This window comes from Nitrospinota bacterium (assembly GCA_016217735.1).
Classification (GTDB): Bacteria; Nitrospinota_A; UBA7883; order JACRGQ01; family JACRGQ01; genus JACRGQ01.
The window spans coordinates 1-41210 of the sequence record JACRGQ010000040.1; the positions used below are offsets into that span (position 1 = coordinate 1).

Annotated in this window: 33 protein-coding genes, 1 tRNA gene and 1 pseudogene; 20 read left to right on the forward strand and 15 right to left on the reverse strand. The window is 59.4% G+C overall.

Annotated elements, in window-relative coordinates; genetic code table 11:
• Nucleotides 1-125 precede the first annotated feature (125 nt).
• From HZA03_06225 to HZA03_06260, 8 genes and pseudogenes are all read right to left on the reverse strand, one after another.
• The gene (locus tag HZA03_06225) at nucleotides 126-2384 is read right to left on the reverse strand and encodes a chemotaxis protein CheA (protein ID MBI5637548.1); all 2259 of its coding nucleotides are present in this window, start codon (nucleotides 2382-2384) and stop codon (nucleotides 126-128) included.
• A 190-nt stretch (nucleotides 2385-2574) separates the two neighbouring features.
• A complete protein-coding gene (locus HZA03_06230) occupies nucleotides 2575-3513 on the reverse strand; it encodes a sugar kinase (protein MBI5637549.1) in 939 nt (312 codons plus the stop codon).
• A gap of 31 nt (nucleotides 3514-3544) precedes the next feature.
• Nucleotides 3545-4518, reverse strand: a pseudogene (locus tag HZA03_06235) (Lrp/AsnC family transcriptional regulator).
• A 122-nt stretch (nucleotides 4519-4640) separates the two neighbouring features.
• Entirely contained in the window at nucleotides 4641-4997 is a 357-nt protein-coding gene (locus HZA03_06240) for a hypothetical protein (protein MBI5637550.1), read from the reverse strand.
• On the reverse strand, nucleotides 4994-5500 hold the full coding sequence (locus HZA03_06245) for a sigma-70 family RNA polymerase sigma factor (protein MBI5637551.1): 507 nt from the start codon (nucleotides 5498-5500) through the stop codon (nucleotides 4994-4996). The genes HZA03_06240 and HZA03_06245 overlap by 4 nt, the downstream gene beginning before the upstream one ends.
• A gap of 18 nt (nucleotides 5501-5518) precedes the next feature.
• On the reverse strand, nucleotides 5519-6034 hold the full coding sequence (locus tag HZA03_06250; GenBank protein MBI5637552.1) for a Spy/CpxP family protein refolding chaperone: 516 nt from the start codon (nucleotides 6032-6034) through the stop codon (nucleotides 5519-5521).
• Nucleotides 6035-6183: 149 nt separating this feature from the next.
• Nucleotides 6184-6999 carry a ferredoxin--NADP reductase gene (locus HZA03_06255; GenBank protein ID MBI5637553.1) on the reverse strand — a complete coding sequence of 272 codons (816 nt, stop codon included), beginning with the start codon at nucleotides 6997-6999 and terminating at the stop codon, nucleotides 6184-6186.
• A 125-nt stretch (nucleotides 7000-7124) separates the two neighbouring features.
• A complete protein-coding gene (locus HZA03_06260; GenBank protein ID MBI5637554.1) occupies nucleotides 7125-8216 on the reverse strand; it encodes a hypothetical protein in 1092 nt (363 codons plus the stop codon).
• A 341-nt stretch (nucleotides 8217-8557) separates the two neighbouring features.
• On the opposite strand from HZA03_06260, the gene HZA03_06265 reads away from it, so the two are divergent.
• From HZA03_06265 to HZA03_06285, 5 genes are all read left to right on the forward strand, one after another.
• A complete protein-coding gene (locus tag HZA03_06265) occupies nucleotides 8558-9757 on the forward strand; it encodes a hypothetical protein (protein ID MBI5637555.1) in 1200 nt (399 codons plus the stop codon).
• A gap of 34 nt (nucleotides 9758-9791) precedes the next feature.
• Nucleotides 9792-10529: a cytochrome C gene (locus HZA03_06270; protein ID MBI5637556.1), complete on the forward strand. Its 738-nt coding sequence runs from the start codon at nucleotides 9792-9794 to the stop codon at nucleotides 10527-10529.
• 19 nt (nucleotides 10530-10548) lie between these two features.
• Nucleotides 10549-12960 carry a hypothetical protein gene (locus HZA03_06275; GenBank protein ID MBI5637557.1) on the forward strand — a complete coding sequence of 804 codons (2412 nt, stop codon included), beginning with the start codon at nucleotides 10549-10551 and terminating at the stop codon, nucleotides 12958-12960.
• Nucleotides 12961-13048: 88 nt separating this feature from the next.
• Nucleotides 13049-13414, forward strand: coding sequence for a hypothetical protein (locus HZA03_06280; GenBank protein ID MBI5637558.1), 366 nt, complete (start codon nucleotides 13049-13051; stop codon nucleotides 13412-13414).
• Between the two features lie 90 nt (nucleotides 13415-13504).
• Nucleotides 13505-16207 (forward strand): cytochrome c3 family protein, encoded by a 2703-nt coding sequence (locus HZA03_06285; protein ID MBI5637559.1) that lies wholly within the window; start codon nucleotides 13505-13507, stop codon nucleotides 16205-16207.
• A 16-nt stretch (nucleotides 16208-16223) separates the two neighbouring features.
• Here HZA03_06285 and HZA03_06290 read toward each other — a convergent pair whose 3' ends face one another.
• Nucleotides 16224-18209 (reverse strand): NapC/NirT family cytochrome c, encoded by a 1986-nt coding sequence (locus HZA03_06290; protein MBI5637560.1) that lies wholly within the window; start codon nucleotides 18207-18209, stop codon nucleotides 16224-16226.
• 132 nt (nucleotides 18210-18341) lie between these two features.
• On the opposite strand from HZA03_06290, the gene HZA03_06295 reads away from it, so the two are divergent.
• The 7 genes from HZA03_06295 to HZA03_06325 all read left to right on the forward strand — a co-directional run bounded on the left by HZA03_06295 (nucleotide 18342) and on the right by HZA03_06325 (nucleotide 26611).
• A complete protein-coding gene (locus HZA03_06295) occupies nucleotides 18342-21074 on the forward strand; it encodes a cation-transporting P-type ATPase (protein MBI5637561.1) in 2733 nt (910 codons plus the stop codon).
• 95 nt (nucleotides 21075-21169) lie between these two features.
• Nucleotides 21170-22624 carry a Fe-S cluster assembly protein SufB gene (gene sufB / locus HZA03_06300; GenBank protein ID MBI5637562.1) on the forward strand — a complete coding sequence of 485 codons (1455 nt, stop codon included), beginning with the start codon at nucleotides 21170-21172 and terminating at the stop codon, nucleotides 22622-22624.
• Nucleotides 22625-22649: 25 nt separating this feature from the next.
• Nucleotides 22650-22871: a DUF2283 domain-containing protein gene (locus HZA03_06305; GenBank protein ID MBI5637563.1), complete on the forward strand. Its 222-nt coding sequence runs from the start codon at nucleotides 22650-22652 to the stop codon at nucleotides 22869-22871.
• Between the two features lies 1 nt (nucleotide 22872).
• The gene (sufC, locus tag HZA03_06310) at nucleotides 22873-23619 is read left to right on the forward strand and encodes a Fe-S cluster assembly ATPase SufC (GenBank protein ID MBI5637564.1); all 747 of its coding nucleotides are present in this window, start codon (nucleotides 22873-22875) and stop codon (nucleotides 23617-23619) included.
• Between the two features lies 1 nt (nucleotide 23620).
• Nucleotides 23621-24934, forward strand: a complete 1314-nt coding sequence (gene sufD, locus HZA03_06315; protein MBI5637565.1) for a Fe-S cluster assembly protein SufD — start codon at nucleotides 23621-23623, stop codon at nucleotides 24932-24934.
• A gap of 1 nt (nucleotide 24935) precedes the next feature.
• Nucleotides 24936-26159 (forward strand): cysteine desulfurase, encoded by a 1224-nt coding sequence (locus HZA03_06320; protein ID MBI5637566.1) that lies wholly within the window; start codon nucleotides 24936-24938, stop codon nucleotides 26157-26159.
• A complete protein-coding gene (locus tag HZA03_06325) occupies nucleotides 26159-26611 on the forward strand; it encodes an SUF system NifU family Fe-S cluster assembly protein (GenBank protein ID MBI5637567.1) in 453 nt (150 codons plus the stop codon). Before HZA03_06320 ends, HZA03_06325 begins: the two co-directional genes overlap by 1 nt.
• 114 nt (nucleotides 26612-26725) lie before the next feature.
• On the opposite strand, the gene HZA03_06330 is transcribed toward HZA03_06325, so the two are convergent.
• The 6 genes from HZA03_06330 to coaBC form a co-directional block, all read right to left on the reverse strand.
• Nucleotides 26726-27778, reverse strand: coding sequence for an SDR family NAD(P)-dependent oxidoreductase (locus HZA03_06330; GenBank protein ID MBI5637568.1), 1053 nt, complete (start codon nucleotides 27776-27778; stop codon nucleotides 26726-26728).
• Complete coding sequence (locus tag HZA03_06335; protein MBI5637569.1) at nucleotides 27775-28890, reverse strand: SDR family NAD(P)-dependent oxidoreductase; 1116 nt, start codon at nucleotides 28888-28890, stop codon at nucleotides 27775-27777. The genes HZA03_06330 and HZA03_06335 overlap by 4 nt, the downstream gene beginning before the upstream one ends.
• A gap of 107 nt (nucleotides 28891-28997) precedes the next feature.
• The gene (locus HZA03_06340; GenBank protein ID MBI5637570.1) at nucleotides 28998-29852 is read right to left on the reverse strand and encodes a hypothetical protein; all 855 of its coding nucleotides are present in this window, start codon (nucleotides 29850-29852) and stop codon (nucleotides 28998-29000) included.
• A gap of 134 nt (nucleotides 29853-29986) precedes the next feature.
• On the reverse strand, nucleotides 29987-32461 hold the full coding sequence (locus HZA03_06345) for a PBP1A family penicillin-binding protein (protein ID MBI5637571.1): 2475 nt from the start codon (nucleotides 32459-32461) through the stop codon (nucleotides 29987-29989).
• A gap of 11 nt (nucleotides 32462-32472) precedes the next feature.
• A complete protein-coding gene (locus tag HZA03_06350) occupies nucleotides 32473-33189 on the reverse strand; it encodes a uracil-DNA glycosylase (protein ID MBI5637572.1) in 717 nt (238 codons plus the stop codon).
• Between the two features lie 22 nt (nucleotides 33190-33211).
• On the reverse strand, nucleotides 33212-34432 hold the full coding sequence (gene coaBC / locus HZA03_06355) for a bifunctional phosphopantothenoylcysteine decarboxylase/phosphopantothenate--cysteine ligase CoaBC (GenBank protein MBI5637573.1): 1221 nt from the start codon (nucleotides 34430-34432) through the stop codon (nucleotides 33212-33214).
• 421 nt (nucleotides 34433-34853) lie between these two features.
• On the opposite strand from coaBC, the gene HZA03_06360 reads away from it, so the two are divergent.
• From HZA03_06360 to HZA03_06395, 8 genes are all read left to right on the forward strand, one after another.
• Nucleotides 34854-36284, forward strand: coding sequence for a B12-binding domain-containing radical SAM protein (locus HZA03_06360; protein ID MBI5637574.1), 1431 nt, complete (start codon nucleotides 34854-34856; stop codon nucleotides 36282-36284).
• A gap of 298 nt (nucleotides 36285-36582) precedes the next feature.
• Entirely contained in the window at nucleotides 36583-37428 is an 846-nt protein-coding gene (locus HZA03_06365) for a flagellin FliC (GenBank protein MBI5637575.1), read from the forward strand.
• 71 nt (nucleotides 37429-37499) lie between these two features.
• Nucleotides 37500-37820 carry a hypothetical protein gene (locus tag HZA03_06370; GenBank protein MBI5637576.1) on the forward strand — a complete coding sequence of 107 codons (321 nt, stop codon included), beginning with the start codon at nucleotides 37500-37502 and terminating at the stop codon, nucleotides 37818-37820.
• Between the two features lie 159 nt (nucleotides 37821-37979).
• Complete coding sequence (gene fliD, locus HZA03_06375; GenBank protein ID MBI5637577.1) at nucleotides 37980-39650, forward strand: flagellar filament capping protein FliD; 1671 nt, start codon at nucleotides 37980-37982, stop codon at nucleotides 39648-39650.
• Between the two features lie 13 nt (nucleotides 39651-39663).
• Nucleotides 39664-40095 (forward strand): flagellar export chaperone FliS, encoded by a 432-nt coding sequence (gene fliS, locus HZA03_06380; protein MBI5637578.1) that lies wholly within the window; start codon nucleotides 39664-39666, stop codon nucleotides 40093-40095.
• An 87-nt stretch (nucleotides 40096-40182) separates the two neighbouring features.
• Complete coding sequence (locus HZA03_06385) at nucleotides 40183-40701, forward strand: DJ-1/PfpI family protein (protein MBI5637579.1); 519 nt, start codon at nucleotides 40183-40185, stop codon at nucleotides 40699-40701.
• A gap of 89 nt (nucleotides 40702-40790) precedes the next feature.
• Nucleotides 40791-40864: transfer RNA gene (locus HZA03_06390), tRNA-Cys, on the forward strand.
• Nucleotides 40865-40937: 73 nt separating this feature from the next.
• The coding region (locus tag HZA03_06395) for a hypothetical protein (GenBank protein MBI5637580.1) at nucleotides 40938-41210 on the forward strand (273 nt) is incomplete at its 3' end.

Consider the following 41210-nt stretch of genomic DNA (forward strand, 5'->3'; position numbering starts at 1 on the left):
GACAAAAGAACGAGGCAAGGGACGCGCTGTTTACAGAAATATTTGAACAGTTCGGGACGCAGGGATGAGGAATCATGCACCCCCTCCCTTCAGACTCATTTTCATATTGGAAAATACTGCGAAGTTCAGGCTCCGGCCAGTTCAAACAGTCCACCGACATCCAGGATGAGACCCACAAGGCCGTCCCCCAGGATGGAACTCCCCGAAAACCCCTTGATCCCCTGCAACCGCTTGTCGAGGTTCTTCACCACCACCTGCTGCTGTCCCAGCAAATCGTCCACCAACAGGCCGCGCTTCTCCTTCTCGGTGCCCACGATAATGACAAGGGCTTGCATGATATCCGTCCTGGCGTCCGAAAGCCCAAACATCTGGTTCAGGCGGATGAGCGGGATCAGTTCGCCCCGGACGTTGAGCATTTCACCGGAAGTGGTGACCGTGGTGAGTTGCTCCGGCTTGGGCTGGATCGATTCGCTGATGGCGACGGTGGGGATGATATAGCGCTCCGGCCCCACCTTCACCAACATGCCGTCCACGATAGCCATGGTGAGCGGCAGCTTCACCAGAAAGGTGCTCCCCTTTCCTTTCGCGGTGGTGATATCGACGCGCCCCCCCAGGCTTTCCACATTTTTGCGGACCACATCCATACCCACACCGCGCCCGGAAAGGTCGGTCGCCACCTCGTGCGTGGAAAAACCCGGAAGGAAAATGAGGCCGGTAAGTTCTTCGTCGGTCTGCTGCTTGTTGGGGTCGATAAGCCCCCGTTCGACCGCTTTTTGCCGCACCCTGTCGAGCTTCAGGCCGCCGCCGTCGTCCTTGATTTCTATGACGACGTTCCCCCCCTTTTGGTACGCCCCGAGGGTGATGGTTCCATCGCCCGTTTTTCCGGCGGCGCGGCGCGCTTCCAGCGATTCCACGCCGTGATCCACGGCGTTGCGCAGCAGATGCACCAGCGGATCGTTGAGCTGCTCCACGATGGTCTTGTCGATCTCGGTCTCATCGCCGTACACCACGAAATTCACCGCTTTGCCGGTCTTGCGCGAGAGGTCGCGCACCAGCCGGTTCATTTTCTGGAAGGTCTGCCTGAGCGGCACCATGCGCAGCGACATGATGTGATCCTGTATGCCGCCGGTGATCTTCGCCATCTCCGAAATGTCCTTCGAAAGCTTCTGGTTTTCATCTTTTTGCAAGAGATTGTTTTGCGAGATGATCGCCTGCGAGATCACCAGTTCGCCCACCAATTCGAGCAACAGGTTCAACTTCTTGGTGTCCACCTTGATGGCGCCGGCCGCGGGGGGCTTTTGAACCGCGGTCTGCGCGGTGAGGGCCGCGCTCACCTCGGCCTTCGATGTGGCCCCCATGTCCACCAGGATTTCGCCCAGCGGCTTCGCCTTCTGTTCCAGCGCTTTTTGAAGTTGGTCGGGCGTAACTGAATGCTGCTCCAGCAGAATCTCGCCCAATTTCGGGGGAGCCGGCTCTTCATCACCGCCGCCGAAAAGCTTGCGGTCAATCAGGATGAGCACCGGATCGATCTCCAGCCTCCTGACCTTCCCCTCGAAATTCGGCAGATTCTTTTTCCCTTCGCGCAGCGTGTCGTCGATGGCGCCAAGCCCTTTTTCCAGCGTGTCGCGCGTCACCATCACGATGTCGCTGAACTCGCGGTCCACCTTCATCTTCCCTTTGCGCGCGTTATCCAGCAGGTTTTCCGCGTCGTGACACAGCGTATTGATCTCGTTCATCCCCAAAAAGCCGGCCGCTCCCTTGAGGGAATGGAAGACCCGGAAGAGCGAGTTGATGATGTCCATGTTCTCCGGATTTTCTTCCAGGGCCATGACGTACTCTTCAATCTTGTTGACCATTTCGGTCGATTCGTCCAAAAAGCCTTCGAAGATCACCACATCATTTTCGTCTATGAGGACGATCTTGCTCGTTCCCGTCTCCGCATGTTGCGGGGGAGCCTCCGGCGCGGGCTTGGCGGAAACGGCGGCCGACCCGGCCGCGGCGGGGGGGGCTTCCGGCGTCACGCTGAATTTTTCCTTGAGGATGGCTATCAGCCCGGCCGCGCGTTCGGCAAAGTTTGCGGCGTCATAGGAGGGGCCAAGCATATCGCGGCAAAGATTGATCGCTTCGTCGATCTGCGCCACCGCCATCGGGCCGGAATGCGGCTCCACCTGGTAGAGCAGGAATTTTTCCAGCATTTTCCCGAGGCCATCGAAGATGAACCCCATCTCCTTCGGCTGAAGCGGCGCAACGAGGCTTTTTAATTCGTCGATTTGCTGGCTGATACCGACGGTGGCGGTAAGGTCGGAAAGATCGGCGTCAGCCATTGTGCAGGATAGCGCAAGCGAGTCGAGTTTCTCTAAAATCGCTTCGTTATTTGAAGCCATCGCCACTCATCTCCCACCGGCCAAACCGGCAAAACGCTATGAATTGCCGCGCGTTACACCATTCTAATTGTATATTTTTGCGACAATACTGTCAACCCGCAACACCCGCATCCTCCCGCAACAGATGCTCCGCGAAGGCGGGTGGGGTTAAGCGCCCCCACCCGAAAAAAATTCCAACCGTTTTTTGGGCCTAGTGGACGAGATCCTCAAACGCGGTGAGCCGCTTGATGTCGTTGTAGCGGTCGACGATGTTGTGCATGGTCAGGCTGGTGAGCTTGTTGAGGCTGAATGCTTCGACATTGAACGAGGCGAGCGCGCTGCCGACGATCATTGCCTGGCGGATGATCTCGCCGGAGATTTCGCCGCGCCGGGCGATATAACCCATCACGCCGCCGGCGAAGGTATCCCCCGCGCCGGTCGGATCGTACACATCTTCCAGCGGATAGGCGGGGGCGGAAAAAATTTCCCCGCCGTAAAGGGCAATCGATCCGTATTCTCCCTGCTTGATGATAACGGTCTTGGGGCCCATCTTCCGGATGGCGTTCCCGGCTTTGATAAGGCTGGCGTGGCCGGTCAATTCGCGCGCCTCCATTTCGTTGAGCACCACGAGGTCGACCAGTTCGATCGCCTTTTTCAGGGATTCCTTCTTGGTCTCAATCCAGTAATTCATGCTGTCGAGCGCGATCAGCTTCGTCCCCTTGAGCTGTTTGATGACCTTGATCTGGAGGTCCGGGTCGATGTTCCCCAAAAATACGAAGGGAGTCTTGCTCTGCGCCTCGTCGAGATGCGGGTCAAACTGCATGAGCACGTTGAGCTGGGTGTCGAGTGTTTTCGCCACGTTCAGGTCGTATCCGTAGGATCCGCGCCAGCGGAACGTCTGGCCGTCCGCTTTGACCAGCCCTTTGGTGTCAACGTCGTGTTTTTCGAACATTTTCATGTAATCGGCCGGAAAATCCTTGCCGATGACCGCCACCAGCCGGACCCCGGCGAAGTAGCTGGCCGACACGGAGAAATAGGTGGCGCTCCCGCCCAGCACCGATTCGGCCTCGCCGAACGGCGTTTTCACGGAGTCGATGGCGACGGTGCCCACCACCAGCAGGTTTTTTTGGTTCCCTTTTTGATACGTCATGCAAACTCCCCCTTGGATTTGTTCCCGCGAATCACGGGAAATAGACCATGCTTGTTTTTTTAAACTCCCGGTTGCTGTAGAGCATTCCGTAGTCCTTGATGCCGGTCGCCTCGGATATCCGTTTCGCCACCGCTTCGCAATCCTCTTTGCTCTCGCCGTGGATCATGGTGAACAGGTTGTAGGGCCAATCGGCGTACGAGGGGCGCTCGTAGCAGTGGCTCACCTCGCGGAAGGAAGCCATGACCTCCCCCAGCCGCTGGCGGTCTTCCGCGTTTGGCACGGGCCACACCCCCATGCCGTTGGCGCTGAACCCGGCTTTTTGGTGGCGCAAAATGGCGCCGAAGCGGCGGATCCACTTCTTCTCTTTATAGAGGCTTATTTTTTCCACCACTTCCTGTTCGGTGATGCCCGCCGCGTCGGCGATTTCCTTGTACGGGCGCAACGACAGCGGGATGTTCCCCTGCAGGGCCTTCATGATTTTTTTGTCAAGCGGGGTTATTTCGGGGTTCATTCTTCGTCCTCCGCGGCGCCGTTGGATTGCTCTTTTCCGTCGTTGAATTTGAAATCCACCTTGATCTTGAATTTTTTGATGGCCGGCATGTTGCGTATCTCGGCGCAGCCGGTGGCGGTCTCTATTTCCTTCAGTATCTGGTTGATGCGGGCCGGGGATTCGGCGATCACGGTGAACCAGATGTTGTACGCGTGGTTGCGCTGGTAGTTGTGGGTCACTTCCACATAGCTGTTGATCTTCGCCACCACCGCGTCGATGAGCGCCGGCGGCACCTTGACCGAGCAAAGCGTGCTGCTGAAATTAAGCCCGCGCGAATCATAGCTGGCGCCGATGCGGCGGATAATGCCGCCCTCTTTCATGGCCACCACGCGCCGGTGCGCCTCTTCTTCCGTGATTCCGGCGCCGTCCGCGATCACCTGATAGGGGTGCGGATCGATGGGAAACCCTGATTGGATGATGTTCAGGATGCTCCGGTCGATGTTGTCCAATTCCATAAAAAGCTCCATTCCGTCGGGTCAAAGTTGAATGCCTATACTATATCAAAAACGCGGAGCGGAGCAATTTCCACATTTTCCGTAACACGCGGGGTTCGCCTGGAGATGGCGCCGTCCGGCGGTTACCGGCCGCTGTTTTCCAGCAGTGCGTCCCATCCGTTCATCGGTTCCATCGTAATCCGTTCAGGCTGATCCGCCATCACCTCTCCGAGGGTATCGGATAAAAACGCCTCCACATGCGTGTCGCGCGCGCCGTTGACGGCGGGGGGCTTATCGCCACCGAGGGTGAATGTGGCGGCAAGCGCCAGAACGAGCGTGGCGGCAAGCGCCCAGGGCAAATGCCCCAAAAACCCGCGCGGCGCCGTGGATGACGCGGCGGCCAGTATCCGCGCATATTCTCCCGCTGGCGGGGGCGGGGGAGTGGGACGGTTCCGGCGCAGCAACCGTTCCAAATCCTTTTCGTCAAGTTCCCGGTTCATGCGGTTACTCCGTTTTCCTGGAAAAATTTCCCCATTTCGGCGCGGGCGTAGTGCAGGCGGGACTTTACCGTCCCTTCCGGCAGACCGAGCGCCGTGGCGGCCTCCCGCACCGTAAGTTCTTCAAAAATGCAGAGGGTAACCACCGCCCGCCGCTCCGGCGAAAGCAGCCGCAACCCTTTTTTCACCAAGTCGCGGTAAAGGGCATTGGCCTCGCCCCCTTCGCCGCCAAGGATGTCCGGCAGCCAGTTTTCCGCTTTGGCCGCCGCGTTTTTCCGGCACCAGTCCAGCGCGGTGTTCGTGGCTATCCGGTATATCCACGTTTTAATGTTGGCATTTTCCTTAAAACCGGGAAGCCCTTTCCATATCTTTATGAATGTCTCCTGCACGAGATCGTCCAGGTCGTTGCCGCCGCAGATGTTGTACAGCACCGCGCGCACCAACCCGGCATGCGTCTCATAGACGGCCCGGAACCGGTCCGCGCCGCCGTTATCCATCGGAACCATGCCCCTATTCTAGTACGGTTATTTCATTCCGTGGCCCTTCATGCCTGAATCCCCGCGTTTCGCGCCGCCGGAATCCATTCCGCCATGATGGAACGCGCCCATTTGCTTGCGTTGTTCGGGAGTGAGAACCGCCCGTATTTTGAGGAGCGCTTCAAACCACGCCTCCCCCACCGCCGCGCGCAACGCGCGCACTTTGCCATGTTGTTCGCGCAGTTGGGCATCGTCGGCGTCGCCTTGCATCATGTCGCGCATTTTCCCATGTTCGGCGCTGAGTTGTTCGGCGGCCGTCTTGATGGCTTCGCGCTGTTCGTCACGGATCTGGCCGATCTTTTTTTTCTGTTCGGCGGTCAGGTTCAGTTTTTCCATCCACTGATGGTGTCCCTCTCCGTCTCCCCCATGCATGCCGTATCCCGCTCCGCCCCCCCCGCGCGGCCCGTTTCCCCGGGGTTCCGCCGCCACGGCGCCGGTTCCCAGGGCGACAACCGCCGCCACGGCCAGCGCCGCGCAGGTTCCCGCAAATGTTGATTTGTTCATGGCACATCTCCTCTATTTTGTGTCTAACCGATTAGACGCGCGGCGGGCGTGAAAAGTTCAAGCCGGGCATGGCTGAACGAAAGAAACCCGGTCATCGGATGTCTCCACGCCCCTCAGTGGCTGCCGATAAGCCGCAAAAAAGATTCCGCTTACCAGAATTTTTCGAGGTGGATTTGTCCGGGTTCCTTTTTCTTATGTTCCCTAAAGCCTTCGGACGAAAGGGTTTGCAACATATCTTCCGCCATCGCCGGGGCGCCGCAAATAAAAACGTGCGTATCATCCGGCTTTGGCTGAAACCCCCAGCGCGGCTCAAGCGCTTTTTTCCGCCACAGGTCCTGCACATAGCCGGTATGTCCGGTCCATCCCTCTTTTTCCCCGTCCGGGCGGCTTATGGAGGGAAGGTAGGCGAAGTTTTTAAAATAATACGCCAGCGTGGAAAGCTCGGCGCGGTAACCCAGATCCCATGAATGGCGCGCCCCGTGGAAAACGGCAAAGCGCCGTTCGGGCCGGACTTTGAACTCCGTGCGGATCATGCTCATATACGGCGCAATGCCGGTGCCGGTGGCGATCATGACGATATTCGACTGTTCGGGAACCTGTTGCAACGTGAACATCCCCTTGAACTTTTCGCCCAGGAAAATTCCGTCCCCTTCTTTGAGGTTGAAAATCCTGGGGGTGAGCGATCCGGAGCGGATGAGGGTGATGTAGAGTTCGACAAACTCCTTTTCCTTCGAAGACGAGGCGATGGAGTAGGCACGCTTGATAAGCTTATCAGGGGGCGGCGCTTCCGTGTCGGGATCCGACAGTTCGGTGCGTTTGGCGGAGCCGGGCAGGGCGAGGACGGCGTATTGTCCCGGCTCAAAGTCCGGCAATTCCCACCCCCCGGGGCGGACACGCAGGATTATCAAACCGGGCGCGACTTCAACGCGTTTCAGGACAACGGCGTTCAACTGGTTTTCTTCCATGGGGCCACCTCCGTTAATTGTCCATACCCATTATATGGGAAAATCACTTCCTGCCGGACTTATTTGGCATAAGGCAGCATACGATGCGGTTTTGTGGAACGTTACAGTGAGTGGGCGGAGGGAAGTTATTTCACGTTGGCGTGGGCGGAAGAGAGCGGGATTTTCATTTCCGTCTTTGTGATAACCACCGGCTGGTAGGAGAGGTAAACCTCCGCCGCCACCTTGGCGATATTTTTCGGCCGGATGGCGAAACGGAACGTTTCCACCCGCGATTCCCCCGGTAAAAGCCGGTTGTCGCTCGACACCTTTTTGCCATGGAGGAACGCGTCGCCATCGGTCAGCATTTCGTTTCCCTTGCCGTCCAGAATCCGTTTGCGGTATACCTTTTTTTTCACTTCCACCACGTTCCCGGCGGCATCCATCGCGCGCACTTCCAGCACCAGCGTCCGCGCCGGAGTGCCGGTGGGGATGGCGTGTCCCGCCCCCTCGTTCACCAGCAGCACGTCGGCCAGCACGGCGTCGTTCATGCGCACCGGCTCTTTCGTTTCCACCCGCACCGCGCCCAGCATTTTTTCCATGCTGTGGGCGAGTGAATGGTCGTGGATCGAGTTGCGCCCGTTTTCCTTGGCGCTTCTGCCGGGCATCTCGGCCATGTGACAGTTTTGGCAGTGTACGCCGGACATCATGTATTGCGATTTTTTCCATTCGTCATAGGTGTTCCCCACCTTCGCGCCGAGGTGGTTCGTGAAGTCGTGGCAACCGGAGCAAAGCCGCGAGGTGGCGAACGCCTCGCCGTAGGCGGCGCCGTGCTCCTTGGGAGCGCTCTCCTTCAGCGCGGAACGTTTCACATCGCCCGTCTTCAGCACAAATTTCCCTTTTTTCACATCTTCCACGCTGTGGCAGAAATCACAGGTGATCCCCTCGCGGGTTATTTCGTCCTTTGCGGCATAATCGCCGGTTATCCGCGCGGTGGGGGCGTGGCAGGGAAGGCAGATTTGCGCCGCCTTGCCAGCGGTTTCGGCGTAAGCTTTCTGGTAGGCGGCCTGGAATATCGGATTGCCATAGGAGAGGGCGTGAAGCGAGTTTTTCCAGTTGTCGTAGTGATCCTGGTGGCATGCGCCGCAGGCGGCGGCGCCTTTGAAGGGCGCGGGTGTTTTTGCGAAAGCGGTGAACGGAACCGCCACCACCAGAAGCAAAAGCATGATCCGCCGGCCCATCGCAGCCTCCCGCAAATATAATGAACACCCGCGACTACGGCTACATCATACCATGTTTTTTTAGCGGGCCGGCGCCGGTCAGCGGCACCCGTTAACCCGCCGGCCGTTTTTTGACGGCATGCCGCGCAGGCATTGCCGCCGCGCCGGGTCGATTCCGTTCGGGATGTCTATCAGTCCGCCGGGAGCCACGCGTTTTCATTCCCGTTTTTTGTTTCTTAAAGATAGTGTACCGCTGTGCGGCTTTCGCAGTCAGATTTAAGGCATGAATAGTCTCCCTTGGTGGTATGATTATCCTAGTAAAGGGAGGATAGGTGATGGGGAGTCTCCGTTCTGCTTTTCGCATGGCGGGCTTCGGCTTTTTCTTTCTCGTCTGTCTTTTTCCCGCCGCCGCCGGAGCCGCATCCTTCTCCCTTAAATCATCTTCGCAGTTCCTCTGGGGTGAAAACTGGCTGGGCGAAGGCAACCCGGTGGTGGCCGAATACCTCAAGTTTAAATATGACGGCGAATCCAAAATGCGGTTTACCGGCTACGGCAGGGTATCGAAGGACTTCGGCGCGGGAAATCTGCGCGATACCGCCGCCAGTGGCCGCCTCTATTACGGCTATCTCGATTATTGGGGTTTTGATCTTTTTTCATTGCGGATGGGGCGGCAGTACACCAGCTATTCCGCCGGCGGAATGATACTCGACGGGCTGACCGCCGATTTCCGCAACCTTTCGCAATATGCCGGGATGGCGTTTTCGGCCGGCGGGGATGTGCAGATGCCGATCAACTCCGATTACTCCACCGACAGGAGAATGGCGGCGGCCGCCAGCATCTATCTGAAGAACGCCGGACTCACCGAAGCCGACATCAGTTATCTGCGCAAATACGACGATAAAAACACCGCGCGCGAAACGGTGGGGGTGAATGTGGCCTCTTCGTTCCGCTGGGCAAAACCGTATGCCCGAGCCGCCTACGGCAATCTTACGGAGTCGTTCGACACCATCATCGCCGGCCTTGATATTTATCCCACCGCGCGCCTGGCGATCCGGGGGGAATACTACCAGGCGTATCCCACATTTGATTCGACCTCAATCTACAGCGTTTTCGCGGTGGATCGCTACAGCGAGTACCTTTTGAAGACCGCCTATGACGTGACGGCGCGCTTTTCCGCCTTCGCCGCATACAAACGGCAGTTGTACGAGGAGAACGACACCGCCGACGTCATTTCGCTGGGAGGGCTGTACCAGCCTACGGATGGCACGTGGGTGAATGTGGCGTTGGATAACCGGCAGGGGCGGGGGGGGCGCCTATGGGGAGGCGAAATTTATGGCGATTATAAAGCTTCAGGCGATTTCAAACTGTCGGCCGGCGTTCAGCGCGACATGTATCAGCGCGTGGAAACGGTGGACGCCTGGGCCAATGCCTCGCGCTACTGGTTGGGGATCAAGTACCGGATCAAGGAAAACAGCCAGGTGACGTTGCGGATGGAAGAGAACGTGAACGAAAACTTCAACCACCGGTTTGTGGGGAGGGCGGCCTTTGATATCAGTTTCTGAGCGCGTTATGCGCGCCACGGCGCTTTCCGCGGTAATGATGGGATTCTTGTGCCTGTTCACGGGCGATGCCGGGGCTTTTGCCCACAAAAAATATGCCACGGAACCGCGCGATGTCTGCAACGAGTGCCACAAGGATATGAATGTGGCCCAAAACCACGGGCCGGTCTGGACCACCGGCCATCGCACGTATGCGTTGAAGAGCGACACCAACTGCAAAACCTGCCATGAACAGGCGTTCTGCACCGATTGCCATTATGGCGGCGGAATCGACGCCGATCTGCACGCAAGCACCAGCGGCCCGGATTACTTGCCCAAATCGCACCGGACCGATTTCCGTGAACTTCACCCGCTCAAGGCGAAGGATGATCCCTCTTCTTGCCGGCGTTGCCACGACACCGAGCGTTTTTGCGCCGATTGCCATGCCCGGTTCAACAAAGACGACCTGATGGGCGTTTCGCACCGGAAGGGTTTTTCAGAGCTTGCGGTTCAGTTGGGCGGGGTCAAGCACAGCTCTTTCACCGCCGGACAGTGTCAGCAGTGCCACCCCAACAGCCTGCTGCCGAAGCACGAGTGGTCGGCCCAGCACGCGCGCGAAGCGCGCCAGGATCTCGCATCGTGTCAATCATGCCATCCCGATGGCGACGTCTGCCTGAAGTGCCACGCCGCCACCGATGGTTTAAAACGCAACCCGCATCCGAAAGATTGGGCGAAGATCGCGGAAAAAATGCGCGGCGCCAGCGGGGGCAAAACATGTGACAGGTGTCATCCTTAAACGCATTGGAGGGGTTGTTATGAACAGGCATATGAAACGGTTGGCGGTTATGCTCATGGCGGCCGCGGTGCCGCTTCTGTTCGCGGCGTGCGGCGATGCCAAGAAGGGAAGCGCGGGAACCGCCGCCAGCGGCACGGGAGTTGCCGCGGCGGGCGCCCGAACCTGCTTCAAGTGCCATGCGGACAACAACAGTCCGGCAGGGCTTAAAAAACCGTTTGGCGACACGCAGACGGTGGCGGCCAATGGCCCGGGATGGCTGAATTCGCGCCATGCAAACGCAAACAGTTCGCCGATATATACCGATTCAAACTGGGCATCTTCCTGTGCTTCCTGCCATGACACGAATGATGAAGGGCAGGCAATACTGAATTTCTACCTCGACACCGGGTTTGATACATTCGGGACCGTGAACAAGCCGATTGCCGGCTGCGAGTCGTGCCACGGCAACGGCGGCAACCATTATGGCGTGGGGCCGCTGGTTTATAACAATCCCGCCTCCTCCCGCTGCGGCACATGCCACAATGCCAATTATCCGCACACCACCCTCGCCCGCTACAAGGAGCAGCTTAATATCTATACCGACTACACGGCATCGGCGCACGCGGCGTCGATCAACGGCAAGGTGCTGGCTTCCGGCGCCACCGCCGAGGTCACCGCCATCTGCTCACGCTGCCATACCGATGAAGGCGCCAAGCGGTATATGAAGCTTTACGATGGCTTCTCCACCAGCCAATCCACTTATGCCGATGCGGGCACCGCCCTTGCCGCCATCTCCAACATCACCGGCGCGGCGGCCGTGGAGTGCAAAACCTGCCATGACGCGCACAACCCCGGCCGCTTCCTGGCGGAGAACGGCGCGACGTTGACCACCGTCACAATTTCAGGGGCGCCCACGGTGGTGAGCACGCCGTTTGCTAATGTTGCCAACGGCACATGGTCGGCGGAATTCGCCACCTGCAATATCTGCCACCAGTTGCTCAAAGCCGATGGCACAAAAAACACCGCCGCTTACCATGATCCGGCCGTTAACAGCGCGGCCGCCACCGATGGCAGCCAAATCATCACCGATACCCATTTCGCGACGGGCGGCAACTTTGGCGGCGCCGGAACGTCGACCAACAGCGCCGACATGACGGGGTACAGGATCGACTTCGCGGATTCGCGCGCCTGCGCCAACTGTCACAATCCCCACCAGGCCAATGTGACCATCAACCGCCAGTGGCACGCCTCGAAGCACGGGGGGGATTTCACCGCCCTCGGCGCATGGGCGCATTACAACTGGTCGAATAAAACGACCAATCCCAGCACCGACCGGGGCGTCTGCCAGCGTTGCCATACCGCCACCGGCCTTGCCGCCTACCTCGACGCATTGAAGGCCGGCGCCACCTACACGCCGCCGTTCACGCTGGATGTGAACTTCAAACCGGATTTGCTGGCGTGCAACGGCTGCCACTCCGACAACAAAGGAACGCTGCGCGACCCCGGAGCGATTACCGTCACCTATTATGGCGACGCCCAGGCGCTGGCCGATTTCACCACCACCGGCGCCGCCCCCGTCACCTACCCGGATGCAAAAGGCTCCAACATCTGCATCTCGTGCCACACGGGACGTGAAAGCGGCAGCAGCATCAAGAGTTCCACCAGAACTTTCACTTCGGGAACGAGCTTTATCAACTCGCATTATCTTACCGCCGGGGGAACCATTTTTGCCGAAACGGGGTACACCTACTACAGTTCCACCGGCACCTTCAACTACGCAAACCCGTCTTACTACCGGCACGACAAGATTGGGCTGGATTCCACGCTGGCGCCGAACACCGGCGCCAACGGGCCATGCGTGGGATGCCATATGACTTCCACGGCTGATGCCGCGGCGAACTACGGATCGCACCGCTTCCTCCCGGTGCAAAAGGATTCCGCCGGCGTTCTCACCGCGATTACCACCACGGTTTGCGCCAATTGCCACAGCGGACAATACAGCATGACCGCCACGGAGTTGGAACACCAGAACACGCTGTTCCAGAGCACCCTTGAAGCGTTGAAAGAGTTGATGGCCTCGAAAGGGTTCTACTACTCCGCCAACTACCCGTACTGGTATTCCAATGCCGCCGGAACCACCGCCGCCACTTCATGGGGCGCAACCAAGGCCATCGGCCAGCAGAATATGGGAGCGGCGTTTAACTATAATCTGCTGAAACACGATCCCGGCGCCTACGCCCACAACCGGTACTACGCCAAGCGGCTGATTTACGATTCGATGGACTGGATGGATGATCAAACGCTTAACCACAGCACGCCGGGATACCTGAACAGCCTGGCCGGCGGCGTAACCTATAAAGCGGATGCCATCGCGTATCTTATCGACAGCAGCGCCACGGCAACCGACCCGTTGACCGGCAGCGGCGCAACGCAGACCGGCGGCAGGCCGTAGTGAATAATTACCCGCCGGCGGAAACGCCGGCGGATGACCTTTACGTTAAGGGAGGTGAAAGATGGTCCTGATCATGGGGCGAATTGGGATGGGGCGGGTTTTGCCGCTGGCCCTGTTAGCGGCCATCTTTTTCACTGTCACCCCCGTTATGGCCCAGGACGATGAGGATGAAGAGGAAAAGCCGCCGGCCGATTTCGTGATGAAAGACACCGGCAAAGACGATTGGGTCATGTTGAGCCACGCGAAGCACGAGAAAAAAGTTCCCAAATGCACATCCTGCCACCCGAAAGTTTTCTCCTCCAAGCTGGGGCGGACCAAGGAAACAAAGGGTGAGGTGAAGATGGAGGCGATGGAAAAAGGGGAATTCTGCGGCGTCTGCCACAACGGCAAAGAAAGCTTTGACGTTAAAGTAAAAGAAGATTGCGTAAAGTGCCACAGCGTTAAGAAAGAATAGCCCCCTTAACCGGCGCGGCGTCATCCAGGACGCCGCCGCGCCATGAATGGCGGAATGGGTCGCATTATGGCCGGAAAAATTCGCCTTGTAATGTTGATAGCTCTCTCCTTGCTCCCGCTGTGCGCGTCCGCGGCGGAGCGTGATGCCTGCCAGGCATGCCATGCCGATAAAACCCTTGCCGTAAAACGGGGAGATGCCGCCGTCTCCCTGTTCGTCGATCCCGCCGCGCTGGACCGCTCGGTGCATAAAGGTCTCGATTGCGCCGATTGCCACACCACCGCAAAGCTGAAAAAGGGGGTGCATAAGGAGGGCCTGGACGCGGTGGTGTGCGGCCGGTGCCACGGCGATGTGGCGATTGATTACCAGACGGGGGGGCATCACCAACAGGCGAAAGAGGGGGGCGGCGCCGTACCCGTCTGCGCTTTTTGCCACGGCAACGGGCATTCGGTACCCGCCGCGCGTGAACGGATGGCGCGCGTTCACCGCGCCAACCTGGCGGAGCTTTGCGGCGGTTGCCATAGCGAAGGAAAAGCGCCGCATACATGGCGAAAGCCCGGCGGCGTGGAGCGGAACTTCAGCGATGCGATCCACGGACGCGCGTTTTATGCCAAAGGGCTGTTGGCCGCCCCCACCTGCGCCGATTGTCACGAAAGCCATCGCGTGCTTCCCGCCACCAATCGTCTTTCGTCGGTCGCCCCGCACAATCAACCCGCCACATGCGAACGCTGCCATGAAGGGATGGGGAAGCGCCACGCGGGAATCCTCAAAAGCGCGGCGGGCGCAAAAGGGCGGATCGCCTGCGCCACCTGCCACCCGGTACACCGGCGGACGCCCGTCATGGCCGCGCGCGCGGGAAAAAGCGAGGCCGAGTGCCTGAAATGTCACGCCGCACCCATTGCCGGGACGGCCAAACCAGTCGTCGCCGCCGACACGGCGGAGCTTGCCGCATCGGTGCATGCCGGCATCCCCTGCATCACCTGTCATACCGGCGCTTTGGCAAAAAAGGGGAAACATGACATCCGCATGGAGAACGTGGCATGCGCCAACTGCCACGCCCGCTTTGCGGATGAATATGAACAGAGCACCCACGGCAGGCTCCGCGCGGCGGGAAACGGGAACGCGCCATACTGCACCGATTGCCACGGCAGCCACGGCATCAAAAATCACCGCGATGTGACGGCGGCCACGTATCACAACGCCATCCCAAAACTCTGCGGCAGATGCCACGGTGGCGGCAAAGGCGGGAAGCCGTATCCGGCGGAGTACGACTATACCCGGAGCGTGCATGGCAAAGGGGTGGAACTGAAAGGATTGACCGTCGCGGCGGTCTGCACCGATTGCCACAGCAGTCATTTGATAGTGAACAAAGGGGATCCGCGCTCCGCGGTACACCGCGACAATGTCACCGCCACCTGCGCCGATTGCCACCGTGGCATTTACACGGCCTATGTAAAGGGTGTTCATTATTCGGAAGAACCGGGGAAAATGGCCGGCCGCCCCACCTGCGTTGATTGCCACACCGCCCACAGGATCGGCGAAACCGGAAAAAGCGAGTTCATGGTGAGCGTGACCGGCGCATGTGGAAACTGCCACAAGGATCTGGCCCAAAAATATCTCTCCTCCATGCATGGAAAAACCTGGCGGCTCGGCTATATGAAATCGGCGAAATGCGCCGATTGCCACAACCCGCACATGACCCTCGCGGTGGACGATCCGGCAAGCGAAGTTGGCCCGGCGAAACGGCTGGAAACCTGCCGCAAATGCCATCCTTCGGCGGAGCCGCGGTTCACCTCTTTTATCGCGCACAGCGATCCGCATGACCGCGGGCGGTATCCCGCGCTGTTTTGGACGAATATGTTCATGATGGCGCTGCTTGCCGGCGTGTTCGGATTTTTTGGGCTGCACACGCTGGCGTGGCTGCCGCGCGCGCTCAGGCATGTCCGGTTGCATGGCCAGTCTCCGCGCCGCGCCGATAAATACTTTATCCGCTTCACCCTGGCGCAACGGATCACCCACCTCTTTGTCATCGTCAGTTTCCTGCTGCTTGCGGCCACCGGGCTTATGCTCAAGTTCTCGGAAACCGGCTGGGCGCGGGCGCTGGCGGTACTGTTCGGCGGCGTGGCGGGAGCGGGGCTTTTGCACCGCATCGGCGCGGTGGTGACCTTCGGTTATTTTTTCTACCACATCGGCGAGGTGTTCTTGCGCTGGCGGCGGAGCGGCATGGGGGCCAAGGCGTTCTTTTTAGGCAAGGACTCGATGGCGCCGAACATGGATGACGTGCGCGATTTCATCGCGACGGTGAAATGGTCCGTCGGCCAGGGGCCGCGGCCGGTCTACGACCGCTGGACCTACTGGGAAAAGTTCGACTATTTCGCCATCTTCTGGGGCGTGCCGGTGATCGGCCTCTCCGGCCTTATGCTCTGGTTCCCCGAATTGTTCACCTGGTTCCTGCCGGGATGGGCAATCAACATAGCCGCGATTATCCATGGCGAAGAAGCGCTTTTGGCGGTAGGCTTTATTTTCACCATCCACTTTTTCAATACGGATCTCAGGCCCGACAGCTTCCCTGTCGATACCGTCATTTTCTCCGGCCGGATGACGATGGAGCGGTTTATGGAAGAACGCGGCCGCGAATACGAGCGGCGCCGCGCGGCGGGGGAGCTTGATGCGTTCATTACCGATGAACAGTTGCCAAGACCGTATGAACGGGCCATTTTCTTTTTCGGCATGATGTTCCTTTTGACCGGACTCTTGCTTGTGGCGCTGATAATCTTCTCGGCCATCTTCGGCTGATGCCGGTCAATACATCTTATTGCGCTACGGGAGCTTCCGGCGGCGGGGCGATTCCGTCAAGCTTCTTCTTGATATCCTTGGCGGCGCGTTTGATCGGCTTTGGATTGTGCATGCCGTGGCTGCCGTCGTTTACGATGCCCAGGACGAACGCCTGGGCGTTTTCAACGGCCAGTTTCTGATCCGCTGACAGGTTCATTTTTCCGGCGCGGGCGGTGCCGGCGCGCAACTCATCGATGAGGGCGTCCATGTCTTTCACCCCCTTTTTCATTTTTTCCGCGTAGGCGGGATCTTTGTGGCAAGCTGCGCAATCCTCCGGCGTCACGTTTTTGCCGTTCATCAGGTGGCACCTGGTGCAGGGGAAATCGAGGCTCTTCATGCTCGGCTCATCCACCGCGTTCCATCGTCCCTGAATGATGTCGTTTTGCGGCGTATGGCACTCCTCGCATTTCTTCGTGATTTTTTTCCGGTGATGGCACGGGGCGCATCCCGCCTTGTCGATGGTCAGTTCGGCATGTTTCACCGCGATGCTGTGGCACCGCTGGCATTCAAACCCGGCTCCGGCGTGGGTCTTGTGATTGAACGGCAGGCCGGCATACAGCGGGGCGGCCTTGTCCAGGTAGAAGTGGCAGGTGAGGCAATCGGCGTTTGGCTTCCGTTCCTTTATGCCGGCCGGCGGCAGGGCAAGTGAAACTTTTGCCTGTGTGCCGATATCCGCGAGGGAGGCCCGCGCCGCTTCCAGTATCTCGTTCGCATAACGGACGTTATGCACGATGTTGCCGTGCGCGACGATGTCCAGGTTTCCGCGCAGGGCGGCCAATTTTGTTTTTGCCCCTTTGCCGGCCAAGTGTCCCTCCAGTTCAGCCGCCGCGTTTTTCAGCGCGGCGACACGCTCATCGGCGGCGCGTTGCCACGTTTTGATAAGTTTGCTAAAGCCCCGTCCGTGGCAGGTGTCGCAGCTTTTGCCGCTGGCATAGTAGGAGCCGGGGGCTTTTTCACCCGCAACCGTCAGGCCGTGGGAGATGTGGCAACCCCGGCAGTTCAGCCCGATTTGAAACATCCGGTTCGGCAAGGAAGGAACGCCGCTGGCCCCTTCGCCGGTGAAAAGGGTAATCGTGGCGTTGTGGTGCGACGGATGGCAGGTTTGGCAGTCCGCCGCCGTTTTGGCGTCGCCGGGGCGGAGCTTGTGTTCGATGGCAAGGTGGCACCGCATACATTCGATCTTGTTTTCGGAAATATGCGTTTGGTGCATAAGGCCGGTGTCGCTGAACTGGTTGAGCCGTTCGCTATCCCAGTGGCACGCGAAACAGTTTTGCTTGGCGACGGGGCCGGTTCCCATAACGGTGTGGCTGTGGCAGGTCTGGCAGGCCAGCTTCTCGCGCAGCACGATACCGTGGTCATAGCGCAGCTCACCGGCCTTCGAGCGGCGCGCCATCACATCGCGGGCGTGGCAGACGGTGCATTCGGCCTGTTTCGGCGTGCCGCCCCCTTCTTCCGTTTTAAAGTGGCAGAGATAACAGGCGGTCGCCGTGACGGTGATATGCAGTCCCTGCACGATCTGCGAGTGGCAACTGGTGCAGCGGAGTTTCTTTCCCCGTTTCAAATCTCCCAGGTGCGGGACGTGGTCGAACACCACTCCTTCTTTGTAGTTGACCCTCCCCTTGAGGAGGCGCGTTTCGTGACAGCCGGTCCGGAGGCAGCTTTCATCGGGTATCTCGGCCCACGGGCGCGATTTTTTATAGGTGAGCGAGGTGTATTTCACCAATTGCACCAAGCCGTTCAGTTTGCCGGCGATGGCCCCTTTAAGGCCGGGGGCGAAGTGGCATTCGATGCATTCGACCTTTTTGTGCGAGGAGTTCCGCCAACTGTCGTAAAACGGCTGCATGTAGTGGCATGTAACGCAGAAGCTGGAGCGGGAAGTGAAAACAGCCAAGCCGGCGGTGAGGATCGCAAGACCGAAAAGCGAAAACGCGGCGATGGCGAGAGCTCGTTTGAGCTTACCCATAAGATTTTTTAAACCTTCCCCGAATTGATGGCTGCATTATACCATCCCGCGCGGGGCGGAAGAAGGGGGATGGCGTTTTTCCGCATCTCCCGCATCGCCGGGGAGGCGCGGACGTATTACAATATAAGCATAATGCCCGACATGAAATTTTACCGCTGTTCCGTCGCCGATACGGCCGCCGCGCTGCGGACCGACCCGCATAACGGACTCTCCGGGGAGGAGGCGGCGCGCCGCCTGAAGGCCAGCGGCCCCAACCGGATCGAAAAAATAAACAAGCGTTCCATGCCGCGCATTGCGCTGGAACAGTTGACCGACCTGTTGGTTATCATCCTTATTGCGGCGGGCCTCATCTCCGTATATCTGGGAGTGTACCGCGACGCGCTGCTTATGTTCGGCATCGTGGCGGCAAACACCGGCATCCGTTTCTACCAGGAATATAAAGCGGAAAAAATAATCGAGGCGCTCGTCGCCATGATGATACCCGAAGCGAAGGTGGTGCGCGATGGTTCGGTGCTGGAGATCAGCGCGCTGCACCTCGTCCCCGGCGACGTGGTGCTGATGGAGGAGGGGGACGGCGTACCGGCCGACATCCGTCTTGCCGAAAGCGAAAATTTCGCAACCAACGATTTCCTCCTCACCGGCGAAACGATGCCGCAGCCTAAAAGCCACGCGCTGGCCATCACGCGCGACGTGCCGGTGACCAACCAGGACAACTGTGTCTTCAGCGGCGTGACGGTGGCGCGCGGCGCGGCCCGCGGCATCGTTTTCGCCACCGGCATGAACAGCGAAATCGGCCGCATCGCCGCCGGCACGGAAGAAATCGGCATGGTTCCCTCCCCCTTGCAAAAGGAGGTGGGCGACCTCGCGCGCAAGCTCACCCGCATCACGCTCGCGGTGATGGCCGTTCTGTTCGCCGTGAAGCTCCTCTTCCAAACGCCGCTGCACGAGGCGCTGGTCTTCGCCATCGGCGTGGCGGCGGCGCTGGTGCCGGAAGGAATGCCGACCCAGATATCCGTGGCGCTGGCGCTGGGGATGCGGCGGCTGGGGCGGCAAAACGCGGTGGCCAAAAAACTTTCCGCCATAGAAACCATCGGGGCCGCCACCGCCATAGCCTCCGATAAAACCGGCACCATCACCCGCAACGAGATCACCATCAGCCACTGCCACTTCGGCGGCCGCGTCTTCTTCATCTCCGGTCACGGCTACGCCCCCATAGGCGAAATCGTCGACACGGCCGGGAAAAGCTATCACCGCGAGACCATCGGCGACCTGAAAGTCTTTTTTCTCGACGGCTATCTCGCCTCCACCGGAACCGTCCACCCCCCCGACGCCGAACACCGCGCATGGTACGCCGTGGGCGACCCCACCGACGCCGCCTTCGCCACGCTCGCCCAAAAGGCGGGGTATGATCTTGACGAGGTGGACCGCCTCTACCCCCGCATCACCCTCTTCCCCTTCGATAACGAGCGAAAGCGGATGTCGGTGGTGCGCCAACACAAGGAAAAGCGTATCGTCTTTGCCAAGGGGGCGCCCGAAACCGTGCTGGCCGCCTGCGCGTTTTATGCAACCGACGGCATCGTGAAACCGCTGACGGACGCCGACCGCGAGCGGCTGCTGAACCTCGCCCGGAGCCACGCCATTCAATCGTTGCGGGTGCTGGCGCTGGCGTACCGGGACATCCCCCCGCGTGAAACACATACGCGGGAAGAGGCGGAAAGCGATCTGATCTTCTCCGGCATCGTCATGATGCTGGATCCCCTGCACGACGGCGTGAAGGAGGCGGTTGCCGCCGCCTACGCGGCGCATATGAAGGTGGTGATGATAACCGGCGATAACGCCGCCACCGCCAAATCGGTGGCGCACGCCATCGGCATGTTGGCCGATGGCCAACGCCTGCCGGAGGTCATCGACGGCGAGGAACTGGAACGGATGGACGACGCGGCTGTGGATCGGACGCTGCAAGCGCGCTCGGTCATCTTCTCCCGCGTGACGCCGCGGGACAAGCTACGCATCGTCGAAATCCTCAAAGCGCGGGGGGAGGTGGTGGCGGTCACCGGCGACGGGGTCAACGATGCGCTATCGCTCAAGCGGGCCGACATCGGCATCGCGATGGGGCTCAAGGGAAGCGAGGTGGCGCGCGAAGCGGCCGACCTCGTGCTGCTGGACGACAACTTCGCCACCATCGTCGTCGCCATCCGGGAAGGGCGCACGATCTACCGCAACCTCGAAAAGACCATAACCTCCTCCCTCACCTCGAACTTTGGCGAGCTTTCCTGCGTGCTGCTCGGTTTCGCGGGAGGCTTTTGGGGCATTCCCCAACCATTACTGGCGGTGCAAATTCTCGCGGTCGACCTCATCGGCGAAATGCTCCCGCTCACCTTCCTGACCTACGACCCGCCGGAGCCGGGCCTCATGACCCGCCCGCCGCGTTCACTGCATCACCACATCATCAACCGGGAAACGCTTCCGAACATCATCTTCTTCGGCTTTCTCATGGGGCTGTTCGCGTTCGGCGCGTTCATGGGAATCTACTACGGCCACGCGCACGAAACGCTGCATTACGAGCGGGCGCTGGCCGCCGCCTACAGCGCCATCGTCCTCTGCCAGTTCATGAATATCCTCTCGCGCCGCACGGACAAGTCGGTCTTCGGCGTCTACCTGTTTACCAACGGCCATCTGCTGGCCGCCTTCTTCGCCTCGCTCCTCTTCGTGCTGGCGATTGTCTACGTGCCGTGGATCAACCCCTTTTTCCACACCGCGCCGCTCACCGCCGCGGAATGGCGCTACCCGCTGGCCGCCGCCGCCCTCTTCCTGGTGGCGCACGAGTTGCGAAAGGCGCTCCGCCCCTCCCCCGCCGCCGCCTGACACCCTGACTTTTATCAACCCGTAAACGGGCGGTTTCCCCTTCTAATCGTGATAAGATAATTAGAAATCAACAAGTGTTCATTGCAGAGGTTTTTATGGCCGAACCGGATAACAAACAAGATATTTCCGAATTGACTAAACGGGAATACAAATACGGTTTTACGACCGATATAGAAGCGGATGTGCTGCCCAAGGGGCTGAACGAAGGAACCGTGCGCGCCATCTGGGCAAAAAAGAACGAGCCGGACTACATGCTGGAGTTCCGGCTGGCCGCGTACCGCCAGTGGCTCACCATGAAGCACCCGAACTGGGCGCACCTGCAAATCGACCCGATAGATTTTCAAGACATCTCCTATTACTCCGCCCCGAAGAAAAAGGAAAAGCTGCAAAGCATCGACGAGGTGCCGCCGGAAATCCTGCACACCTTCGAGAAACTCGGCATACCGCTGATGGAGCAGAAACGGCTTTCCAACGTGGCGGTGGACGCGGTGTTCGATTCGGTGAGCGTGGCGACCACCCACCAGAAAAAGCTGGCCAAACAGGGGATCATCTTCTGCTCCATCTCCGAAGCGCTGCACACGCACCCCGAACTGGTGAAGAAATATCTCGGCTCGGTGGTGCCGATAACCGACAACTTCTACGCCGCGCTCAACAGCGCCGTCTTCTCGGACGGCTCGTTCGTCTACATCCCGCCGGACACCAAATGCCCGATGGAGCTTTCCACCTACTTCCGCATCAACACGGAAGAGACCGGCCAGTTCGAGCGGACGCTCATCATCTGCGACAAGAACAGCTCGGTGAGCTACATCGAGGGATGCACCGCCCCGGCGTTCGACACGCGGCAACTCCACGCCGCCATCGTCGAGCTGGTGGCGCTGGATAACGCCGACATCAAATACAGCACCGTGCAGAACTGGTTCGCCGGCGACCCGGATACCGGCAAGGGGGGCATCTACAACTTCGTGGTGAAGCGCGGCAAGTGCCAGGGGGTGAACAGCAAGATAAGCTGGACGCAGATAGAGACCGGCTCCGCCATCACCTGGAAATATCCAAGCTGTGTGCTGATCGGCGACAACTCGCAAGGCGAGTTCTACTCCGTGGCGCTCACCACCGGACACCAGCAGGCCGACACCGGCACCAAAATGATCCACATCGGCAAGAACACCCGCTCCGTCATCATCTCGAAAGGGATATCGGCGGACGTGGCGAGCAACGCCTACCGCGGCCTGGTCAAGGTGGCAAGCGTGGCGGAGGGCGCCCGCAATTACACCCAATGCGACAGCATGCTGGTGGGGGACAAATGCTCGGCGCACACGTTCCCTTATATCGACGTGGGAAACGAGAACGCGCAGGTGGAGCACGAAGCCTCCACCTCGAAGATAAGCGAGGAGCAGCTTCTTTACTTCCAGCAACGCGGCATCGGGAAGGAAGAGGCGATACGGACGATACTCAACGGATTTTGCAAAGACGTATTCAACCAACTGCCGATGGAGTTCGCGGTGGAGGCGCAGAAACTGCTCGCGCTGAAACTGGAACACAGCGTCGGATAAATCCATCGAAAAGGAGAATAATTTTATGGAAGCGATAAAAATTCTTGAAGGGAAACCCTCGTTAAACTGGGAGTATGATGAGGAAGCGGATGTTTTGTATATTTCAGCGGGCGAACCCCGGCCCGCTGTCGGGAAAGACATAGGCGAAGGGGTTATCGTCCGCTATGACGAAAAGGCAAAAGAAATTGTTGGCATCACGATAGTGGGCATTATGGCGCGTGTTACAAAAGATGAAACGGCCGCATAAAATGCTTGAAATAAAAGAATTGCGCGCGGGATTCGGCGAAGCCGAGATCCTCAAGGGAATATCGCTCACGGTGAAGCCGGGGGAAATCCACGGCATCATGGGGCCGAACGGCCACGGCAAAAGCACCATGAGTAAAATCCTTATCGGCCACCCCGCCTATGCCGTCACCGGCGGCGGCGTCACCTTTAACGGCAAGAACCTGCTGGAGATGACGCCGGAAAAGCGGGCGCTGGAGGGGATGTTCCTCGCCTACCAGTACCCGGTGGAAATCCCCGGCGTGAACAACGCCGAGTTCCTCCGCATGGCCTACAACGAAAAGCGCAAGCACGAAAAGCTGGAGCCGGTCGACCCGCTGGACTTCGACGAGCTGCTGAACGCCAAGATGAAGTTCCTCAGCATGGACAGCCGCTTCAAGGAACGGAGCGTGAACGAAGGCTTCTCCGGCGGCGAAAAGAAAAAGAACGAAATCCTCCAGATGGCCCTGCTGGAACCGAAGGTGGCGATACTGGACGAAATAGACTCCGGCCTCGACATCGACGCGCTGAAAGTAGTGGCCGAAGGGGTGAACAAGCTGGCCGGGCCGGGCAACAGCCTGCTGGTCATCACCCACTACCCCCGCATATTGCAGTACATCAAGCCGCACCATGTGCATGTGCTGATCCGGGGAAAGATCGTCCGCTCCGGCGGCATGGACTTGGCCGAAGAACTGGAACAGACCGGCTACGACAGCTACCTGAAAGAGAAATAAGATGGCTCCCGGAGAACCGATAGTCAAAGACTCCCCTTTCTTCGCGGCGCTGGACCGCTTCGCCCAGAAAACGGAGTTCCGCGCGGTGAACGAGGCGGCGCTGGCGCGGATCATGGAACTCGGGGGGCTGCCGGGGCGCAAGCATGAGATGTTCACCTTTGCCAACGTCCGCCCGCACATCGACCTCCCGTTCCAGCCGAAGTTCGGCGTGGAGGGGCTTTCCCCCGCCGCCGTGCGGAAGCTGGTCTACCACGGCTGCGAAAAATCGTTCCTCGTCATCGCCGACGGCGTCTATTATCCGGGGCTTTCCGACATCAGCGCGGTGCGCGAAGAACTGACCGCCCGCCCGCTGGCGGATGCGATGGCCGATGCGGGTGCGCGCCTGCGCGACGCGGCCGCCGCCGAAAACGACATCACCGCCGCGATGAACGGCGCGTTTTGCTCCAGCGGCCTCGCCATCGGCGTCAAAGCGGGGGCGAAACTCTCCGCGCCGCTGCAAATCATCGTCTACTCCACATCCGCGAAAGAGCGGCTGAACGCAACCTTCCCCGCCGTCACCCTCGACCTGGGTGAAGGGGCCAAAGCGGTCGTCATCGTGAAATCGGCCGGCGATGCGGGTGCGTACCTCTGCAACGCGCTTTTCGACCTGCAGCTCGGCATTGCCGCCACGCTCGACTGGGCCTACATCCAGTCCGACGACACGGCGGCGGTGCATCTTGCCAAAACCCGCCTGGCCGCCAAAAAATACGGCCGCTTCAACGGCGTCATCGCCTCCAAAGGGGGCAAGATGATGCGGCACCACAGCGAATGCCGCCTGCAGGGGGAAGGGGCGGAACTTTCCCTTTCGGGCGTCGCGATCCTTGAGAAGAAGGAAGAGGCTCACCATTATGTGCGGGTACACCACGAGGCCCCCCGCTGCCAAAGCCGCCAGCATTTTAAAAACATCCTGCACGACGCCGGGCACAGCAGCGTGGATACCTGCGTAACCGTGCATCCCGGCGCGCAACTCACGGACAGCAACCAACTGGTGAACAACCTGATGCTCTCGCCGGACGCCGTGGCCGATAACAAGCCGTGGCTTTCCATCTATGCCGACGACGTGAAATGCACGCACGGGGCCACCGTCGGCAAGATCGACGAGGATCAGATTTTCTACCTCAAGAGCCGCGGCATCGCGGAGGCGCGGGCGCGCGCGCTGCTCACCACCAGCTTCGCCCAGAGCGTTATCGGGGCCATCCCGCAAGAGGACGCCGCCCTCGACGCGCGCGACATGCTCATCGGCAAACTGGAAGCAAAAGGATTTGGAGTCAACTGACATGACCGATTTTAACGTGGAAAAAATCCGGGCCGATTTCCCGATGCTCGCCGCGCTGGAGGGGGACAAACCGCTGGTCTACCTCGATAACGCCGCCACCACCCAAAAACCGTGGGTGGTCATAAACCGGATACGCGATTTCGACAGCAAGGAATACGCCACCGTCCGGCGCGGCAGCTATCGCTTGGGCGAGCGCGCCACCGACAGTTTTGAACAGACGCGGAAAAAGGTGCAGAAGTTCATCAATGCCGCCGACCCGCGCGAAATCATCTTCACCAGCGGCGCAACGCAGTCGATCAACCTCGCCGCGTACAGCTTTGGAAAAAAGTTTATCGGCGCCGGCGATGAGATTATCGTCACCCAGATGGAGCACCACGCCAACTTCGTGCCGTGGCAACTCCTCTGCCAGGAAAAGGGGGCGGTGCTCCGCGTCGCCCCGATTACCGACAGCGGCGAAATCATCATGGAAGAGTTCGCCAAACTCCTCGGCCCCAAAACAAAGCTGGTGGCCGTGACCATGTGCTCCAACGTGCTGGGGACGGTGAACCCCGTGAAAGAGATTTGCAAAATGGCGCACGGCGCGGGCGTAAAAGTTTTGGTGGACGGCGCACAGAGCACCCCGCATATGGCTATCGACGTGCGCGGCATCGACTGCGATTTCTACGCATTCTCCGGTCACAAAATGTACGGCCCCAGCGGCGTCGGCGTTCTCTATGGAAAATACGAACTGCTGGATGCGCTGCCCCCATATGTTTTGGGCGGCGACATGATTAATGCCGTCAGCATCGAAAAAACCACGTTTTCCAAGCCGCCGGGCCGGTTCGAGGCGGGCACCCCCGCCATCTCGCAGGTGATCGGCCTCGGCGCGGCGGTGGATTACCTCACCGGCATCGGCATGAATAACATCGCGGCGTATGAACACGAGTTGCTGGAATACGGCACCGCTGTTCTTTCAAAGGTGCCGGGACTCCGCATCATCGGCACCGCGCCGCGCAAGGGGGCGATCATCTCTTTCACGATGGATGCGGCGCATCCGCACGACATCGTCACCATCATCGACCACGAAGGGGTCTGCGTACGGGGCGGCCACCACTGCGCCCAGCCGCTCATGGCCCGCTACGGCGTGCCCGCCACCAGCCGCGCCTCGCTGGCCTTCTATAATACGAAGCAGGAGATAGACCACTTGGCCAAAGCCCTGCAAAAAGTGCTGGAGGTTTTCGCGTAATGTCGTACCAAAGCGAGCTGTACCAACAGGTCATCCTCGACCACAACAAGAACCCGCGCAACTTCAGGGAAATCGGCGATACCGCCCACTCCTGCAACGGGCACAACCCGCTCTGCGGCGACAAGATAAACATCTACCTGAAGATCACGCCGGGCGATGTGATAGAGGATGTGTCGTTCACCGGCTCCGGCTGCGCCATCAGCAAGGCGAGCGCCAGCCTGATGACCACTTTCTTAAAAGGGAAAACCGCCGCCGAAGCAAAGGTGGTGTTCGACGAGTTCCACAAGATGGTGCTGGGCGACCTCGACCCCGCCACGCAGGAACACCACCTCGGCAAGCTGACGATCTTTCAGGGGGTGCGTGAATTCTCCTCGCGCATCAAATGCGCCAGCCTCGCGTGGCACACGCTCATCTGCGCCATCGACAAAACCGGCGAAACCACGATGGAGTAAAGACTCCATTATCCCATTCTTGTCATCCTGAGCCACGGGCGAAGGATATCTTTCCGGAAAGAGATTCTTCAGTCGCAGATGCTCCTTCAGAATGACATGCTAATAAAGCCGGGCCTACCTGAAGAGGGAAAGGTTTTCGGAAACCCAGCGGGAGAGGCGTTCGACGCCCTCCTTCGCGGAGACCTTCGGCCGCCAGCCGAGGCCGCGTTGCGCTTTGCGGATATCGCTGATGAATACCGGCTGGTCGCCGGGACGGGTTTTAGCGAACTTGAGCGGAATTTTCTTCCCCAACGATTTTTCCAGATAGCCGAGCAGTTCCAAAAGGCTCATCGTGTTGCGCGGCCCGCCGCCGATGTTATACGCCTTGCCGGCCGCGGCTTTCCTCTTCTTGAACGCGGCCTCATAGACATCCAGCAGGTCGTCGATGAACAGCATGTCGCGCACCTGTTTGCCGTCGCCGTAGATGGTGATCTTCTTCCCCAGGTGCGCGGCGATGGTGAACCACGCCACCCACCCCTGATCCTCCACGCCGAACTGGCGGTAGCCGTAGATGCACGATTGCCGCAACGTCACCCCTTGCAGGCCGTAAATGCGGTGATAGTCCATCACATACTGGTCGGCCGTCCCTTTGGAACAGCCGTAGGGTGAATGAAAGTCGAGCTGCATCGTCTCCGGCACGCCATGCTTGAAATCGCGGTATGCGTAGCGTCCGCCGCGCTCCACCACCGGGACACGCTCCATGCCGCCATACACCTTGTTGGTGCTGGCGTAGATAAGGAACGGCGATGTACCACGCCGCGACGGCGACAGCCCGCATGCTTTGCGGATAGCTTCCAGCACGTTGAACGCGCCCAGCGCGTTGGTCTCGAAATCCGTGCGCGGATCCGCGACCGAGGTGGTTACGGCCACCTGCCCGGCGAGATGCAATGCCAGCGCCGCATCGGCGTATTTGGAAAAAATGCGGTCCATCGCGGCGGCGCGGCGGACATCCTCTTTCAAAAACACGAGGTCGCCGTTTTTGGCGCGGAGCCACGCGAGGTTGCGCCGCGCCCCTTTGCGCGCGCAGTTATCGATAATGACAACGCGCCACCCTTTTTCCAAAAAACGGGCGGCGGCGTTGCAGCCGATGAATCCCGCCCCTCCGGTGATGACGGCGGTAGTGCTCATGCCAATCCCCTGTCCGCCAGTTCTTTCGCGGCGAGGTCGAATTTATCGCTGGCTTCCGCCGTGCGGGCCCACTCGATGAGCCGCCACATCCCCTCCTCAAAGCCGACGGCGGGAACATAACCGAGCAGCTCCCGCGCGCGGGCGAGATCGGCAAAGCAGTGGCGGATGTCCCCTTTGCGGAACGTGCCGGTGATGTGCGGGGCGATATCGGGGCGGCCGTGCAGGCGGGCCAGCGTTTCGGCCACCGCGCGTACCGGCGTTGGGACGCCGCCGCCGATATTGACCGCATGGTAATCGGCGCCGCTCTTCTCCAGCGCCAGCAGGTTGGCCGCCACCACGTCGGCCACCGATACGAAGTCGCGCGTCTGCCCGCCGTCTTCGTACACCACCGGGGCCTTGCCGCACTTGATGCGGGTCATGAAGATGGCGGCCACGCCGGTATAGGGGTTGGAAAGCGATTGGCGCGGCCCGTAAACATTGAAGTAGCGCAGCGCCACGGCCGGAATGCCGTAGGTGAGGCCGATATTGAGCACGATCTCTTCCTGCGTCATCTTGGTGACAGCGTAGATGGAGTTGGGGGTGCGGCGGGCATCTTCGCGCGTGGCGGCGGCGGTCAGCCGTTCGCCGCACCGCGGGCAATAATTGTTCCAGTCGCCTTTTTCCAGATCGGCGGTGCGGCGCATGGCTCCTTTCACGGTGCCGCAACGGGGGCAGGCATACTCCCCTTCCCCGTAGCCGCTCATGCTGGAGGCGACCACCACCTTGCGCACGGCGTGGGGTTCGTTGGCGAGGATGTCCATCAGCACGGCGGTTCCCCGCGCGTTCACGTCGGCGAAATATTCCACCTTGTACTGCGATTGCCCCACCCCGAGGGCGGCGGCATGGTGGAACACCGCCTCAACGCCGGCCAGCGCCTTTTTCATGGCGGCGCGGTCGCGCACATCCCCTTTGATAAATTCCGCGTGCTGGTTCAGATAGGACGGCGGGTTCCCGCCGGGATGCACCTGCGGGTCGAGACTGTCCAGAATGCGTACCGCATGGCCGCGCGAAACCAGCGCGTCGGCCAAATGGGAGCCTATAAATCCGGCGCCGCCGGTAACAAGTATGTTCATCCGTGTTATCTCTGCGAAGAATTACGCTTACTGGTTAACGGCCAACCGCCAGAAAAACTTGAGCGCCCCCCTCAGGCTTATTTGCCGGCTCAACTGAAAAGAGGCGGCTAGAACGAATACCCCGCCTTAAGGGTCATCACTTCCATCCGGCTTTCCGGTTGCACTATCGCACCGGCGGAAACGCCGCCGGCGGTATAGGTCACGGGATCCGATTCCTTGAACCGGTAGCTGTCGAATTCGAGCGTGACGCTCCACGGATTGTTGAAACGCCAGCCGACGGATGCGTAATAACTGATGTCCGCCTTCGGATGCAGCACCGGGTCGTCATCCGCGCCGAGGGCTTTGAAGCCGACTATTTCATTCAGATACAGGGGATACTTAAAGCCGGCGGCGGCTTCCAGCCCGCTTTTTGCCGGCAACATCGCAATCCCCGCGCGGAGGAAACCGATGGTGTAATTCTCCTTATAGCCCGCCACGCCGCCGTCCTTCTTGATGTCGCGCGTCCAGAAATCCACCCCCAGCCCCGCGACCAGATCAAGGTAATGCCGGTCCGCATCGCCCGGTTGTATGCTGGAATCAAGCCGGTAATGCAGCAACGCCTCATTGAGCATCCCCTGGTAACCGGTCGTGGTGGAAAATGGCGAACACTGTCCGCTCGCGCTGCAAGCGCGGCCATTATAGGTGACATCGCCGGAATACAGCTTGCCGTTATAGCCCAGCAACAGCCCGGACCGGCCGTCCCGCAGCCAGGTAAAACCGGCCACATAGCGCGGCCCGCTTTCGTCCAGCATTTTCACGCCGCCGCTGTATTCACCCCAGCTGAACCGTTCAACGCCGGCGGTGACCCGCATTTCCGCGGCGGCTGTTTCCGGCGCGGCGCACCACAAAGCGGCGCACACGGCGGACAGCGCGAGCACACGGCCACAAAAGCGGTAAACTCCGTTATTGTTTTTAAACTTCATCGAATGTCCCCCCTTGCCCCGCGCCGCATCGGCGAAACCGTGCATAATATTCCGGCAAAAAACCGCCCCGAATCAAGACTGATTCTACTACAGACTCCCCCTTTATTGAACTATTTTAGGTCTAGGCGCAATCTCTAATGGACGGCGGGAGCGGTTCCCGGCACGGCCGCCGCCGGGGGCGCGGCCGCTTTGAGGGCCGGACGCTGGCCGAACTCGCGGGGTTCGGTTCCTTCCTTGAAGCTTTCAAAAAACGATTGCGGGTCATCCGGCGTGGTCAACAACCCCGTTTCCTTGTTGATCCGGACAAAAACGATGTTTTTGGGGGGCGTGAACGGCTTCACCTCAAGGTCCTTGATCACCGTGCGCATATAGTTGAGCCATATCGGGGCGGCGGCGCGGCCCCCCACCTCGTTTTTGCCGATCGGTTCACGCTGATCACGGCCAATCCAGACGCCGGTCACCACGCCCGAAGTGAAGCCGATGAACCAGGCATCCACATAATCATTGGTGGTGCCGGTCTTCCCCGCCGTCGGCGCCCCCAGGGAACGAACGGCCGTGGCGGTTCCTTCCTCCACCACGCCGGTCATCACATTGGTCATAAGGTAGGCGGTATCTTCCGGCATCACCTGAATCGGCGCCGGTTCGGCGGTTTCCAGCACCTTGCCGTCGAGGGTTTCGATGCGGCGGATGGCGATGGGCTCGAGACGCATTCCCTTGTTCGCGATCACGCCGTAAACCGAAGTCAGTTCCATCAGCGATACGCTCGATGAGCCGAGCGCGACGGAAAGATCCGGCTTCAGCGGGGACACGATCCCCAGCGCACGGGCCCAATCGATCACATAGTGGATGCCGATCTTGTCCAGCACCTTGATGGTAACGACGTTCCGCGATTCGGTGACGGCGGTGCGAATGGTGGTCGGCCCGTAGAAAGCGTTGGCGAAATTGGCCGGCTTCCAGGCCTGCTCCTCTTCGGCCCCTTCCAGCGTCACCGGCGAATCGATCACGATGGTGGAAGGGGTAAAGCCGCGATCCAGCGCGGCGGAATAAATGACCGGCTTGAAGGCGGAGCCGGGCTGGCGCAACGCCTGCACCGCGCGATTGAAGGGGCTCTTCCCAAAGTCGTAGCCCCCCACCATCGCGCGGATTTCCCCGCTGGCGTAGTCCAGGCTCACCAGCGCCCCTTGCAACGCGGGGGTCTGGTGCAACATCAGCTGCAACGCCCCCTTGCGGATGTCATCCAGCAGCTTCACTTCGATGATGTCGCCGGGCTTCACCAGCCGGGTGGCATCTTTCACCGGCTGGTAGCCGCGGCCGTCTTCCTTGGGATTATACTCGTGAGCCCATGCGAAGAACGCCGCTTCGATGGTTCCCGGCACGCCGTTGACCGACACGGCGATCCTGTCCGGCGCCACCTTCGTCACCACCCCCTTGTACGCCTTCCCCTTGGCGAAATAATCTTCTTCGCTTATTTTGTCCATGACGGGGTTCAGCTTCTCCCAGCCGGGTTCTTCCCGCGCGGGATCGATATGCCCGGCGATGCCGCGCCAACCGATGCGGCGGTCGTTCTCCTCGATGCCGTCGGCAAGCGCCCGCTGCGCCTGCATCTGCCAACCGGTGTCCAGCGTGGTATAAACGCGCAGCCCCTCGTGATAGAGCTTGTCGGCCCCGTATTTTGTGTAGAGGTAGCGCCGGATGTGTTCGGCGAAATACGGGATATCGTTCGATGTGTGCTTGAATTCAGCCAGCTTCACCGGCTCGGCGTTCGCCTTGTCCGCCTGCTCTTGCGTGATGTAATGCGAATCGAGCATCCGCCGCAGCACCAACCCCCGGCGGTACACGGCCCCCTTTTCGTTATTGAACGGGGAATAGCTGTTGGGCGCCTTGGGAAGGCCGGCCAGGAGCGCTATCTCGCCCAACGTAAGCTTCTTGGCGGGTTTGTCGAAATAAAGCCCGGCGGCCGCTTCCACGCCGTAGCAGCCGTGGCCGTAATAAATCTGGTTGAGGTAGACATCCAGTATCTCTTCTTTCGTCAGGTGCCGCTCCAGCTCAAACGCGATGATGAATTCCTTGAGCTTGCGCGCGAAGGTTCGTTCGCGCGACAGGAACATCACCTTGGCCACCTGCTGGGTAATGGTGCTCCCCCCCTGCACCACTTCGCCCGCCTTCAGGTTCACCGCCGCCGCGCGGAATATCCCAATCACATCAATGCCGCCGTGCTGAAAAAACTTCTCGTCTTCAATGGCGAGGGTCGCCTTCTTCATCAGGTCGGGAATATCTTCATATTTGAGGAGGACGCGGCGCTCCGTGTAAAACTCCGCCGCCACGTTCCCCTTGCGGTCATAAATGGTGGTCACCAGCGAGGGATTGTAGTTTTTCAGCCGCGCCACGTCCGGCATCTGCCCGCGGTAGTAGCTGACGTAGCCCGCCACCAACGCCGCCACGCCGATGACGCAGCCGCCGGCAAAGGCGGCGGCCACAATCAACAGTTGGCGCAACGTGCGGGCGCCCACAAAACGTGCCCCGGCTTCGATGCACCATGACAGCGCCTTGAGGAGGATGGCAAGCGCCCGCCCCATCGCCATAAGAACCGTTTTCAAAACCGTTTTCATCCGCCGCCGCTTCAGCCTTTATCCGGTTTCTTTTTCAGCCGCCAGTATTCATCCCGCAGCTTCTGCAGGTCTTCCCACGCCTCTTTCTTGTGTCCCGGCGAACGCAATAAAAACGAGGGATGATAGGTCGCTAAAAGCGGCACACCCTCGTAATCATAAATCCGCCCCCGCATGCGCCCAATGGGGGTCTCCTCCCTAAGCAGCGTGTGGGCGGCATGCGCTCCCAGCGCACAAATGATGGCCGGCCGCGCAACCGCGATCTGCCGCTTCAAAAACCCCTCGCACGCGGCCACTTCGTCCGGCAACGGGTCGCGGTTCTTCGGCGGGCGGCACTTGAGCACGTTGGCTATATAGACGTCTTCGCGGCGGAAGCCGATAGCCTCGATCATCTTGGTCAACAGCTGCCCGGCGCGTCCGACGAACGGTTTTCCCTGTTCATCCTCGTCGGCCCCCGGCGCCTCCCCCACGAACATAAGCCCGGTCGCCGGGTTTCCATCGGCGAACACGGTTTGCGTGCGCGTTTTGTGCAGGCCGCAGGCGGTGCAGGCGGCCGCTTCGCGGGCAATCACTTCAAGGGCGGCGGCAACCGGCGGGGAAGCGGGGAGCGGCGGCGCGGTGGAAACCGCGGCCGATTGCGCCAGCACGGGACGAGGCAAAGGTGAACCCGGCTCCACAAACTCAACGCCAATCGTCCGCAGGTATCTGAAATAGGCTTCGATCTCCTTCATCACGCTCCCCTTCGGTGAAGGATTACTTTGTCCCGCCGGACGCGGCAATCGCGGCGGCTTCCGCTTTCAACGCTTCATCCAGCACGATATCGGCCAGCGCCTCCTTCGTGAGCCTGCCGGTATGCAGCGGTTCCTGCCCGCGGGGAATGATCACCAGCTCGTTGTACGCGCCGTCGAACCCGATATCGGGACGGCTCACATCGTTGGCGCAGACAAGGTCGAGGTTTTTGCGCCGCATTTTTTCCCGCGCGTTGTGCGCCAGGTCTTCGGTCTCGGCGGCGAAGCCGACTATCACGCGGTTCCCCTTCTTCTTCCCCAGAATCTCCAGCAAATCGGGGTTTTGAACCAGCGCCAACGTCAGCGGGGCATTCTTTTTTTTGATCTTTTGCGGCGCGGCGGCGGCGGCGCGGTAATCGGAAACCGCGGCGGCCATTACCAGCATATCGCACGCGTCGAAGCGGGATTCCAGCGCATCCAGCATATCCCGCGCGGTCCGCACCGCGACCGTCTCCACTCCCGCCGGCAACGGGATTGCCATCGGACCGTGGATGAGCGTCACCCGCGCTCCGCGGGCGGCGGCGGCGCGGGCAATGGCGGTTCCCATTCTGCCCGAGGAGCGGTTGGTGAGGTAACGCACGGGATCAATCGGTTCTTCGGTCGGGCCGGCGGTGACGATGACCCGCTTCCCGTTAAAATCCTGTTTCCGCACACGGGCGGCAAGCAGAACGTCCCGCAATTGCTCAAGCGCCGGGAGCCGCCCCACCCCCTCGTCGCCGCAGGCCATCGCGCCGCTCTCCGGCGGGATGATCCGCACCCCGCGCGATTCGAGAATGCGGAGGTTTTCCGCCACGGCGGGGTTTTGCAGCATCCGGGGATTCATGGCGGGGGCCACATAAACCGGGCATTCCAGGGCCAACACCGCCGTGGAAAGAAGATCGTCCGCGATACCATGCGCCATCTTGGCGATGAAATTGGCCGTCGCGGGGGCAATCAACGCCGCATCGGCGTCCTGGGTAATGTTCAGGTGGTCGAACGGGTCGCCCTGATGGCCCCAATCGGCGGTAAGCACCCGGTTGCCCGAAACCGACCGCAACGCGGTGGAGGTAACAAACTGTTCGGCATTTTTGGTCATTGCCACATGCACGTCGACCCCTTCTTTCTTAAGAAGGCGGACGAAATCGGGCATCTTGTACGCGGCAATGCCGCCGGTGACGCCCAGAAACACCTTTTTCATATTTCCCATCCCTCAATCATACCAACGCGCGGCGGCCTATGCCACCTTTTGGCGAAAATGGGTAGCGGGTCAGTTTGAAATTAACTTGGTAACAGAGTAGTCCCCTCCTTTGCAAGGAGGGGATACAGGGGAGGTTTTTAACCCCTCCTGCACCTCCCCTTGCAATGCAAGGGGAGGGAAAAAACGGGATAACTCAAACTGACTCACTACCCGAAAATGGCGTCCCGCCTCCGGAAAGCAGGAGAATCATCCCGCGAACTTAATCGGCACCCTTTCATAATAAAATGGTATAATACCGTCAATGATTTCTTAATAACGCCACACACCGCCATCCAAAACAGGCGGGAACCGGGAGCCTATTTAGGACAAGAGTGAATTCCACGGCACAATCATCGCGGACATAATTGCGCTTGTTATGAGGAGGCCACCTATGCGGATTATCTTCGTTGAAGCAAAATCCCCCGACCTGCATATTTACTCCCGTATGCCCCTCCCCCGCCTCGGCACCATCCTGCTGGCAACCATCCTGCGTGACAGGGGACACGACGCCCGGGTGCAGATTGAAGAGCTGGGCCGCATCCGCATGGAGGACATTGAAACGGCCGACGCCGTCGGCATCTCCATCATCACATCAACAGCGCCGCGCGGCTATGAATTCGCCAGAATTTTCCGCAAGATGGGAAAAACCGTCTTTATAGGAGGGGCGCACGCCACCTACCTGCCGGAGGAGGCCCTGTTACACTGCGACTATGTGTTGCGCGGCGAGGCGGACGACACCATAGTACCGTTCATCGAAGCGCTGGAGCGCAAGAGCGGGTTTGAGGAAGTCGGCGGCCTTAGCTGGTGGCGCGGCGGAACGGTTGTGCACAATCCCAATACCGCCTACATCAAGAATATGGACAAATCGCCGATACCCGATTTCCGGCTGATCACCAACTGGGAAAAGAAGATGGATGTCACCCCCATCATGACCAGCCGCGGCTGCCCCTACGACTGCGAGTTCTGCTCCGTCTCCAACATGTTCGGACGCCAATTCCGCCATAAGAGCACCGAACGGGTTCTGGCGGAGTTGAGACAGCACAAGGAACTCTGCCGCGAGAACGGGGTAAAGAACCCCGACGACTGGATTTTCTTCTACGATGACAATTTTACCATCAACAAAAAGCGGGCCAAGGAACTGCTCCGCGCCATGATAAGCGAAAACCTGACTCCCCACTGGACCGCCCAGGCCAGCGTTGATGTGGCCGACGATGACGAACTTCTCGGCCTCCTGAAGAAATCCAACTGTTACCTGCTCTATATAGGGTTTGAGTCGATCAATCCCGAAACCCTTAAAGCCTACAACAAGAAACAGACGGTCGAAAAAATCGAAAAGGCCATCCACAAACTCCGGCAATACGGCATCCGGGTGCATGGCATGTTTGTCTTCGGGGCCGATACCGACGACGCTTCCGTAATCAGCGGCACGGCCGCCTTTGCCAAACGGAACAAACTCCATTCAGTGCAGTTCATGATCCTGACCCCGCTTCCCGGCACGCGAACCTATCAGGAACTGACCCGTCAGGAGCGGATAACCACCCGCGACTGGCAGCTTTATGACGCCCACCATGTCGTATTCGAACCGGCCCACTTCAGCCAGCACGGGCTGCAATACGACACCATCACCGCCATGCTCAGCTTCTACGGCCTTCGCCATATCCTCAAGCGGGCATTTTTCCTGCTGCTGCGCCTGCACGACCTTAAACGGGGGCTGATTGAGATTTCAATCAAGCTTTACGGCCACCGGACGCTGAAGCATTGGTTTCAGCAAAAGAAGGAGTGGATAGCCGCCCTCCCCCACCATACAAAAGGGTTAAAATAGGGGACAAATAAGAATCGCGCGGCTATTTTTATCCAACAAAGTACATTTCCGATCAAGCCGTCTTCATAACATCCCCGTGACCGCGCCCCGTCTCCGCGCAAAAAAGGCCTTTAGCCCCCCGCGCCAAATTCCGAAAACACTAGGCAGATGGAAAACCACAACACCCAACTGATAGAGGAGAACCCGGAAAAGATGTAGAACAACGGAACAAGGCATGGAACGAACGAAAAAACCCTACAACTGAAACTAAAGATGGCAAGGATGCCACGAAAAATTCAAGGAGGATACGATCATGGCTTTGCGTGTATATAACAACCTTTTCTCGGTCAATGCCCAGCGGCATTTATCGGCCAATAATGCCAGTCTCGGCGGCTCCCTTGAGAAGCTCTCTTCAGGGCAGAGAATCAACAAAGCGGCGGACGATGCCGCCGGCCTCGCCATTTCCGAAGGCCTGCGCGCCCACATCCGCTCGCTGGGACAGGCCACCCGCAACTCAAACGACGGCATCAGCCTCATAAACACGGCGGAAGGGGCGCTCTCCGAGCAGTCCTCGATACTCGTCCGTATGCGCGAACTGGCCTCGCAGGCCTCCACCGGCACCGTCGGTTCGACCGAGCGCAGAACGATCAACCGGGAATTCCAGGCGCTGAAAGACGAAATCGACCGCATCGCGGCCGTGACGGAATTCAACGGCCAAAAACTGCTTGATGGCTCGCTTATGGCTACCCAGCCCGGTTCGGTGGTCATCCAGATCGGCATCCGCGCGACCAGCAACGACCGGATCAGCCTGAACACCGCCGTCGACCTGACCTCCATCACCACCACCGGCCTGGCGGTGCAGAACATCAGCGTGCTTACCGCCCAGTCGGCGCTGGCCTCGCTCTCCACCATCGATAGCGCCATCGCGAAAGTAACCGATGGCCGCGGCCGCCTTGGCGCCGTGCAAAACCGCTTGGTGCATACCTTGGCCAACCTGTCGGTCAGCACTGAAAACCTGACCGCCGCCGAATCGCAGATCCGCGACGCCGACTACGCCAGCGAAATCTCGCAGTTCACCCGGAACCAGATACTGGTGCAGGCGTCCACCGCGATTTTGGCGCAGGCGAACCTGGTGCCGCAGACCGTGTTGCAACTCCTCGGTTGAGGCTCCATTAGGAAACGATGCAAAGCAATGACTAAACAACCTAATGGCAGAAAGAGGAGGGACATGCTGTGGTGCAATCGATAGACGGCCACTTATATCCCACCCGCCCTATGGAAGGTATTGATGCCTATGGCAATACGCCAATCGCGGATGGGCCGAAAAAGCCATCCATTCCGTTTCGGGAATGGCGGCAACGGTTCGGCAAAGCAATGGACATTTTGAAAATGCGGGTCAAGGTAAAGCTCAATCCGGAAAATGGAAAAGCCGTGTACGAAACGGCTCCGGAAAAGGCCGCCCCGCAGGGGATTCAAAATGACCACGGAACGACCAAAATAACCGCCTTTCGTTCAGGCGGGAACTTTAAAGGTGCCTTGTTCAACGATGTAGGGTAAAAGTTGGGGCAGGCAGGGGGTGCCTAAAAACACCCCCTGCCAATATTTCCTTTATATTCACATACTTAAGCTGCGACCTTTCCCCTAAAAAAACCCTTAAGTGACGTCCGCCATTGCCCGATAAGTATTGGTGAACAAAGAACTTGAGGAGAACTGAACATGGCTATTACACCGACCAGCTCGGGCGCGGCACCGATACAGATAACCGGCCTGATCTCCGGACTCGACAGCACCAGCATTGTCCAAAAGCTTGTGGAGTTGGAAAAAGCCCCAGTCACCTCCCTGCAAAATAAACAGGCCGCCATAAGCGATCAGGTCACCGCTTGGCAGACATTAAACACCAAGCTGCTTACGCTCAACACCGCGGTGCATAACCTGAATACGAACCAGAAATTCCGCGGCACCAATGGCACCTTCACGAACAGCATTTCGGGGGGGGGCAACATCGTGAACATGTCCACCACCGGCAACGCGGGGAGCGGCACTTATAGTTTTGCCGTCAACAACCTGGCGGCACAGCACAAAATGCAAAGCGCCACCGGATACAGCTCCGCCACCGCCTCCGCCGGCATCAGCGGCATGACCATTACTAAAGGGGGCGTCAGCCAGTCATTCACCCAAAGTTCCCTGCAAGACCTCAGCAGCGCCATAAACTCTTCATCGCTGGGTATTACCGCCAGCATCGTGAATGGCGGCAGCAGCGACGCACCGAGCTACCGGATGCTCCTCACCAGCAACGATACCGGCGCCAACCAATCATTCACGGTTTCCACGGTGCCGGGACAGAACGGTTTGGGCCCTGACCCGAACCCGTTGACCTTCACCACCACCCAGACGGCGCGGGACGCCTCGATAACGCTGGATGGCCTTACCGTTACCCGCGCCTCCAACACGGTCAACGACCTGTTGCCGGGCATGAGCCTTTCGCTCATCGGCACCGGCAGCGGCGAGATAACGCTGGCGAGCGACAACGCCACCATCGTTAAAAACATACAGTCCTTCGCCACCGCCTACAACGACGTGATGGATTTTACCCACGCCCAGATGGCCTATACGAAGGGCCAGAGCACCCAGCCGCTCTTCGGCAACAGCACGCTGCTGAACATCCAACAGGGGCTGAACAGTATCGTCAGCGGCCCCGTTGACGGTCTTCCATCCGACAATGGCTACACCTCGCTTAGCCAGGTGGGCGTTACCACCGATGTCAACAACCGTTTGAACGTGGATACCGCCAAGCTCACCCAGGCGCTTAGCGGCAATGCCACCGGCGTGCGCCGCCTCTTCACGCCGAATGCGCAGGGGACATATACATACGTGTACGCCACGGGCGCCACCGTATCCGGCGTCTACGATACCCAGGTTACCAGCGACGCAAACGGCCAGCCGGTGATGCAGATGCGCCGCCAGGGCACCTCGAACTGGATCACCATGACCCAGAGCGGCAATACCTTCGATGGCCCCGCCGGGGGCGACTTGGCGGGTTTCGCCATGGAAGCCAACAACATCCATGCCGGTGATACCGGCACCATGAACGTCTCCGTCGGCATCGCCGAAAAACTTTCCTACCGCACCGGCTTTTACACGGAATACTCATCGCAGGGAGCCATCTACAACGAACAGACCTCCCTCACCAAGAGAAACGACGACTACCAGAAGCAAATCGACACCCTCAATATGCGGATCAAGAAAAAGTCGGACGACCTCACCGCGAAATACGCGCGGCTCGAAAGCCTCCTGGCGACGCTCAAAGGCCAAAGCAGCTATCTGTCACAACAGCTTTCCACCCTGCCGAGCACGATGCAAGGCCGGGTTGCCCAAAGAATGAGATAAGGAGAAGCGGGATATGGTAAACAGACAGGTGATGGCCTACAAAACGGCGGAAGTGGGCACCGCCAGCAAACTTAAGCTGGTTATCATGATGTACGATGGAGCGATCCGCTTCCTCAACGAATGCAAAAAGCGGATCGACGCGGGCGATATCGCCGGCCGCGGGCTCTACATATCGAAAACCCAGCGGATCATCGGCGAACTGCAAGAATCGCTGAACGTGCCGCAGGGGGGTGAAATTGCCCTGCAGTTGGAACAGCTCTACGGCTTCGTGATGCAGAATCTTACGAAAGCGAACATCAAAGGGGACAAGACCGCCATCGACCAGGCCCTGCATGTGCTGGAAAACCTCCGCGACGCATGGGGGCAGGTAATGCAAAACGCGCAGGCCAAAACAACGGCTGAGAAGCAGGCCGTCACAATACCGCGCGTGGCCGTACAGCTCTAGGGGTCTCGGCTCACGCACCCCGCCCGCTCCCCTGAACGGCTCGAAATCTCCCTCCCTCCCAAAGGTTTATTCGCGTAAAATGGGGGCATGGGTAAACGGATACTTATCGTCATCGCACAGCACAGATTCCGCGACGAGGAATTTGAGCACCCCAAGGCCGTTTTCGCCCAAAAAGGCTTCACCGTGACGGTGGCCGCTCCGGAAAAAAAAGAGGCCACCGGCATGAAGGGGGCGAAGGTCATGCCCGATTTGTCGATCGCCGACGCCGCAACGCAACAGTATGACGCCGTCGTGGTGGTGGGCGGCGGCGGCGCGCGGGAAGACCTCTGGAATAACCGGACGCTCTTCAATATCCTGAACGCCCACCACGCCGCCGGTAAACCGGTGGCCGCCATCTGCATCGCCCCGGTGGCGCTGGCGCATGCGGGACTGCTTAAAGGGATTTCCGCCACCGTCTACAAAGAGCCCGATACGCTGGCTGAATTCGCCAAACATGGGGCGAAACTGGAAGAGAAAGACGTAGTGGTGTCGGGCCGCATCGTCACCGCCAACGGACCGGCGGCGGCCCGGCAGTTCGGCCAGGCCGTGGCGGCGTTGCTGGCTTGAAAGCGGCCGTCGGCGGCCGCACAAACGCCGCAAAAGAATTTTGCCCGGATACCGGCTTTCTGTTAGTATGGCCTTCTTTCTGGAAGAACGGCACCGTCGCCAAGTGGTAAGGCCGAGGACTGCAAATCCTCTATCCCCGGTTCGAATCCGGGCGGTGCCTCCAATAAACAGCCCGGTCATAAAGGCGTGTCGACAGCATCAAAAATGGCCCATAGCGGGATGTCGCGGATAACCACATGAAAATCCTCTCTAAAAACGAATTAAAATCATTTCTCTACTCCTTCAGGCCATTGCGGAAGGCCGGCTATTGGCTGGGAATGTTCCGCAATCCCATGTTTAAAGCGGTGGAGATTGAAACAACCTCGGCGTGCAACCGGGACTGTGCATATTGCCCCGTTTCTGTCAGCCCCAGGCCAGCCAAGATGATGGATGAGGCGCTCTTCAAAAAAATCGTGGGGGACCTCCATGCCATCAACTATAAAGGGACGCTTTTCTTCTGCTTTTACAGC

Bases quoted from the DNA above. Each gene is read 5' to 3' on its own strand.
- HZA03_06225 (MBI5637548.1), bottom strand. From the start codon at position 2,384: ATGGCTTCAAATAACGAAGCGATTTTAGAGAAACTCGACTCGCTTGCG.
- HZA03_06230 (MBI5637549.1), bottom strand. From the start codon at position 3,513: ATGACGTATCAAAAAGGGAACCAAAAAAACCTGCTGGTGGTGGGCACC.
- HZA03_06240 (MBI5637550.1), bottom strand. From the start codon at position 4,997: ATGAACCGGGAACTTGACGAAAAGGATTTGGAACGGTTGCTGCGCCGG.
- HZA03_06245 (MBI5637551.1), bottom strand. From the start codon at position 5,500: ATGGTTCCGATGGATAACGGCGGCGCGGACCGGTTCCGGGCCGTCTAT.
- HZA03_06250 (MBI5637552.1), bottom strand. From the start codon at position 6,034: ATGAACAAATCAACATTTGCGGGAACCTGCGCGGCGCTGGCCGTGGCG.
- HZA03_06255 (MBI5637553.1), bottom strand. From the start codon at position 6,999: ATGGAAGAAAACCAGTTGAACGCCGTTGTCCTGAAACGCGTTGAAGTC.
- HZA03_06260 (MBI5637554.1), bottom strand. From the start codon at position 8,216: ATGGGCCGGCGGATCATGCTTTTGCTTCTGGTGGTGGCGGTTCCGTTC.
- HZA03_06265 (MBI5637555.1), top strand. From the start codon at position 8,558: ATGGCGGGCTTCGGCTTTTTCTTTCTCGTCTGTCTTTTTCCCGCCGCC.
- HZA03_06270 (MBI5637556.1), top strand. From the start codon at position 9,792: ATGATGGGATTCTTGTGCCTGTTCACGGGCGATGCCGGGGCTTTTGCC.
- HZA03_06275 (MBI5637557.1), top strand. From the start codon at position 10,549: ATGAACAGGCATATGAAACGGTTGGCGGTTATGCTCATGGCGGCCGCG.
- HZA03_06280 (MBI5637558.1), top strand. From the start codon at position 13,049: ATGGGGCGGGTTTTGCCGCTGGCCCTGTTAGCGGCCATCTTTTTCACT.
- HZA03_06285 (MBI5637559.1), top strand. From the start codon at position 13,505: ATGTTGATAGCTCTCTCCTTGCTCCCGCTGTGCGCGTCCGCGGCGGAG.
- HZA03_06290 (MBI5637560.1), bottom strand. From the start codon at position 18,209: ATGGGTAAGCTCAAACGAGCTCTCGCCATCGCCGCGTTTTCGCTTTTC.
- HZA03_06295 (MBI5637561.1), top strand. From the start codon at position 18,342: ATGCCCGACATGAAATTTTACCGCTGTTCCGTCGCCGATACGGCCGCC.
- sufB (MBI5637562.1), top strand. From the start codon at position 21,170: ATGGCCGAACCGGATAACAAACAAGATATTTCCGAATTGACTAAACGG.
- HZA03_06305 (MBI5637563.1), top strand. From the start codon at position 22,650: ATGGAAGCGATAAAAATTCTTGAAGGGAAACCCTCGTTAAACTGGGAG.
- sufC (MBI5637564.1), top strand. From the start codon at position 22,873: ATGCTTGAAATAAAAGAATTGCGCGCGGGATTCGGCGAAGCCGAGATC.
- sufD (MBI5637565.1), top strand. From the start codon at position 23,621: ATGGCTCCCGGAGAACCGATAGTCAAAGACTCCCCTTTCTTCGCGGCG.
- HZA03_06320 (MBI5637566.1), top strand. From the start codon at position 24,936: ATGACCGATTTTAACGTGGAAAAAATCCGGGCCGATTTCCCGATGCTC.
- HZA03_06325 (MBI5637567.1), top strand. From the start codon at position 26,159: ATGTCGTACCAAAGCGAGCTGTACCAACAGGTCATCCTCGACCACAAC.
- HZA03_06330 (MBI5637568.1), bottom strand. From the start codon at position 27,778: ATGAGCACTACCGCCGTCATCACCGGAGGGGCGGGATTCATCGGCTGC.
- HZA03_06335 (MBI5637569.1), bottom strand. From the start codon at position 28,890: ATGAACATACTTGTTACCGGCGGCGCCGGATTTATAGGCTCCCATTTG.
- HZA03_06340 (MBI5637570.1), bottom strand. From the start codon at position 29,852: ATGAAGTTTAAAAACAATAACGGAGTTTACCGCTTTTGTGGCCGTGTG.
- HZA03_06345 (MBI5637571.1), bottom strand. From the start codon at position 32,461: ATGAAAACGGTTTTGAAAACGGTTCTTATGGCGATGGGGCGGGCGCTT.
- HZA03_06350 (MBI5637572.1), bottom strand. From the start codon at position 33,189: ATGAAGGAGATCGAAGCCTATTTCAGATACCTGCGGACGATTGGCGTT.
- coaBC (MBI5637573.1), bottom strand. From the start codon at position 34,432: ATGGGAAATATGAAAAAGGTGTTTCTGGGCGTCACCGGCGGCATTGCC.
- HZA03_06360 (MBI5637574.1), top strand. From the start codon at position 34,854: ATGCGGATTATCTTCGTTGAAGCAAAATCCCCCGACCTGCATATTTAC.
- fliD (MBI5637577.1), top strand. From the start codon at position 37,980: ATGGCTATTACACCGACCAGCTCGGGCGCGGCACCGATACAGATAACC.
- fliS (MBI5637578.1), top strand. From the start codon at position 39,664: ATGGTAAACAGACAGGTGATGGCCTACAAAACGGCGGAAGTGGGCACC.
- HZA03_06385 (MBI5637579.1), top strand. From the start codon at position 40,183: ATGGGTAAACGGATACTTATCGTCATCGCACAGCACAGATTCCGCGAC.